The sequence below is a fragment of the Rhodomicrobium sp. genome (assembly GCF_047605405.1).
Lineage (GTDB): Bacteria > Pseudomonadota > Alphaproteobacteria > Rhizobiales > Rhodomicrobiaceae > Rhodomicrobium > Rhodomicrobium lacus.
On sequence record NZ_JASGFR010000004.1, the window covers coordinates 57,496 to 115,166 of the forward strand.

The 57,671-nt window shown below is 63.6% G+C and carries 48 protein-coding genes (2 of these 48 only partly in view); 21 read left to right on the forward strand and 27 right to left on the reverse strand.

The window, feature by feature from the left end; all coding sequences use genetic code 11:
* Nucleotides 1-52, forward strand: the end of a protein-coding gene (locus QM659_RS02760; protein WP_415187292.1) for a cobyrinate a,c-diamide synthase. It extends 1,289 nt beyond the left edge of the window; 52 of the gene's 1,341 nt are visible here — the last part of the coding sequence; its start codon lies off the left edge, out of view; its stop codon occupies nt 50-52.
* 3 nt (nt 53-55) lie between these two features.
* Here the strand turns inward: QM659_RS02760 and tcuB are convergent, their stop codons facing one another.
* The 4 genes from tcuB to phaR form a co-directional block, all read right to left on the reverse strand.
* Nucleotides 56-1,204 carry a tricarballylate utilization 4Fe-4S protein TcuB gene (tcuB, locus tag QM659_RS02765; protein WP_415187293.1) on the reverse strand — a complete coding sequence of 383 codons (1,149 nt, stop codon included), beginning with the start codon at nt 1,202-1,204 and terminating at the stop codon, nt 56-58.
* Nucleotides 1,191-2,432, reverse strand: coding sequence for an FAD-dependent tricarballylate dehydrogenase TcuA (gene tcuA, locus QM659_RS02770; RefSeq protein WP_415187294.1), 1,242 nt, complete (start codon nt 2,430-2,432; stop codon nt 1,191-1,193). The genes tcuB and tcuA overlap by 14 nt, the downstream gene beginning before the upstream one ends.
* Nucleotides 2,433-2,459: 27 nt before the next feature.
* On the reverse strand, nt 2,460-3,053 hold the full coding sequence (locus QM659_RS02775; protein WP_415187295.1) for an RBBP9/YdeN family alpha/beta hydrolase: 594 nt from the start codon (nt 3,051-3,053) through the stop codon (nt 2,460-2,462).
* A gap of 124 nt (nt 3,054-3,177) precedes the next feature.
* Nucleotides 3,178-3,876 carry a polyhydroxyalkanoate synthesis repressor PhaR gene (gene phaR, locus QM659_RS02780; protein ID WP_415187296.1) on the reverse strand — a complete coding sequence of 233 codons (699 nt, stop codon included), beginning with the start codon at nt 3,874-3,876 and terminating at the stop codon, nt 3,178-3,180.
* A 215-nt stretch (nt 3,877-4,091) separates the two neighbouring features.
* Between phaR and QM659_RS02785 the strand changes: the two genes are divergently transcribed.
* Together QM659_RS02785 and phbB are read left to right on the forward strand one after the other, a co-directional pair.
* The gene (locus tag QM659_RS02785; protein WP_127076499.1) at nt 4,092-5,282 is read left to right on the forward strand and encodes an acetyl-CoA C-acetyltransferase; all 1,191 of its coding nucleotides are present in this window, start codon (nt 4,092-4,094) and stop codon (nt 5,280-5,282) included.
* A gap of 417 nt (nt 5,283-5,699) precedes the next feature.
* On the forward strand, nt 5,700-6,425 hold the full coding sequence (gene phbB, locus QM659_RS02790; RefSeq protein ID WP_303481738.1) for an acetoacetyl-CoA reductase: 726 nt from the start codon (nt 5,700-5,702) through the stop codon (nt 6,423-6,425).
* A 177-nt stretch (nt 6,426-6,602) separates the two neighbouring features.
* Here phbB and QM659_RS02795 read toward each other — a convergent pair whose 3' ends face one another.
* From QM659_RS02795 to QM659_RS02820, 6 genes are all read right to left on the reverse strand, one after another.
* Nucleotides 6,603-7,634, reverse strand: a complete 1,032-nt coding sequence (locus tag QM659_RS02795; protein ID WP_127076501.1) for an alpha-E domain-containing protein — start codon at nt 7,632-7,634, stop codon at nt 6,603-6,605.
* Nucleotides 7,631-9,112 carry a circularly permuted type 2 ATP-grasp protein gene (locus tag QM659_RS02800; RefSeq protein WP_303481744.1) on the reverse strand — a complete coding sequence of 494 codons (1,482 nt, stop codon included), beginning with the start codon at nt 9,110-9,112 and terminating at the stop codon, nt 7,631-7,633. Before QM659_RS02800 ends, QM659_RS02795 begins: the two co-directional genes overlap by 4 nt.
* Before the next feature lie 182 nt (nt 9,113-9,294).
* Entirely contained in the window at nt 9,295-10,356 is a 1,062-nt protein-coding gene (locus QM659_RS02805) for a homocysteine S-methyltransferase family protein (protein ID WP_303481746.1), read from the reverse strand.
* 10 nt (nt 10,357-10,366) lie between these two features.
* A complete protein-coding gene (metF, locus tag QM659_RS02810; protein WP_415187297.1) occupies nt 10,367-11,272 on the reverse strand; it encodes a methylenetetrahydrofolate reductase [NAD(P)H] in 906 nt (301 codons plus the stop codon).
* The gene (locus QM659_RS02815; RefSeq protein ID WP_303481752.1) at nt 11,269-12,252 is read right to left on the reverse strand and encodes an ArsR/SmtB family transcription factor; all 984 of its coding nucleotides are present in this window, start codon (nt 12,250-12,252) and stop codon (nt 11,269-11,271) included. Before QM659_RS02815 ends, metF begins: the two co-directional genes overlap by 4 nt.
* A 141-nt stretch (nt 12,253-12,393) precedes the next feature.
* A complete protein-coding gene (locus tag QM659_RS02820) occupies nt 12,394-13,431 on the reverse strand; it encodes an aminotransferase class I/II-fold pyridoxal phosphate-dependent enzyme (RefSeq protein ID WP_415187298.1) in 1,038 nt (345 codons plus the stop codon).
* A 270-nt stretch (nt 13,432-13,701) separates the two neighbouring features.
* Between QM659_RS02820 and QM659_RS02825 the strand changes: the two genes are divergently transcribed.
* Entirely contained in the window at nt 13,702-14,337 is a 636-nt protein-coding gene (locus QM659_RS02825; RefSeq protein ID WP_415187299.1) for a hypothetical protein, read from the forward strand.
* Between the two features lie 51 nt (nt 14,338-14,388).
* On the opposite strand, the gene rpe is transcribed toward QM659_RS02825, so the two are convergent.
* The 7 genes from rpe to QM659_RS02860 all read right to left on the reverse strand — a co-directional run bounded on the left by rpe (nt 14,389) and on the right by QM659_RS02860 (nt 22,117).
* Nucleotides 14,389-15,054 (reverse strand): ribulose-phosphate 3-epimerase, encoded by a 666-nt coding sequence (gene rpe / locus QM659_RS02830; protein ID WP_127076508.1) that lies wholly within the window; start codon nt 15,052-15,054, stop codon nt 14,389-14,391.
* 20 nt (nt 15,055-15,074) lie between these two features.
* Nucleotides 15,075-16,013: a CbbX protein gene (cbbX, locus tag QM659_RS02835; protein ID WP_415187300.1), complete on the reverse strand. Its 939-nt coding sequence runs from the start codon at nt 16,011-16,013 to the stop codon at nt 15,075-15,077.
* A 120-nt stretch (nt 16,014-16,133) separates the two neighbouring features.
* Complete coding sequence (locus tag QM659_RS02840; RefSeq protein ID WP_303481768.1) at nt 16,134-16,553, reverse strand: ribulose bisphosphate carboxylase small subunit; 420 nt, start codon at nt 16,551-16,553, stop codon at nt 16,134-16,136.
* Nucleotides 16,554-16,641: 88 nt separating this feature from the next.
* Nucleotides 16,642-18,099, reverse strand: coding sequence for a form I ribulose bisphosphate carboxylase large subunit (locus tag QM659_RS02845; RefSeq protein WP_303481771.1), 1,458 nt, complete (start codon nt 18,097-18,099; stop codon nt 16,642-16,644).
* 62 nt (nt 18,100-18,161) lie between these two features.
* A complete protein-coding gene (gene tkt, locus QM659_RS02850) occupies nt 18,162-20,156 on the reverse strand; it encodes a transketolase (RefSeq protein ID WP_415187301.1) in 1,995 nt (664 codons plus the stop codon).
* 35 nt (nt 20,157-20,191) lie between these two features.
* The gene (locus QM659_RS02855; RefSeq protein ID WP_127076513.1) at nt 20,192-21,073 is read right to left on the reverse strand and encodes a phosphoribulokinase; all 882 of its coding nucleotides are present in this window, start codon (nt 21,071-21,073) and stop codon (nt 20,192-20,194) included.
* Nucleotides 21,074-21,082: 9 nt separating this feature from the next.
* Nucleotides 21,083-22,117, reverse strand: a complete 1,035-nt coding sequence (locus QM659_RS02860; protein ID WP_303481779.1) for a class 1 fructose-bisphosphatase — start codon at nt 22,115-22,117, stop codon at nt 21,083-21,085.
* A gap of 173 nt (nt 22,118-22,290) precedes the next feature.
* Between QM659_RS02860 and QM659_RS02865 the strand changes: the two genes are divergently transcribed.
* Both QM659_RS02865 and ada read left to right on the forward strand, forming a co-directional pair.
* A complete protein-coding gene (locus QM659_RS02865) occupies nt 22,291-23,235 on the forward strand; it encodes a LysR family transcriptional regulator (RefSeq protein ID WP_127076515.1) in 945 nt (314 codons plus the stop codon).
* Nucleotides 23,236-23,365: 130 nt separating this feature from the next.
* A complete protein-coding gene (ada, locus tag QM659_RS02870; RefSeq protein WP_415187302.1) occupies nt 23,366-24,556 on the forward strand; it encodes a bifunctional DNA-binding transcriptional regulator/O6-methylguanine-DNA methyltransferase Ada in 1,191 nt (396 codons plus the stop codon).
* Nucleotides 24,557-24,657: 101 nt separating this feature from the next.
* Here the strand turns inward: ada and QM659_RS02875 are convergent, their stop codons facing one another.
* The 3 genes from QM659_RS02875 to QM659_RS02885 all read right to left on the reverse strand — a co-directional run bounded on the left by QM659_RS02875 (nt 24,658) and on the right by QM659_RS02885 (nt 28,936).
* Nucleotides 24,658-25,884, reverse strand: a complete 1,227-nt coding sequence (locus tag QM659_RS02875; RefSeq protein WP_127076517.1) for an LL-diaminopimelate aminotransferase — start codon at nt 25,882-25,884, stop codon at nt 24,658-24,660.
* A gap of 311 nt (nt 25,885-26,195) precedes the next feature.
* Nucleotides 26,196-26,396, reverse strand: coding sequence for a hypothetical protein (locus QM659_RS02880; RefSeq protein WP_415187303.1), 201 nt, complete (start codon nt 26,394-26,396; stop codon nt 26,196-26,198).
* Between the two features lie 347 nt (nt 26,397-26,743).
* A complete protein-coding gene (locus tag QM659_RS02885) occupies nt 26,744-28,936 on the reverse strand; it encodes a ComEC/Rec2 family competence protein (protein ID WP_415187304.1) in 2,193 nt (730 codons plus the stop codon).
* A gap of 191 nt (nt 28,937-29,127) precedes the next feature.
* Here QM659_RS02885 and gltX point away from each other — a divergent pair, with 191 nt between their 5' ends.
* Nucleotides 29,128-30,627, forward strand: a complete 1,500-nt coding sequence (gene gltX, locus QM659_RS02890) for a glutamate--tRNA ligase (protein ID WP_415187305.1) — start codon at nt 29,128-29,130, stop codon at nt 30,625-30,627.
* Between the two features lie 351 nt (nt 30,628-30,978).
* On the forward strand, nt 30,979-32,316 hold the full coding sequence (gltA, locus tag QM659_RS02895) for a citrate synthase (RefSeq protein ID WP_127076521.1): 1,338 nt from the start codon (nt 30,979-30,981) through the stop codon (nt 32,314-32,316).
* Between the two features lie 185 nt (nt 32,317-32,501).
* Here gltA and QM659_RS02900 read toward each other — a convergent pair whose 3' ends face one another.
* From QM659_RS02900 to QM659_RS02915, 4 genes are read right to left on the reverse strand one after another with little or no spacing between them, the layout of a single operon-like run.
* Nucleotides 32,502-33,071: a hypothetical protein gene (locus QM659_RS02900; RefSeq protein WP_415187306.1), complete on the reverse strand. Its 570-nt coding sequence runs from the start codon at nt 33,069-33,071 to the stop codon at nt 32,502-32,504.
* A gap of 23 nt (nt 33,072-33,094) precedes the next feature.
* Nucleotides 33,095-34,171, reverse strand: a complete 1,077-nt coding sequence (locus QM659_RS02905; protein WP_415187307.1) for an amino acid ABC transporter permease — start codon at nt 34,169-34,171, stop codon at nt 33,095-33,097.
* The gene (locus tag QM659_RS02910; RefSeq protein WP_415187308.1) at nt 34,168-35,241 is read right to left on the reverse strand and encodes an amino acid ABC transporter permease; all 1,074 of its coding nucleotides are present in this window, start codon (nt 35,239-35,241) and stop codon (nt 34,168-34,170) included. Before QM659_RS02910 ends, QM659_RS02905 begins: the two co-directional genes overlap by 4 nt.
* A 40-nt stretch (nt 35,242-35,281) precedes the next feature.
* The gene (locus QM659_RS02915) at nt 35,282-36,298 is read right to left on the reverse strand and encodes an amino acid ABC transporter substrate-binding protein (protein WP_415187309.1); all 1,017 of its coding nucleotides are present in this window, start codon (nt 36,296-36,298) and stop codon (nt 35,282-35,284) included.
* A gap of 151 nt (nt 36,299-36,449) precedes the next feature.
* On the opposite strand from QM659_RS02915, the gene metC reads away from it, so the two are divergent.
* The 12 genes from metC (at nt 36,450) to QM659_RS02975 (ending at nt 51,593) form a co-directional block, all read left to right on the forward strand.
* A complete protein-coding gene (gene metC, locus QM659_RS02920; RefSeq protein WP_415187310.1) occupies nt 36,450-37,628 on the forward strand; it encodes a cystathionine beta-lyase in 1,179 nt (392 codons plus the stop codon).
* A 157-nt stretch (nt 37,629-37,785) separates the two neighbouring features.
* On the forward strand, nt 37,786-39,615 hold the full coding sequence (recJ, locus tag QM659_RS02925) for a single-stranded-DNA-specific exonuclease RecJ (protein WP_415187311.1): 1,830 nt from the start codon (nt 37,786-37,788) through the stop codon (nt 39,613-39,615).
* A 200-nt stretch (nt 39,616-39,815) separates the two neighbouring features.
* Nucleotides 39,816-40,511, forward strand: coding sequence for a methyltransferase family protein (locus tag QM659_RS02930; RefSeq protein ID WP_415187312.1), 696 nt, complete (start codon nt 39,816-39,818; stop codon nt 40,509-40,511).
* 440 nt (nt 40,512-40,951) lie between these two features.
* Complete coding sequence (locus QM659_RS02935) at nt 40,952-41,314, forward strand: NifB/NifX family molybdenum-iron cluster-binding protein (protein WP_415187313.1); 363 nt, start codon at nt 40,952-40,954, stop codon at nt 41,312-41,314.
* Nucleotides 41,311-42,252, forward strand: a complete 942-nt coding sequence (locus tag QM659_RS02940) for a radical SAM protein (RefSeq protein ID WP_415187314.1) — start codon at nt 41,311-41,313, stop codon at nt 42,250-42,252. The genes QM659_RS02935 and QM659_RS02940 overlap by 4 nt, the downstream gene beginning before the upstream one ends.
* Nucleotides 42,253-42,282: 30 nt before the next feature.
* Nucleotides 42,283-43,137: a nitrogenase iron protein gene (gene nifH / locus QM659_RS02945; protein WP_127076529.1), complete on the forward strand. Its 855-nt coding sequence runs from the start codon at nt 42,283-42,285 to the stop codon at nt 43,135-43,137.
* A 36-nt stretch (nt 43,138-43,173) separates the two neighbouring features.
* Nucleotides 43,174-44,703, forward strand: a complete 1,530-nt coding sequence (locus tag QM659_RS02950) for a nitrogenase component 1 (RefSeq protein WP_415187315.1) — start codon at nt 43,174-43,176, stop codon at nt 44,701-44,703.
* Nucleotides 44,704-44,712: 9 nt separating this feature from the next.
* Nucleotides 44,713-46,242, forward strand: coding sequence for a nitrogenase component 1 (locus tag QM659_RS02955; RefSeq protein ID WP_415187316.1), 1,530 nt, complete (start codon nt 44,713-44,715; stop codon nt 46,240-46,242).
* Nucleotides 46,243-46,253: 11 nt separating this feature from the next.
* Nucleotides 46,254-47,639, forward strand: a complete 1,386-nt coding sequence (locus QM659_RS02960; protein WP_415187317.1) for a nitrogenase component 1 — start codon at nt 46,254-46,256, stop codon at nt 47,637-47,639.
* Between the two features lie 275 nt (nt 47,640-47,914).
* Nucleotides 47,915-48,718 carry a type I methionyl aminopeptidase gene (gene map, locus QM659_RS02965; RefSeq protein ID WP_415187318.1) on the forward strand — a complete coding sequence of 268 codons (804 nt, stop codon included), beginning with the start codon at nt 47,915-47,917 and terminating at the stop codon, nt 48,716-48,718.
* A gap of 280 nt (nt 48,719-48,998) precedes the next feature.
* Nucleotides 48,999-49,322, forward strand: coding sequence for a YidB family protein (locus tag QM659_RS02970; protein ID WP_415187319.1), 324 nt, complete (start codon nt 48,999-49,001; stop codon nt 49,320-49,322).
* Between the two features lie 486 nt (nt 49,323-49,808).
* Entirely contained in the window at nt 49,809-51,593 is a 1,785-nt protein-coding gene (locus tag QM659_RS02975; RefSeq protein ID WP_415187320.1) for a L,D-transpeptidase family protein, read from the forward strand.
* 234 nt (nt 51,594-51,827) lie between these two features.
* Here the strand turns inward: QM659_RS02975 and QM659_RS02980 are convergent, their stop codons facing one another.
* The 3 genes from QM659_RS02980 to carB all read right to left on the reverse strand — a co-directional run bounded on the left by QM659_RS02980 (nt 51,828) and on the right by carB (nt 56,408).
* Entirely contained in the window at nt 51,828-52,271 is a 444-nt protein-coding gene (locus QM659_RS02980) for a hypothetical protein (RefSeq protein WP_127076536.1), read from the reverse strand.
* Nucleotides 52,272-52,482: 211 nt separating this feature from the next.
* Nucleotides 52,483-52,962, reverse strand: coding sequence for a transcription elongation factor GreA (gene greA / locus QM659_RS02985; RefSeq protein WP_127076537.1), 480 nt, complete (start codon nt 52,960-52,962; stop codon nt 52,483-52,485).
* A 116-nt stretch (nt 52,963-53,078) separates the two neighbouring features.
* Nucleotides 53,079-56,408: a carbamoyl-phosphate synthase large subunit gene (carB, locus tag QM659_RS02990; RefSeq protein ID WP_415187321.1), complete on the reverse strand. Its 3,330-nt coding sequence runs from the start codon at nt 56,406-56,408 to the stop codon at nt 53,079-53,081.
* A 279-nt stretch (nt 56,409-56,687) separates the two neighbouring features.
* Between carB and QM659_RS02995 the strand changes: the two genes are divergently transcribed.
* Nucleotides 56,688-57,671, forward strand: partial view of a methylmalonyl-CoA mutase family protein gene (locus tag QM659_RS02995; protein WP_415187322.1) — the start only. It continues 1,002 nt past the right edge of the window; the window shows 984 of its 1,986 coding nt (coding positions 1-984); the start codon lies at nt 56,688-56,690; its stop codon lies beyond the right edge, outside the window.

Here is a 57,671-nt window from a genome sequence, read left to right on the forward strand (position 1 = left end):
GCGCGGAAACGTCAGCGGCACCTTCTTTCATGCCATCGCCGTCGAAAGCTGAGCCTTATCGGGCACCGCCCGCCTTTCGCTCCATCGCCGCCTTGAGAAGCGCTGCCACGCGATACGGCGCGTGTGCCAATCGGCCGAAAGGAAGCGTCGCGAAGAAGCCCAGCACGGTACCGAGATGCACCGCGAGAAGCAGCCCCATCGCGGGCGTGTCGCGCAAGGCCAACAGCGCGAGGCCGGACGCCGCCACGGCGAAAAGCTGGGCCAGCAGGACGAAATCGCCGGTGTTGTCGAAGGCGGTGCCGCCGCCGCTGCGCGCCACGGCGAGCCCCGCCGCGCCGATCACCATGCCGATGCCGCCGACAGTGCCGAGGATCACGGGCAGACTTGACAGCGGATAGGGCGCGAGCCAGCCGAAGCCGTGATGATAGAGGGTCGCAGTGCAGGTTGCCGCGAAGCACAGCAGGAAGCCATAAGCGAGCGCGTGATGAAGGAAGCGCCGCGCGATGCTTCTCTCGCAGGGAATGCCGCCGCCTTCGAGGTTTCGCAAACTCGCCGCATCGCGGATCGCAAGAGGGATCGCGCGCCACGCGGAGGAGCCCCCGCGGCGCACGTCGTCGGGACGCGAAAGAGCGCCCCAGAACCGCGCCACGCGGACCCCGACCAAAGCCGTCCCGAACAGAAACGGGGCCAACGCCGCCGCCGTCATCGTCGCCCACGGGATCACCGCGTAAAATGCGCCCTCGCCCGAATGCCGGGCCGTGAGCGTGCCCCACGGGACGAGCACGATGGTCAGCACGACAACCGCGACGAAGATCGCGAGCGCCAACCATGGCCGTTCCTTCCAGGAAAGGCTGCGCACCTCCGCCAGCGCCTTCGGCGCATCCACCGCGAAGACATGCGGCGGCGCATATTGGCACGACGTAAGGCAGTTCCCGCAATTGTGGCAGAGATGCGCGATATAGGCGATGTCGCCATCGCCGAAGGCCGGGGCCGCGACGGTCTTGCCCCTGCCGTCTCGTCCGCGATCCTCGCGCGGCGACGCGGCGGAAGCGCGGCGGGACAGGTGATCTCCCCGCCTCTCGATGGCTCGCATCGCCTCGCAGAAGCCATTGCAATAGTTGCAGACGGCGCAGATCGTGGCAATGCGGCGTGCCTCCGCCAGCGGCGCGAGGCTTCCCGATGGCGGCGTTTCAGGCGAGCGCATGACGGGCCGCCTCCTCTCCCGCGATGCGCCCGAACACCGCCCCCACGGTCATGCCGCCCCCCGCCACGTAGCCCGTGCCCAGAATATTCGGAGCCATGATCATGCCCGCCGCAAAGACGTTCACACAGGGCGATCCGTCGCGCCGCACGACGCGCGCGGTTTCGTCGACCCGAAGCCCAAGGCAGGTAAACGTGATGCCGGGCCGCATCGGGAAAGCGAAGAACGGCGGGCGCGTCACGCGGCCGGCTTCGCGCGCGGACGCCTCCAGCGTGGCTGCGTCCGCGCCGATCCGTTCCGCAAGCTCCGGGAGCGTCGACGCTTCGAGCGGCGGAAACACCGAAAGCGGGGCGCGTTCGATGCCGACGGCGTCGAGAACGAGGGTGGCGCCTCGCTCCGGCAGATCGGCGACGAGGCGGCCCCACATCGCGTAGCGTGTCGGGCCGGTGACGGCGGTCTCGTCCGCGAAGCGCGCGCCGCGCGCGTCGACCGCCATGCCGAATTCCATTCCGTCCACGCGGGTAACGATGCCGCCGTCGGCATGCGGCGAGCGGGCGTCGACCGCAACCAGATGCGCCGCCTCCGCGTCGCCTGCGGCTTCGGCCCCGTCCGCCAGCGCCCGGCGCAACACTTCGCCTCGCGCGTAGGGCGTGCCGCGATTGATGAAGCCCGGCCGCGCGGCTTGCATGGCCGCCTGCATACCGCCGCAGGCGATCACCGTCGCGCAGGGGTGAAACGGCTTCGCTGCACCGCTCCCGAGGTCCACGCCGTCGACGCCCGCACCGTAAAGAACGCGCACGCCGAGCCGCTCCGCCGTCGCGTAAAGCGCGTTCACCGCCGCCCTGCCGCCACCGAGGAAAAACGCGGTCTTGCGCGAATGAGGGATGTCCCGTGTCTGAAACACTATTCCCTGCGCGGCGAGCCAGCCGGGCAGGTCGCTCGATGCGCGCGCGAGCAGCCGCGAGAGAGCCGGGTCTGCCCTGCCCTCGCTCGCCTTGGCGAGGTCGGCCATGAACTCGTCTTCGCTGTAGGAGCCCGGAATCTGCGCGGTCGGCCTGTCATGCGCGATACGAAGATTGCGCGAATGCCGCGTGTTGCCGCCGCGAAGCTCGCGGGGAGCGGCTTCGAGCATCGTTACGCGAGCGCCCGCACGACGCGCGGATATCGCAGCCGCAAGCGCGGCCAAACCGCCGCCGATGACCAGAACCTGTTCGGGAAGTGCGCCTGTCATGCCGCGCGAGGAAGTTGAGGGTTGCCCTCACATATAGGAATTTTCCTCGTGCTGCCAGCGCCTTGCGCCCGCGAGATCTGCCGCCCCTGCGATGCGCGCGCAAAACGCGTCGAAGAGCGCTCGGCCCTCGCGCCAGTCGCCGATGCCGCTTTCGGCATTGATATGTCCGAGAGCGCCCGCGTCCACGAACTCCGCGCCCCAGGCAAGCGCGAGTTCCCGGGCGTATTCGATCGAGCCGAAGGGGTCGTTGCTGCTGGCGATGACTTGCGCGGGAAACGGAAGCCTCTCTCGGGGAAAGTCTCCGAAGGACACCGCCGCGGCGGGAAACGACCGAGAAGCGGGGTTTGGCGGTGCCACGAGAAACGCACCGCGAATCGTGCTGCGGCCATGCACTGCCCAGTGAGCGACGAGGAGGCAGGAGAGGCTGTGCGCAATCAGGATGGGCGGCTCGCGCCCTTCGCCAACGGATGTATCGAGCGCGCGAAGCCATTCGGCGAGTTCGGGACGATACCAGTCGGTGGGACAAAACCGACGGATTGACGAGGGTGCGGCCTCCCAAAGCGTTTGCCAGTGCGCCGCGCCCGAACCGCCGTAGCCGGGAAGCGAAATAATCTCATGCATCCCAATGAAGCGCCTTTATCAAGCTCGCTCGCCAAGACCCGTCTGAAGCGGCCCAAGTGAAAAGGATGAGGAAACCGGTTCACTCTCTTCGATCGACTGCGATTCGATCAGCTCGGAACGGGCTTTAGCGTTTTTCCTCTTCCTTCGCTTTCGTCAGGCGATCTATCTGCGCCTGCATGGCTGCGAGCTGCGTCTTCAATTCCGCAAGCTCCGGCGTCGAGGCAGCCTCGGTCGCCTTCGCGGCCTGCGGCTTCTCTCCCTCGACCGGGGATTCGATCTTCGCGAACGGCGCGAACATCGCGAAAGCGCGCTCGAAGATCGCCATGTTCTGGCGAGCCTGCTCCTGCATCGCTCCGAAGGCGACGTTGCCGAAAGTATCGGTGAACTGCTTGTGGTATTTTTCCTGTTCGCGGGTCAGCGCCGTCAGGCTGTATTCGAGATATTTCGGCACAAGCTGTTCGATGGAGTGACCATAGAAGCGAATCAGCTGCCGCAGGAAGCCGATGGGCAGCAGGTTCGAGCCTGACTTGCCTTCCTCTTCCACGATGATCTGCGTGAGCACGGTGTGGGTCAGGTCTTCGCCGGTCTTCGCATCGTAAACGAGAAAATCCCGCTCGGAGCGAACCATTTCGCCAAGATCTTCAAGCGTGACATAGCTGCTCGTCTCCGTATTGTAGAGACGGCGGTTTGCATATTTCTTGATGATGACAGGCTTGGACTTGTCGGATTCCAAGGCTTTTTTGCCCGCGGCGCTCAAAGGAATGGGCTTTGCACCCTCCCCGTATCCGCTTTCCGGAGACAGCTTTTCCGCAGGTTTGTTCATCTATTGTTGCCTGTTGGATTATAGTGATACCATCATAAAGCAAGTTTCAGCTTTGCGCGATTTTTTTTCGCACCCGCGAGATTTCTCTTGCATTGCCGCCTGACAGCTTTTCGCATCGCGGCGCGCCTTGCAATTCCGCCTATTTGGTCATACCGGCGCAGGTTCAATGTTGTTAAGCTTCGCGCCAAAACATAAGGCTCGAAAGGAAGACAACCATGGCAAGGCACGACGACGACATCGTCATCGCAAGCGCGGCGCGCACTCCGGTCGGCTCATTCAATGGGAGCCTTGCCACGCTTCCCGCGCATGAACTCGGGCGGATCGTCATCACCGAAGCGCTGAAGCGTGCAAATGTCGATCCGAGCGAAGTCTCCGAGGTGATCCTCGGACAAGTGCTGACGGCGGGTCAGGGTCAGAACCCGGCGCGTCAAGCCTCCATCGGAGCGTCGCTGCCGATCGAAACCACCGCCATGACTGTCAATTTCGTCTGCGGGTCGGGCCTGCGCACCGTCGCGATGGCGGCGCAGGCGATCAAGAACGGCGACAGCGATATCGTGGTCGCGGGCGGACAGGAGAACATGAGCCTCTCGCCCCATGTCGCGCATCTGCGCAACGGCCAGCGCATGGGCAACCTCGAATTCATCGACAGCATGATCAAGGACGGCCTGTGGGACGCCTTCAACGGCTATCACATGGGCATCACGGCCGAGAACGTGGCGCGCCAGTGGCAGATAACCCGCGAGGATCAGGACGCGCTGGCGCTCGCGTCGCAGCACAAGGCCGCCGCGGCCAGGAAGGCCGGTCGTTTCAAGGACGAGATCATTCCCGTCACGATCAAGACACGCAAGGGTGAGGTCGTGTTCGCCGAAGACGAATTCATTCGCGACAATGCCACCGTGGAAGACCTCGCGAAGCTTCGCCCGGCCTTCAATCCGAAGGAAGGCACCGTCACTGCGGGCAACGCGAGCGGCATCAACGACGGCGCGGCGGCGCTCGTGGTGTTGAAGCGCTCGGAAGCCGAGAAGCGTGGCATTGAGCCGCTTGCGCGCATCGCGTCGTTCGCGACGGCGGGCGTCGACCCGTCCATCATGGGCACCGGCCCGATCCCGGCATCCAAGCGCGCGCTCGAAAAGGCTGGCTGGACCAAGGACGACCTCGACCTTATCGAGGCAAACGAGGCGTTTGCCGCGCAGGCCGCCGCCGTCAACAAGGGCCTCGGCTGGGATGTCGAGAAGGTGAACGTCAACGGCGGCGCAATCGCCATCGGCCACCCCATCGGCGCGTCGGGCGCCCGCATTCTCACGACGCTCCTTCACGAGCTGAAGCGCCGCGACGCGAAGAAGGGCCTCGCCACGCTTTGTATCGGCGGCGGCATGGGCATCGCCCTTTGCGTGGAGCGCGACTAGTGGTCCGATTCCGACATTAGCATCCGTTTGCAGCACGCTTGCGAGCAAATGTCGGATCGAAAGGACCACTAGTGCCGGGGTGCGAGCGCCCCGGCACAGATGCGGGATATGCGCGGCGCTTCTCGGCGGTGCATATCCCTTGTCGCCGAAAGTCTCTGGGCGCCCGGCAACTGTCCTAAGCTTGCCGCATCTAGTCCGGTTTGGCGTACAGCTTGAAGATCTGACCCGCGTGGCGGACTCACGATGACAAGCCGACGCAAGCTCTCCGTGCAACTCTGATGCAGCAAGCAAAGATGGGACGATCTATCAGGCCTTCCGCGGAACTTTGCCCTCCGCGGGAAACTTTCGTCTCGGTTACAATCCTTCGGCGAAAAAGCTAGGCTCAAAGCAACACACTTTATTGTTACGGAGGGAACGTTGAGCAAGGTAGCACTCGTTACGGGCGGCACGCGCGGCATCGGAGCCGCTATTTCCGTCGATCTGAAGCATCACGGCTTCCGTGTGGCGGCGAACTACGCTGGCAACGATGAGGCGGCACAGAAGTTCAACGCGGAAACCGGCATTCCCGTCTTCAAGTGGGACGTGGGCGACTACGAAGCCAGCGTCGCGGGCCTCGCGCAGGTCGAGAAGGAAGTCGGCCCCATCGACGTCATCGTCAATAACGCGGGCATCACGCGCGACGCGATGCTTCATCGCATGACGCCGCAGCAATGGCGCGAAGTGATCCGCGTGGACCTCGACAGCCTGTTCAACACCGTGCAGCCGGTCATCAACGGCATGCGCGAGAGAAATTACGGCCGCATTATCAGCATCTCGTCCATCAACGGCCAGAAGGGCCAGATGGGCCAGACGAACTACTCCGCCGCCAAGGCCGGCGTGATCGGCTTCACGAAGGCTCTTGCGCAGGAGAACGCGAAGAAGGGCATCACGGTGAACGTCGTGGCGCCGGGCTATATCGACACGGAGATGGTGCAGGCCGTGCCCGGCAACGTGCTCGAAAGCATCATCGCGCAGATCCCGGTCGGCCGTCTCGGCAAGGCGCAGGAAATCGCGAAGTGCGTGTCGTTCCTTGCGAGCCGCGATGCGGGCTTCATCACAGGCGCGACGATCACCGCGAATGGCGGCCAGTATATCGCGACGTAAAGCAGGCCATAGACGCAAGCAAAAGCCGGGCAACGCCCGGCTTTTTTTATAGATTGGCGGCGACAAAACACCACAACGCAATGTTGCGTTCAATTGAATGCTTGCTGTGGTGATGTAAAGACGCGGGACGAGACAAAGATAGAGCGTGCCTTCGATCCAATCAAAAGGCGATATGTTCTACCTTGCCGCCTGCGTCTGGGATTGGGACTGCGTCTGGCCGATCGCGGCGGCGGGCAGGATAACGGGGGCCTCCGGCGCTTTCGCATAGCCGAAGAAGGCCAAACCAAGTTCGTCGTTCAGGTGAATGAGGCTCGACTGCACCCAGTCGTTGAACCCGTGCAGGTTCTGCAGAAGGTTGTCGTCGTTGCTCGCCGTCTGAAGCCCCTCGATCATCGCGTCCACGCGCTCCGCGGCTGGCCCGGCATTGCGCAGGCCGAAATTGCGACGCAGCAGTTCGATCATCGCCTGGATCTCGCCGAGGCAATAAGCGATGGATCGCGGCAGACGAGGATCGAATATCAGGAAGCGGGCGACTTCGCGCGGCTCGATATGGCGCGGATAGACGCGCCGATAGGCGTGATAGGCGGACGCGGCGCGCAAGAGGATCGACCAGAAGGTATGGTCGTAATGACCTTCGTCGGCCGCCAGTCCCGTCTGCTGCTGGGCAAAGCGCACATCGAGAAGACGGCTCGTCTGGTCCGCGCGTTCGAGGAAGAGGCCGATCCTGAAAAACGGCCAGGTCTCGTCGTGATAAAGCGTGTTCTCCGCAACGCCGATCTGCGCATAACACCCGCGCTTGATCGCGTCGCAGGTGCGCGACAGGCGCACTTCGGAAAGATCGGTGTTGCTGAAGGCAAACACGCGATTGCAGAAGTCGTTGAGCTGATACCACATGTCGATGGACAGCATCGGCCGAAGCGCGCGCGCATTCTCCCGCGCCGACCTGATCGACGACTGGATCGAGCCGGGGTTTTCCGCGTGCGCCATGTAGAAGCGGATCACGTTCTCCGCATTCGCCTCGGGGAAAGCTTTCGCGAAGGCCTGCTCGTCCGAATAAAGCGCGACGATCCAGGCCCAGCCATTGTCGTCCACGCGGCCACGCTGGAAGGAGGTTTGCGTCTCGATGATGCGGCCGAGACTTTCCGTGCGCTCGAAATAGCGCGCCATCCAGAAAACGCTCTCCGCGTGCCGGGAAAGGAGGCTGCTCACGCGTTGTCCTCCTTCAACACCCAGGTGTCCTTGGTGCCGCCGCCCTGACTCGAATTAACGATGATCGACCCGCGTTTGAGCGCGACGCGCGTCAGCCCTCCCGGCAGAACCCAGGTCTCCTTGCCCGTGACGGCGAAGGGGCGCAGGTCGACATGGCGCGGTTCCACGCCCTGATCGGTGAGCGTCGGGCACACGGAAAGCTCGATCATCGGCTGGCTGATGTAATTCGAAGGATCGGCCTTGAGCTGGTCGCGGCACAGGTCGATCTCGGCCTTGGTCGCTTTCGGTCCGACGCAGATGCCGTAACCGCCCGACTCGCCCACCGGCTTCACCACGAGCTTGTCGAGGTTGTCGAGCGTGTAACCGAGGCCGTCCTTCTCGCGGCAGATGTTGGTCTGCACATTCGGCAGCACCGGGTCTTCGTCGAGGTAGTATTTGATGATGCGCGGCAGATAGGCATAAACGGCCTTGTCGTCGGCAACGCCGGTGCCGACCGCGTTCGCGAGCGTGACATTGCCCTTGCGGACAGCGCGCATAAGGCCTTTCACACCGAGCGCGCTTTCGGGGCGGAACGCTTCAGGATCGAGGTAATCGTCGTTCAGGCGGCGATAGATGACATGCACCGGCTTCGGGCCCGACACCGTCTTCATGAACACCTTGTCGTCGTCCACGAACAGGTCGCGGCCCTCGACCAGCGGTATGCCGATCTCGCGCGCGAGAAACACGTGCTCGAAATAGGCCGAGTTGAAGACGCCGGGCGAAAGCAGCACGATCTGCGGCTCGCTCACGCCGGCAGGGGCGCACTCGATGAGCTTGTCGCCGAGTTGCGTGCCGTATTCCGACACGCTTTCGATGGCAAAGCCGTGCATGAGGTCGGGGAAGGCGCGTTGCATCAGATGCCGGTTTTCCACCACGTAGGAAACGCCCGACGGCGTGCGGCCGTTATCCTCCAAGACGTAGAACTCGCCGCGCGGGTCGCGGATGACGTCGATGCCGCCGATGTGGATGTATGTGCCGCAAGGGGGATCGTAGCCGATCATCTCGGGCCGATAATTCGCATTGCCGAGCACGAGGTCTTCGGGAACGACGCCGTCCTTCAGGATCTTGCGGTCGTGATAGACATCCCACAGAAAGAGGTTCAGCGCCTTGATGCGCTGCTTCACGCCCTTGTCGAGCGTCTTCCAGTCCTCGGCGGTGATCACGCGCGGGATTACGTCGAACGGCAGGATGCGGTCGATGGCCGTACGGTCGCTGTAGACGGTGAAAGTAATGCCAAGGTTGAAAAGCTCGCGCTCCGCATCCGCCGCGCGCTCGCGAAGCTGAACAAGCTCGAGTTGCTGAAGTCGATGCCACAGCGCGGTGAGATGGCGATTGCGGCTATCCGGCGAGCCCAGAAGTTCGCAATAAAATTGCCCCGCGTTGTAGTTGTCGAGCGGGGCTACGGTGGATGGATTTTTTAGCGCTGTGATCGTCGCCATGCAGGAAGGCCCCCGGGGAACGTCAGCCGTCATCGCCGATGCGTGAGGAGGGAAAGACTCGAGCCAATGTCAGTCACGAGACTATCACAGCACGCTACTAGGCCGGTATATAATTTTAAGATGAAAAGCTGAGCAGAATGCTTAGTTTCTGCGCATTTTCTTCTCGATCGTCCAGTATAGTCTCAGCCTTGAACGAACGCTTCGAGACCGGAAAGCCGAAGGCGCGGCTCAAGCGCGGGGACACGGCGGGGCGGATAGGGCGCAACGGCCTTCGCAATCGCGGCGATGTGATCGGGCGTCGTGCCGCAGCAGCCGCCGACGATGTTCAAAAGCCCGTCCGCCGCCCAGGATGCCATCGCGCGCGCCATCGACTCGGGCGACTCGTCGTATTCGCCCATGGCGTTCGGCAGGCCCGCATTTGCGTAAACGCTCATATAAGTGTCGGCGACCTTCGACAGGAGCGCGACGGGTGGACGAAGCTGATCCGCGCCAAACGCGCAGTTCATGCCCACCGAGAACGGCTTCAGATGGCGCAGCGAATACCAGAACGCCTCGGGCGTCTGCCCCGACAGGTTGCGGCCCGAAAGATCCGTAACCGTGCCGGAAAGCATCAGCGGCAGGTCCACGCCGGTTTCGTCGAACGCCTTCTTGGCGGCAAAACCCGCCGCCTTGGCATTCAGCGTGTCGAAAACGGTCTCGATCAGGATCGCATCCACGCCCCCCTCGATCAACGCACGCGTTTGCTCCTCGTAAGCTTCGACGAGTTCGTCGAAGCTGATGTTGCGAAAGCCGGGGTTGTTCACGTCCGGCGAGAGCGATGCCGTCCGGTTCGTGGGGCCGATGGAACCCGCGACGAAGCGCGGCTTCTCCGGCGTCTTCGCCGTATACGCATCCGCCGCCTCGCGCGCGAGCTTCGCCGCCTCCAGATTGATCTCCGCCGAAAGGTCTTCCATGCCGTAATCGGCCATCGAGATGCGCTGCGCGTTGAACGAGTTCGTCTCGATGATGTCCGCGCCCGCTTCGAGATAGGCTTCGTGCACGCCCTTGATGATGGCGGGCTGCGTCAGCACCAGCAGGTCGTTGTTGCCCTTGAGGTCGCTCGGCCAGTCCTTGAAGCGCTCGCCGCGATAGTCGGCCTCGGTCGGCTTGTGGCGCTGGATCATCGTGCCCATGCCGCCGTCGAGGATGAGGATGCGCTCTTTCGCGGCGGCTTCGAGGGCGGCGATGCGGTCGGTGCGAGTCATGGACGGGGCCTTATGCGTTGGCGGCGGAAGCTGGAACGTGCGGCTTGATGCCGAGCGTATGGCAGATCGCATTGACGAGCGGCGCGCGGTTCAGCGTGTAGAAGTGGAACTCCGTCACGCCGCCTTTCACGAGATCCTGCACCTGCTCGGCCGCGACAGCCGCCGCGACAAGCTGCGTCGTTTCCGGATCGTCCGCAAGCCCCTCGAAACGGGCGGCGACGGAAGGGGGCATGCTCGCGCCGCATCGCGCCGCAAAGCCCGCGATCTGCTTGAAATTGTGGATCGGGATCTGCCCCGGCACGATGGGAATGTTGATGCCGCGCGCGCGGACGCGGTCGAGATAGCGCCAATAATGGTCGTTATCGAAGAAGAACTGCGTGATGGCGCGCGTGGCGCCCGCGTCCACCTTCGCCTGAAGCACATCGAGATCGACATCGAACGATGCCGATTCCGGGTGCTTCTCGGGATAGGCCGACACCGACACCTCGAAATCGCCGATGCCCTTCAGCCCAGCGACGAGGTCGGCGCTCGACTGGTAGCCGCCCGGATGCGCCGCATAGGCCGCGCCGGCGCCCGCCGGGGGATCGCCGCGCAACGCCACGATGTGACGCACGCCCGCGTCCCAATAGTCGCGCACGACGGCATCGACTTCGTCCTTTGTGGCGGCGACGCAGGTGAGATGTGCGGCGGGCTTCAGCGACGTCTCGGCGAGGATGCGCGACACGGTCGAATGCGTGCGCTCGCGCGTCGAGCCGCCCGCGCCGTAGGTCACGGAAACGAATTCCGGCGCGAGCGGTTCCAGCTTGCGGATCGCCTGCCAGAGAGACGCCTCCATCGCGTCGGTCTTCGGCGGAAAAAACTCGAAGCTCACCGAAATCGGCGCGTGCGCCCGTCTTTGCGTTCCTGCTTCCGTCACGAAGCCGCCCTCCACTTTTGCGCTGCCGCGCCTTTCTTTTTGCCGGACCAGATTGCCACCGTCAGCGCTTTCTCTCTGGCATGGCTGGCCTTGAGTTCGCGATAGGCGGTTTCGCCGAGCCCGCATTCCGCGAGCCAGCCCCTGATTTCATCCGCGCCGAAGCCGAGCCGCACATGGGCGTGCTCTTCGCGCAGAAATTCGAGATTATGCGGCGCGAAGTCCACCACGACGAGACGGCCATCCGGCTCCAGCACCCGCACGGCTTCGGCGAGCGCCGCCTTCGGGTAGGCGAGGAAGTGCAGCACCTGATGGACCACGACCGCGCCAGCGCTTCCTTCCGCGAACGGCAGATTATAGATGTCGCCTTGCCGCACGCTGCATTTCGTAGCGCCCGCGCTTTCGAGGCGAACGCGCGCGCATTTCAGCATTTCGCGGTTGGTGTCGATGCCGACGAGACGGTCGGCGCGATCCGCAGCGAGTTCGAGAATGCGGCCCGTGCCGGTGCCGAGATCGAGCAGCAGATCGTAGGGGCCGGGCCCCAGCGCGTCGAGGATCGCGGCTTCGACTTCGGGCTCCGGCACATGCAGCGAGCGGATGCGATCCCACTGGACGGCGTTCGCATCGAAATAGCCTTGCGCGAGTTCGGCGCGGCGCGCCCGGATCTGGTCGGCGCGTTCCGCATCGAGGGCGAATTGCGGATCGTCCGGCGCCACCATCGACAGAACCGACGCAAGAAACCCTTGCACCTGCGCATCGCCGCTTGCGCGCACGAATACGAAGCTGCCTTCCTGATAGCGCTCGATCAGCGCGGCGTCGGCGAGGAGCTTGATGTGGCGGCTCACGCGAGGCTGGCTTTGGCCGAGAAGCTGCGTCAGGTCGGTGACGTTGAACTCGCCGTGCTGGAGCAGCCGCAGGATGCGCAGCCGCGTCGGCTCGCCCGCCGCGCGCAGTAATCCCACGATGTCGTCGAAACTGCCCATATCCCGGTTGCCGCCGCAGGTTCCTTGTGCACGTCGCTCGCTTATAAAGATATGTTTATATGTTTTCAAGGCGCATCGAGGTCAAGCCCCGACAAAATATCCGGGGTCACGAGGGGCGCCGCGCGGAAACGGGAGAGCTGGTTACGCCGAAGCAAAGGCGGCAAGAGCTGCCTGAAGGCGCGCGAGGTCAATATCATCCCTGGGAAGGGAGAAGCGGAGCGCGTCCAGCTTCGGGAACGGGCGCGTCAGAATGCCCGCACGCGCGAGCCTGTCGAACAGCGAATGAGGCATGTCGGTCCCCGCAAGGCGAAACAGCAGGGTGCCGCCTGCGATGCGCAGACCCGCGTGCGTGAGCGCAACTTCGAGCTTCCCGCCCATCTCCGCGAGCCGCGCGCGATGCTCCGCAGCGAAATCCGTATCCGCAAGCGCGGCCCTGCCGAACGCAACGGCCTCAGCCGACACCGCATCCGGTCCGAGTGCGGCGCGAAACCGCTCCGCGATGGGATGCGATGTGATCGCGAAGCCGAGCGGAAGGCCACCTGCGCCATGGAACGCATTCGCCGACCGCAGCACGACCGTCGAATCGAGCCGCGCGACGGATGGCAGGATCGAAGCGCGGTCGTCCGTATCGGCAAGCGTTTCATCGATGACGAGCAAGCCGTCGCGGCGCTTGAGCGCGGGCAGCGCGGCGGCGAGTTCAGCATGCGCCGCGATGCGGCCATCTGCGTGGCCGGGATTGTCCACGACGAGAATGTCCGCCTTGCCGACAGCTGCGATCGAGGCGATTTTCGCCGTCGAGTGCCCGGCGGCCTCCCACGCCGCCCGCAGCCCGGCATTGGCGGGCGCCAGAAAAGCCACGCGCTTGGGCGAGCGGTAGAGCCACGGCAGCAGGCGCAAGCCCGCATCGGCGCCGGGCAGAGGCACCACCTCCACCGAAGGCGGGGCCCGGTAAGTTTTCGCGGCGAGAACGGCAAGCGCCGCGATGGCGTCCGCGTCCATGCCGCGCGCAAACTCGTCGCCGAGCCTGGGCGCCGGAAAAGACCATGGCGCAGCCGCGCGCGACAGATCGAGCCAAGGCGCCTCAGCATCCGGATAGAGCGAGCGGGCAAGGTCGAGGCGTCCCGCTGCTTCGACGAAACGGGGATCGATCTTTTCGGCGGGACGGAAAAGGAAAGCCATGCTGCGCACTCGGTTCACCGCTGCGCCGATCCGGGCGCCTTCGTGCCTTATAAAGTCCGCGCGTGCGAAAAAGGCAATGACAGGAAACCGCCGAAAACCCGGCGACACCGGCAACTGACGCAATCCAAGGGGCTGGCGCGGCCCGTCACCCGGCATTGGCAAACGCGGCTCATTGTGCACCGCACAATCATCAAACTATACTTATTGCAGCGCAGCATAGATTGCGTTAATGTCACGGACAAGATATATTTGACGCAAAGGGCGACAGCCATGTTTCCATTTCTTGCATTCGCGTCGGCGGCGCAGTCTCAGTCTGCCTCGCCGTCGTCCCGCGCGTCGGTCAATTATTTCGCAGCACCTTGGGCCTCCGCCCCGCTGCCGAAACCCGAACCTGTTCGCCCTCGCGATTTCGGCGATGTGTTCGTAGACTTTCTGCGTGAGGCGATTGCGTTCTGGGCCAGACATTACGAGGCATTGGGCAACCGGGCCAATCTACTGTTCACGCAGATTGCCGCCGCGCTGGCCTTCGAACGCGCGGCGCGCGAAACCTCCGCCGCCGTTACGCAGGCTTATGCTGCGTTCGGGCTCAAGCCGCCGGCGTCCGCCATCCCGCAATGGTCGCAACCGCAATTGCTGGCGCCGCTGACAAGCTTTGAGCCGGGCAGCCTCGCGGCTCAGTGGGCCTCGCTCAATCCATGGTTCAATCCGGCTGCGACGAAAGCCGCTTTCGACACCTGGGGTGCCGTCGCCGAGAGCTTCAACGTGTGGACGAAAATCTGGCAGCCCGCCGCTCCGCAGCAGACGCCCGCGCCGCAGAAAAGCACGGCGCTCGTGCCCGCGAAGCCGTTCACCGCGACCGTGACCGCGCCCGGCGGCTTCAACTGGGCGTTCTCCTTCGGCGGATAAGGTATGGCCCGAGCGGGGGCGCTGCGTAGCGCCTCGCTGCCGGTTCCGCGATCAAGCCGTCAGAAGGCACGCGTCGCGGATCGCGGCGATGTTCTTCGCGTATTCGCCGCCCTTGAACACAGCCGAGCCCGCCACGAGCGCGGTCGCGCCCGCCTGAACCAGTTGTGGCGCGGTTTCCGGCGTGACGCCGCCGTCTACCTCAAGCGCAATCGGGCGGCCCTGAATCATCGCCGCGATGCGCCGCACCTTCTCCACCTGCGACGGCAGGAACGCCTGCCCCCCGAAACCGGGGTTGACGCTCATCACCAGCACGAGATCGATCTTGTCGAGCACATATTCGATGACGCTCTCGGGCGTCGACGGGTTGAGCGAGACGCCCGCCTTCTTGCCGAGCCCCCGGATCACCTGAAGCGAGCGGTCGAGATGCGGCCCGGCTTCCGCATGCACGGTGATGATGTCGGAACCGGCCTTCGCGAACGCTTCGAGATAGGGGTCGGCGGGCGCAATCATCAGATGCACGTCGAGCGGCTTTTTCGTCCACGGCCGGATGCATTCCACAAGGCGCGGGCCGAACGTGATGTTCGGCACGAAATGGCCATCCATCACATCGACATGCACCCAGTCGGCGCCCGCTTCGTCGATGGCGCGCACTTCCTCGCCGAAGCGGGCGAAGTCTGCGGAGAGGATGGACGGCGCGATGAGCGGGAGCGAGGACATGGGCGTATCCTGTTGTTTCGTTATTGGTTCTGGCTTTCGGCGGCGACCTTGAAGACGCGGCTCGCAAGAATGTCTTCCGCCGTTATTTCCGAAAGCTGGTTGGCGGTCAACGCCCCGCCCGTGTGCGCGAACAGCCGGTTCGCCTGACGAAGCCGCGCGCGGTCGAGCGCATTGCGGATGGACCGCGCGTTGGAGAAATGCGGCTGCTGGCGGCGCTTCTCGATATAGTCGGCAAGCGCAACCTTCGCATCCGGCGACAGGTGATAATTCTGATGCTCCAGCATCTTGTCCGCGATCTGGAGCAACTCGTCGTCGGCGTAGTCCGGAAAGTCGATGTGATGGGCGATGCGGCTGCGGAAACCTGGGTTTGCGGTGAAGAACTTGTCCATGCGGTCCGCATAGCCCGCGAGGATCACGACGAGGTCTTCGCGCTGGTTCTCCATCACCTGGAGCAGGATCTCGATGGATTCCTGTCCGTAGTCCCGTTCGTTCTCCGGGCGATAGAGGTAATACGCCTCGTCGATGAACAGCACGCCGCCCATCGCTTTCTTGAGAACTTCCTTCGTCTTCGGCGCGGTATGGCCGATATACTGGCCGACAAGGTCGTCGCGCGTCACGGAGACGAGCTGGCCGCGTCGCACATAGCCGAGGCGGTGCAGGATGTTAGCCATGCGCATGGCGACGGTCGTCTTGCCGGTGCCGGGATTGCCGGTGAAGCTCATATGCAGGGTCGGGGCTTCGTTGACGAGCCCGAGCCGCTTTCGCGCCCGCTCCACAAGCAGCAGCGCCGCGATCTCGCGCAGGCGCGTCTTGACCGGCTTCAGCCCGATCAGTTCGCGGTCGAGTTGGTCGAGCACCTCGCCAACGCCCGATTCCTCATAGTCGCGGCGCAGATCGATCGTCTCGTTCGCCGCCGTCTTTTCGTTCTGTTCCGCCGTCACGCTCACGTCTTCCTCCATGGGCCGACACGCCCGCACAAGCGAATGATCCGCCCTTCGCAGAAGATCGATAAGGAAAGGCGGCGCCGTGTTCTGCAATGAAAGAGGGCATGGCGTTGGCGGCCATGCCCTCTGCTGCCTTTAATAACGCTGACCCGCAGGCTTCGTCGTGGCGTAAGGCCGCGTCGTGTAGCGGATGTTGCGTCCGTCGACTTCCTGCCGTTGAAGATCGAAGCCGGGCTCTTCCGCCGGGCGGTCGACGATGAACGACATCCGAAGCGACTCCCAGCCATGGCTCGCGTCGAAGGCCGAGATGCGGATGTAGTAACGGCCGCCATAGACCTTGCGGACCGCCTGAAGCTCGGTCAGCACCGCCGCCGCGTCCTTGATGTCGAACATCGGCAGGCCCCACATTTCCCAATAGGTGTTGCGGGGATGCGGGTCGTCGGTGAACTCGATGTTGACGGCCCAGCCCTTTTCGATGGCGTACTGAACCTGCTTCGCGATCTGCTCGTCCGTCAGATCCGGCAGGAAAGAAAATTGTCCCTGAGTAAGACGCATTGGGGTTCCTCGTAGGTGCTCTCCGCGTGCGGAGGCTTGAGTGAATTTCGAAAAAAGAGCCGGGCGCGCCCGCCCGACCGTGCGCTGCTTACGAAGCGGTCGGCGTCGGCACGAAGTCCGGCGTGTCGGTCGAGGTGTAGTCGAACGTCACCTCGCCCCACGTGTCGAGCGCCTGCCTGAGCGGCGTGCAGGTCTTCGCGGCGTCCTTCAGGATTTCCGGGCCTTCCGCGAGATAGTCGCGGCCTTCGTTGCGCGCGAAAATCATCGCTTCGAGCGCCACGCGGTTCGCGGTCGCGCCAGCCTGGATGCCGTAGGGGTGACCGATGGTGCCGCCGCCGAACTGAAGCACCACGTCTTCGCCCAGATAGTGGATAAGCTGATGCATCTGGCCCGCGTGGATGCCGCCCGAAGCCACCGGCATCACCTTCGCCATCGAGGCCCAGTTCTGGTCGAAGAACACGCCATGTTCGAGGTTTTGCGGAACGAAGTCTTCGCGCAGGATGTCGTAGTAACCGGCGGTCGTCAGCGGATCGCCTTCGAGCTTGCCGACGACGGTGCCCGCATGGATGTGGTCGACGCCCGCGAGACGCATCCACTTCGAGATGACGCGGAAGGATACGCCGTGGCTCTTCTGGCGCGTATAGGTGGAGTGGCCCGCGCGGTGCAGGTGGAGCAGCATGTTGTTGTCGCGCGCCCATTTCGAGATCGACTGGATCGCGGTGTAGCCGATCACGAGGTCGATCATGACGACGACGGAGCCGAGTTCCTTCGCGTATTCGGCGCGCTTGTACATCTCCTCCATGGTGCCGGCGGTGATGTTGAGATACGTGCCTTTCACTTCGCCCGTCTCGGCCTGCGCCTTGTTGACGGCTTCCATGCAGTACAGGAAGCGTTCGCGCCAGTGCATGAAGGGCTGCGAGTTGATGTTTTCGTCGTCCTTCGTGAAGTCGAGACCGCCCTTCAGTGCTTCATAGACCACGCGGCCGTAGTTACGGCCCGAAAGACCGAGCTTCGGTTTCACGGTCGCGCCAAGCAGCGGACGGCCGAACTTGTCGAGACGCTCGCGCTCCACAACGATGCCAGCCGGAGGACCGTCGAAGGTCTTCACGTAAGCGACGGGGAGGCGCATGTCTTCGAGGCGAAGGGCCTTCAGCGGCTTGAAGCCGAAGACGTTGCCGATGATCGATGCCGTAAGGTTGGCGATGGAGCCGCCCTCGAAGAGATCGAGGTCATAGGCGATGTAGGCGAAGTATTGGCCAGGGGCGTTCGGCACCGGATCGACGCGGTAGCACTTGCCGCGATACTTCTCGGAAGCGGTGAGACGGTCGGTCCACACCACGGTCCACGTGGCGGTGGAGCTTTCACCCGCCACAGCGGCGGACGCTTCGATGGGGTCGACGCCATCTTGCGGCGTCACTCGAAAGAGCGCGATGATATCAGTCTCTTTCGGCTGATAGTCAGGCTCCCAGTACCCCATCTTCTTGTAGGACATTACGCCCGCTTTGTAGCGGTCCTTACCCTTAACCGTTTCAGATTTGTCAGTCATGGGGTCACCTTCCTTATATTTGAACTTTGTTTAGTGGCGGCCGGGGATTCCCCGGCCACGCCTCAAGCGACGAGCTTCTTTGCGGCGGCGATGACGGCTTCCACCGTGATGCCGAATTCCTTGTAGACCTGGGGAGCCGGACCGGACGCGCCGAAGCCGCTCATGCCGATGAAGGCGCCCTTGTCGCCGATCCAGCGATCCCAGCCGAAGCGGCCCGCTGCCTCGATGCCGACACGCGGCGCTGTGCCGAGCACCTCAGCGCGGTAGGCATCCGGCTGCGCCTCGAACAGCTCGAAGCAGGGCGCCGACACGACGACGGCCTTTACGCCCTCGGCGGCAAGCTGCTCGGCTGCGGAAACCGCGAGTTCGATTTCCGATCCCGTCGCGATGAGCGTCACGTCGCGCGGCGCCCTGGCGTCGCCGCGAAGCACGTAGGCGCCCTTAGCGGTGAGGTTTTCGCTCGAAGCTTCCGTGCGAACGGTAGGCAGGTTCTGACGCGACAGCGCCAGCACTGACGGCGTGTGCTTCGAGGCGAGCGCAATCTCGTAGGCTTCCGCCGTCTCGACGACGTCCGCCGGGCGGAACACGTTGACGTTCGGCAGCGCCCGGAGACCCGCGAGATGTTCGATCGGCTGATGCGTCGGGCCGTCCTCGCCGACGCCGATGGAGTCGTGCGTCAGCACATAGAGGACGCGAAGGCCCATCAGCGCCGAAAGCCGGATCGAGCCGCGCAGATAGTCGGAGAATACGAGGAAGGTGCCGCCATAAGGCACGAAACCGCCATGCAGAGCGATGCCGTTCATGGCCGCGCCCATCACGTGCTCGCGGATGCCGTAGTGGATGTAGCGGCCCGTGAAGTCGTCGGGCGTGACAGACTTCATGCCCTTGGTGATGGTGTAGTTCGAGTGCGTGAGGTCGGCCGAGCCGCCGATGGTGATGTCGGTGGTGTCGTTGATGACCTGAAGCACGTTCTCGGACGATTTGCGCGTCGCGAGCTTCGGCTTCTCCGCCACATTCTTCGCGATGAAAGCGTCGAGCGCTTCCTTCACGCTCGCCGGAACCTCGCCTGCAAGCAACTGCTCGAAATGCGCGCGCTCGCCCTCGGGGAGCTGGGAAAGCCGCTCATGCCACGCCGCGTGCTCGGCCTTGCCACGGCTGCCTGCCGCGCGCCACGTCGACAGGATCGGTTCCGGCACCTCGAACGGCGGATAGGGCCAGCCGAGGAATTCACGCGCGGCGGCGATTTCGTCCTTGCCGAGCGGCGCGCCGTGCGTCTTCTCGGACCCCTGCTTGTTCGGAGCGCCGAAGCCGATGATAGTCTTGCACGCGATAAGCGTCGGCTTGTCGCTCGTCTTCGCCCTGGCGATGGCGGCTTCGACTTCCTCGGCATTGTGGCCATCGACGCGCACAGCGTTCCAGCCCGCCGCCTCGAAGCGCTTCACCTGGTCGGTGGAGGTGGAAAGGCTCGTCGAGCCGTCGATGGAAATCGAGTTGTCGTCCCACAGAACGATCAGCTTGTTGAGCTTCAGATGGCCCGCGAGGTCGATGGCCTCATGGCTGATGCCTTCCATGAGACAGCCGTCGCCCGCGATGACATAGGTATGATGATCCACCACCTTGTCGCCGAAGCGCGCCGCGAGCAGCCGCTCCGCGATGGCCATGCCGACGGCCGTGCTGATGCCCTGGCCGAGCGGCCCGGTCGTCGTCTCGACGCCCTGAGTGTGGCCGTATTCCGGATGTCCCGGCGTCTTCGAATGGAGCTGGCGGAACTTCTTCACTTCCTCGATGGTCACGTCGGGCGAGCCGGTGAGATAGAGGAGCGAGTAGAGCAGCATGGAGCCGTGACCGGCGGAGAGCACGAAGCGGTCGCGGTCGGGCCATTTTGGCGCGCTCGCATCGAATTTGAGAAACTTCGTGAACAGCACTGCGGCGACGTCCGCCATGCCCATCGGCATGCCCGGATGGCCCGAATTGGCTGCCTCGACCGCGTCCATGGACAGCGCGCGGATGGCGTTTGCGAGGTCGCGTTGCGACGGAGTGGAAACGGAAGTTGTCATTTTGGTCTTTCTTCTGTTCGCGGCGTTCGGAGCGCTCAGGACGAGCGCCGCTTGAGATCGACGAGCCGATGGATCATCGGCGTAAGGATAAGCTGCATGGCGAGATCGAGCTTGCCACCCGGAATGACGATGGAATTGGCCCGGCTCATGAAACTGTCCTGGATCATGGTCTTGAGATAGGCGAAGTCAATCCCGCGCGGATCCTTGAAGCGGATCACGACCAGGGACTCGTCCGGCGTCGGGATCCAGCGGGCTGTGAACGGGTTCGATGTGTCTACCGTCGGCACGCGCTGGAAATTGATGTCGGTTTCCGAGAATTGCGGTGTGATGTAGTGCACATAGTCGGGCATGCGGCGGAGGATCGTCTTCATGACGTCTTCCTTCGAATAGCCGCGCACCTTGTTGTCGCGATGCATCTTCTGGATCCACTCCAGATTGATGACCGGAACGACGCCGATCTTCAAATCGGCGTGCTTCGCGATGTTGATGCCCTGATCCTTGAGGATCACCGCGCCGTGCAGCCCTTCGTAGAAAAGAATATCCGCGCCCTCAGGCAGATTTTCCCATTCGGTGAAGGTGCCCGCCGGCGAGCCGTACTTCTGCGCCTCGGCCTCGTCGTGCACATAATGCCGCGTCTTGCCGGTGCCCGTCTCGCCGTAGGAGCGGAACGTCTCCTCAAGCTCTTTCAGCAGGTTCGCGTCGGGTCCGAAATGGGAGAGGTGGAAGTTGCCGCGCGCCTCCTCCTCCGCAACGGCCTTCTTCATGGAAGCGCGGTCGTAGAGGTGGAACGCGTCGCCCTCGATGAAGGCCGCCTTGATGCTCTCGCGGCGGAAAATCTGTTCAAAGGTGTGCTTGACCGTCGACGTGCCCGCGCCAGACGACCCTGTAACCGAGATGATGGGAAATTTCGCTGACATGATCGTGACCTAACGAGGGGTGCGGAAAAGACCGCGCTTTGAAAACAGGGGGGAGTGTTCGCCCGTCGCCGGGGGCTGGCTGTAGTAATAGGCGACTTCCTCGACCTCTTTTTTGGAGCCGAAGACCAGCGGCACGTGCTGGTGCAGCGAGATCGGCTCAAGGTCGAGCATGCGGGTCTTGCCCTGGGTGCAGGCACCGCCTGCCTGTTCGATGAGCATGCCGATGGGATTCGCTTCGTAGAGGAGGCGCAGGCGGCCGTTGGTGTAGCCCTTGCGGATGTCGGCCGGGTAGAGGTAGATGCCGCCGCGCGTCAGAATGCGGAAACAGTCCGCCACGAGCGAGCCGAGCCAGCGCATGTTGAAGTCTTTCTGGCGCGGGCCGTCCTTGCCGAGCTTGCAGTCGACGATGTAGGACTTCATCTTGTCGTCCCAATGCCGAAAATTGGACGAGTTGATCGCATATTCCTTCGTGTCGACGGGGATCTGGACATTCGCCTTGCCGAGAACGAATTCGCCGGTACGCGGGTCGAGCCAGAAAATGTGCGTTCCCTGCCCCACCGTCAGCACGATGGCCGTCTGCGGACCGTAGACGATGTAGCCCGCGCAAAGCTGATTGCGACCGGGCTGAAGCAGCGCTGCCTGCTCCTTGTTGGGCAGGATCGAGAAAATCGTGCCGATCGACATGTTGGTGTCGATGTTGGACGACCCGTCCAGCGGATCGGTGTTGACCGCGAGCGGCGCGCCCGCGTTGAGCGCGACCGGCTTCTCGTCTTCTTCCGAGCCGAGCCACGCGACCGGCGACGCCTTCAGCGCGTCCGTGACAACCTTGTTGGCGAGGAAGTCGAGTTCCTTCTGCGTATCGCCGCCGCCGCCTTCGCCGCGCGCGCTGGCCATGTCGCCCGCCAACGGCCCGAGCGCGATGATCTTCGCAATCTCGATTCCGGCTTTCGCAAGATTTTCGACCGTTTCGGCTACGGCGCGTTTCTGCGCGTCCTCTCCCGCCCACTCGGCCAAATGCTCACGCAGACTTGCATGAACGCCCATCCGCACTTCCTCCCTGTCGGTCATTGACACGCCATTATTCTTATCTCATCACTGGGATGTGACCGACTGTTTTTTGAGCATGTTTTTTGCGACTATGGGCGGGACACCACAGAAAGTAAATTTTAATTTATTTTCCCTTTGATTAAGTTTTTCTAACGGTCTATCTTGTTCGGGTGAAAAACGTAACGCTCAAGCATTTCCGGGTTTTGTCTGCCGTCACGAAAATGGGATCGATGGCCGGCGCCGCGCGGACCCTCCACGTCACCCCCCCTGCGATCACGGTCCAGATCCAGCAGCTGGAGCAGGCGGTCGGATTGCCGCTTCTCGAACGCATCGGCGACAAGACCACCGCGACGAGCGCGGGGCAGATCATGCTGAAAACCGCACAGCGGATCGAACTTCTTCTCGCCGAGTGCCGTCAGGAAGTGGAACAGTTGAAGGGCGCGGCGGGCGGTCACGTCTCGGCGGGCGTGGTCAGCACGGCGAAATATTTCGCCCCGAAGGCCCTTGCGGCGTTCCGTCAGCGTCATCCGGGCGTCGAAGTGCGGCTTGCCGTCGGCAACCGACAGGAAACGATCCGGGCGCTTCGCGATCTCGAACTCGACCTCGCCGTCATGGGGCGCCCGCCGGAGAATCTCGCTCTCGAAAGCGCCACCCTCGGCGCGCATCCCCATATCATCGTCGCGGTCGCCAACCACCCGCTGGCGGGGAAGAAAATCTCCATTACCGACCTCACGAACGAGACCTTCTTCATCCGCGAGCCCGGCTCCGGCACGCGCATCCTGATGGAGCGCCTGTTCGAGGAGGCGCGTTTCGACCCCATCGTGGGCATGGAAATCGGGTCCAACGAGACGATCAAGCAAGCTGTGATCGCGGGGCTCGGCATCGCGTTCATCTCGGCTCACACGGTCGCGGTCGAAATCGCCGACGGGCGGCTCGTGATGCTCGATGTCGCCGGGCTGCCCATGATGCGGCAATGGTACGTGGTGCGGCTGAAGGAAAAGGCGGTCATGCCGGCCGCGCAGGTGATGTGGACGTTTCTCGCCTCCGAGGGGCACAGATTCCTGCCGCAACCGATCGCGGACTGGAAATCGCCGCTCAAAAGCGACGGACTTTAGATGCGACAATCGGCAACGCATTCGCCATAAAGGCGCTTCCGATTTCAAATCGCCGCTCTGAAAGCAACCGCCGGGATGCAAATGCGCCCGCGACGAGGCATCCTCCAGAACAACCTTCGGAGACGCCATCATGACGCCAGCAGCTCTGTCCGCACCCGAGCGCGAACCATCGAAACGCGAGCTGTGGGAGCGCGACTGCTGGGCGATGATCGAGCGCCGCCAGAGTGACGCCGATTGCGCGTTCGTCTATGGCGTCGTCTCTACCGGCGTCTATTGCCGCCCCGGTTGTCCATCGCGTGTGCCGCGTCGGGAGAATGTGCGCCTTTTCGCCGATAGGTCCGAAGCGCGTCGCGCCGGGTTCCGCCCCTGCCTACGCTGCGATCCAGACGGCGCCTCGCAGGCGGAACGGAAGGCGGCCCTAGCAGCGAAGGCGTGCGCCCTGATCGAGAAGACCGAAGGCAGGCCGGACTTCGATGCCATCGCGCGCAGCTGCGGCATGAGCCGCCACCATTTCCACCGCATGTTCAAGGCTGTCACGGGGATCACGCCGGGCGGCTATCTCGCCGCCCTGAAGAAGCGACGCGCCATCGGTTCGCTCGGGCAAGGGGAAAGCGTGACGTCCGCCATCGCGGGCGCGGGATATGGCTCGGCGAGCCGATTTTACGAAAGCGTTGCCCCGGCCCTCGGCGCGCGGCCGCGCGCCCTGTCGAAAGGCGGCGCTGGCGAACAGATCCGCTTCGCGGTCGCACCCTGCGATCTCGGCTTCGTTCTCGTCGCAATGACCAAGCAAGGCATCTGTGCCATCGAACTGGGCGGCGACGCCGAGGCGCTGGCGGATGACTTTCGGCGACGTTTCGCAAGGGCATGCCTTGCCGAGGACGCAGCATTCTCACAGGCGGTGGCGAACGTCGTTACGCTTGTCGAAGAGCCCTGGCGCGACATCGCGCTACCACTCGACGTGCGCGGTACGGTTTTTCAGGAAAAGATCTGGCGTCTGTTGCGGGAGATACCCGCGGGCGAAACCATGACCTACGGCGAACTCGCGGCACGGGCGGGGTGCCCGACCGCCGTTCGCGCGGTCGCGCGGGCCTGCGCCTCCAACGCCATCGCCGTTGCAATCCCCTGTCATCGCGTGCTGGGCAAGGGAAGCGCGCTGACCGGCTACCGCTGGGGCGTAGAGCGGAAAGACGCACTCCTGAAGCGCGAGCGCAACCGTCCCGCTCTGGCCGAGGCGACCGATTTGCGTGACAACAACGCGCTGGAAGAAGAAGCCGGGTCTTCTCAAGCGCAAGGCAACGCGGAAAATCTCCGACTTCCTTGATGCTGCAGCGTCATGCCCGTCAATCGACGCGGCGCGACGCTGCAAATTCGTTTATCGATCGGCTTGGCCACGCCGATCGATGCCGATTACCTGAGACCGATCTAGCGCCCGCCCGCCTCAGCGAACGGAATGACGTTGTGCAGCGTCTGCTCGCCGGATGACAGGAACTTCTTGACCGCCCGCGCAGCCTGACGAATGCGGTGCTCGTTCTCGACAAGCGCGATGCGGACGAAGCCTTCGCCATATTCACCGAAGCCGAGGCCGGGCGAGACAGCAACGCCCGCCTTTTCAAGGAGCAGCTTCGAGAATTCGAGCGAGCCGACCTTCTCCCAGCCGGGAGGAAGCGGCGCCCACGCGAACATCGTGCCGCCCGGAGCCGGGATAGGCCAGCCCGCGCGCTCGAATGTTTCCACGAGGCAGTCGCGGCGGCGCTTGTAGATCTGGCGCATCTCCTCGACGCACTCCTGCGGCCCATTCAGCGCGGCCGTCGCGGCGACCTGAATCGGCGTGAAGGCGCCGTAGTCGAGATACGACTTCACGCGCGCCAGCGCCGCGCAAAGCCGCTCGTTGCCGACACAGAATCCCATGCGCCAGCCGGGCATGGAATATGTCTTCGACAGCGAGGTGAACTCAACCGCCACATCGAACGCGCCCGGCACCTGCAGGATGGACGGCGGCGGGTTGTCGTCGAAATAGATCTCGGCATAGGCGACGTCGGACAGCACGATGAGATCGTGCTTCCGCGCATAGTCGATGACTTCCTTGTAGAAATCGAGGCTTGCCATCAAAGCCGTCGGGTTGGACGGATAGGATATGATGAGCGCGAGCGGTTTCGGGACGCTGTGCTTCACGGCCTTGTCGACCGCGCGCAGGAACGTGTCGTCCACGCTCGCCGGCACGTGGCGGATGGTGCCGCCCGAAATGATGAAGCCGAATTCGTGGATCGGATAGGTCGGGCTCGGCACCAGAACAAGATCGCCCGGCGCGGTGATCGCCTGTGCCATGTTGGCGAAGCCTTCCTTCGAGCCGAGCGTGGCCACGACCTGCGTGTCGGGGTTCAGCTTGACGCCGAAGCGACGGTCGTAATAGGCGGCCTGCGCGCGGCGCAGCCCCGGGATGCCGCGCGACGCCGAATAGCGGTTCGTACGTGGCTTGCCGACCGTCTCGACCAGCTTTTCGGTGATGTGATCGGGCGTCGGAAGGTCTGGATTACCCATCCCAAGATCGATGATGTCTTCCCCACGCGCTCGTGCTGCTGCCTTGAGCTTGTTCACTTGCTCGAAGACATAAGGCGGCAGTCGTTTGATGCGGTGGAATTCTTCGGTCATGGTTGGATGTTCCTGAGTAGCAAAGCGCGGGGTGCGTGCCCGACGCCGGACCATCTATAAAGCCGGAGTCAGCCCCCTGTCCATGGAGCTTTGCGCCAATAAGGGTGGAGGGAGGGGATTGCAGGGCTTTGAGGCGAGCCCGGCGCAGAAGCAAGGGGCGTTCAAACGATGCTCGGCCGGGACGACGATCGCGAGGCACAAGCTAAGGAACGGGGAACGACTCGCATCCTTCCCCGTTCCTGTCCCCCATCAGGACATCTATGAAGTGCTTTCGATGCGGGTCGGAAGCGCTTCAAATCGAAAAGCCGAAGCTAATCGCTTTTTGCGACCGTGCCGGCGACCTCGGTACGCACGGAAGCCGCGTGGTTCTGCTGTCTTTGCAGTTCTTCGACCGTCTTCTGGCGCTCCTCTGGCGTAAGCACCCTGCCGACGTCCGAAATACCCGCAACGCTTGGATACGACAGATCCTCCGCGCATGCGGCGAGACTGAGACAGAAACCGACTACTAACAAACTTGCGCCCACCCTACCGGCGCGAACAGGACGATTACAATCCGACGCGGCACGCAACGCGAACTCTTGTTCGGTTCGATGCATGTCGACCCCCGTTTCGCGAAGCTGCGAATCTTGATGCCCACATCGAATCATATAGCGCGCACGCAGGTAACAATCTTCATCAAATTGTAACAAAAGTTGATCGGGGTCGCGACAAAAGCTGCCTCGCTCCAATCGTCGCGAACACAATCATAAAGCCTCTGCCTTTGCAAAGGATTAGCCGATGCGGGAGACTCGCGAGAAGAGCACTTTTCGACAGGTATTTTTCCATATTCGGAAGATCGGTTGCGAAGCCCGCAGGAAAATCAGTTGTCGACGGGGTCGTCGCCTTCAACGTCCGCGCGGAATCTTTCGCGCTTTCGCCGGGCGGGCGACCACGGACGCACCCCGCGCCCTTCCGATGCCGCCTCCACGACCATCAAGACGCCGTCGCCAAGCGAAATCGCGGCCGCGCCGCGCTCCCACAGCGCGGCGCGGTCGAGCACGAGCTTCGGTGCGGGACAGGGCCGCGCGAGGTCCATCGGCATGACGAGGATCGCGGCGCGGCGGCAGTCCTCCTCGATGGCGTCGGGGCGCGCGATCAGGCTCACGAGCCGCCCCTTCACCATAACGACGCAACTCGTGCGGTCGCACTGCCAGCCCGCGCCGGTTGCGGCTTCTTTCGGCTTCCGCGTATCGCCATCGGCCCTGAGCCATTGTTGGAGCGCGTAGGACGCGCGGCGCGTCTTCGGGGCTTGCAGGCGGCCGTCGCGGTCGCGCACGGCGACGAGTTTCGCATCCCGGTCCACGAGAATGTCGGGGCGGGCGTGAATGGATGTCATCGCCACACCGATCCCGATCGCGCCGAGGCCGAGCACCCGCCATGGCCGTCGCCAGATCACGAGCCAGAGACCGCCCGCCACGATCACGAGCAGCGCCGCGAAAGGGAACGCCGCCACGGGAACGGTCGAGCCGGGCAGTCCGCCCACCCGATGCGCGACCGCCATCATGGCATCGATGCCGACACCCATCGCGGCGAGCGGCGCTTCCTCCAGACCGAACGGCATGGCGACAAGAGCAACGATCATCGCGGGCATGGCGACGAAATCGACCGGCGGCCCGCCGACGAGATTGCCGAGCGCCGCATAGGTTGTCAGCGTGTGGAAATGATAGGCTGAGAACGGCTCGACCGCGAGCCCCGCCGTGGCCGTCGTCACAAGTACGCCGCCGATGAGATAAACCGGCTGCCACAAGAGCCGCTCGCGGATGTTGCGCGCGTCGAAATGCAGAAACCGCCCGAAACGCTCATAGCCCGCGACGAGTGCTGCGGTGGCAGCGAACGACATCTGAAAGCTGATGTCGATGAGGCTGTCAGGCAGCACGACGAGGATGGCAAGCCCGGCCAGCGCGACGTTTCGGAGCGAGAGAGCGGGGCGGTTCATCAGGATCGCGAGAAACACCACAGCGATCATGAGATAGGCGCGCACCGCGCCAATGGCCGCGCCCGACAGGGCCAGATAGCACGTCACGGCGACGAGCGCCGCGCCCGCCGCCAGCCCGCGCGTGGAATAGCGGAGCGCGACGGCCGGGACCAGTGCAAGCACCCAGCGCACGAACCAGAACACGCCGCCCGCGACAAGCGACATATGCAGCCCGGAAATCGAGATGATATGCGCGAGGCCCGATGCGCGAAGATCGTCCATCGATTGCTCGTCGAGGCCCGCGGTCTGACCGACCGTCAGCGCGGCGGCGATCTCACCCGTCTGGCCGGGCAGCGCGGCCTTGATGCGCTCGCCGATCCGCCCGCGCAGATCCGCGAGCCATGTCCGAGGCACCATGTCCCAAGGCAGCGCGCGGCCTTCGATCTTCTCCGGCTTCGTCAGCGAATAGCCCGAGCCGCCGACAGCCTGATAATAGCTCGCGCGCGCGAAATCGTAGCCGCCCGGCATTACCGGCTCGGGCGGCGGCCCGAGGATGGCGCGGAAGCGGACTGCATCGCCGGGCCGCAGGTCCACGTCTCCGCGAAGGCTCACGCGCACGCGGAAGGGCCGCGCCCTCATCTCGGCGTCTTCGTATTTGAGGCTCGACAGGCGGACGATCGCGCGGGCGCGCTTCTCTGTCTGCCGGTCGAATTGCTCGACGAAGCCTTCCATGCTGTAGGCGCCGTGGCGTTCGAGCGTGGGAGCAGCAACCACCGCCGTTCGCACCTTCGCCGCGAAGAAGCCCGCGCTCGCGCAAAGAATTATGGTCGTCAGCAAGAACCCGAAAAGCTGCGCCCGCGCCAGAACGCGAAGGCTCAGCGCAAGGAGCAGCAGCCCGCCCGAAAGCGACAGATCCGGTTCGACGGGTAGCGCGAAATAAGCGCCGATGCCCGCGCCGAAGAACACGGGAACCCAGAGGAACCAGCGCCCCTGCTCGGCATCCAGTTCCGCCGCGAGCGCGCGTCCCGCCGAAGCAAGCACATGCGAAAGCCGCCCGCCGCGCGGCTCGCCCACTCCCGCAGGAACGACAATGCTCACGCCACCACCCATTTTCGCCGCTCCGGCACATCTTACAGCGCCAAGGGGCAAAAATGTCCACAGGAATGGTCGAGACGGGGGCGACGCACGCCATACTGCCATGTCCTGGCGGTCGCCCGCCCTACCAATCCGCGCGTCATCGTGCTACATCGCAGCCGAACGATCCCAATCCGCGAAATGGAAGGTTTCCCATGGCGTCCGCATCGGGCGTGGTGACACGCTTTGCCCCATCCCCCACCGGCTTCCTGCATATCGGCGGCGCGCGCACCGCGCTGTTCAACTGGCTTTATGCGAAGCACACGGGCGGGCGTTTTCTGCTGCGCATCGAGGATACGGACCGCGCGCGCTCGACGGATGCGGCCATAGCGGCGATTCTCGACGGCTTGCAGTGGCTCGGCCTCGACTGGGAGGGCGAGCCGGTTTTCCAGTTCGCCCGCGCCGAGCGGCACAAGGAAGTCGCCTATCAGCTTCTCGAAAGCGGCAACGCCTATCGCTGCTACACGACGCCCGCTGAGCTTGAAGCCTACCGCGCGGAGGTGGACGAGGCGCGCAAGGCTCTCGCCGATGCGAAGAAGGCCGGAGCACCTGCCGAAGAAATCGCGCGGCTCGAATCCGTGCTTGCGGCCAAGCCGCGTGTGTTCCAGTCGCCTTATCGCGATGGCGGCACGCCGCCGACCCCCGACGCTCCTTTCGTGATCCGGCTCAAGGCCCCGCGAGAAGGCGAAACCGTGGTCGAGGATCAGGTGCAGGGCCGCGTTCAATGGGCCAATAAAGATCTCGACGACATGGTGCTGCTGCGCTCGGACGGCACGCCGACCTACATGCTGGCCGTGGTTGTGGACGATCACGACATGGGCATCACCCACGTCATTCGCGGCGACGATCACCTCACCAACGCCGCGCGCCAGACGCAGATCTACACCGCCATGGGCTGGGACGTGCCGACCTTCGCGCATATCCCGCTGATCCACGGACCGGACGGCGCGAAGCTGTCGAAGCGTCACGGCGCGCTCGGCGTCGATGCGTACCGCGCGATGGGCTATCTGCCCGACGCGATGCGCAATTACCTCGCGCGGCTCGGCTGGGGACATGGCGACGACGAGATCTTCACCACCGCGCAGGCCGCCGAGTGGTTCGACCTCGACGCCATCGGCCGCTCGCCCTCGCGCTTCGACTTCGCCAAGCTCGAAAACCTGAACGGCGTTTACATCCGCAACACGTCGGACGCGGAGCTTGTGCGCCAGATCAAGGTGATCGCGCCGGAGGTAGAATCCGCGAAAGAGTTCGCCTCGCGGATCGACGAAGCGGGCTGGAAAAAGCTCGAACTGGCGATGCCGGGGCTGAAGGAACGCGCGAAGTCGCTCGTCGAACTGCTCGTTGCCGCGCGTTATCTGTTCGTGCCTCGCCCGCTCGATCTGGACGAAAAGGCCGCGAAGATTCTCTCGCCCGAGGCGCGCAAGCATCTCGCCGCGCTGAAGGACCGTTTCGCCGCGCTAGAAACATGGGACGCGCCTTCGATCGAAGCCGCTACGCGCGCCTACGCCGAGGAAACGGGCGCGAAGCTCGGCAATATCGCGCAGCCGCTCCGCGCCGCAGCGACAGGCCGCACGGTGTCACCGCCCGTCTTCGACGTGCTCGCCGTGCTCGGCCGCGACGAGGCGCTGGCCCGCATCGCCGATCAGGCCGCCTAGACCCGGATTCGATCGGGTTGATGCAACCTGATCGGTGAGTCCGCCCTTTTAACGTGCTTGAGCGAAAAGCCGAGGCTCGCCGCCGATGCATGGCATCAACGGATCGCCTCTGCTTTAGTGAATTGCATCCTTGGCATACAACATACCTTAATCGCGCAGGCTGGTGAGCCTGGAACGTGCGGCAAGCCTTTGCATTAATACCCGCACGAAACGGGATTGCGCTCGCGATAATGTGCGATTGCACGCAAAGTGTGCAGTGCAAAATGTGCTGGCAAATTAGGCGATGGCGTGTCACCCTCACGGCACCCTACGCGCCTCCCGCGCGCGGCATAACGTCACCAGGAGGCGAGCATGAGCTCGACCGATACCAACTCCGCACATCACAAGGGTGACGCCAAGCCCAACGGCTCGGCCACTCTCATCCTCCAGAACAAGCAAATCGAACTGCCGGTCTATTCCGGGTCCGTTGGCCCCGACGTGGTCGACATCTCCAAACTCTACGGGCAATCCGGCGCCTTCACCTACGACCCGGGCTTCACCTCGACCGCGTCGTGCAAATCCGACATCACCTTCATCGATGGCGACAAGGGCGTTCTTCTCTATCGCGGCTATCCGATCGATCAGCTCGCGGAGAACGGCAACTTCCTCGAAACCTGCCATCTTCTTCTGTACGGGGAACTGCCGAACAAGCAGGAATATCTGCAGTTCCGCAATCGTGTGACGTATCACACGATGATCCACGAGCAGATGAACAAGTTCTTCTCCGGCTTCCGCCGCGACGCGCATCCGATGGCCGTCATGGTGGGCACGGTCGGCGCGCTTGCCGCGTTCTATCACGACTCCATCGACATCAACGATCCGGTGCAGCGCGACCTCGCGGCCATCCGCATGATCGCGAAGATGCCGACCATCGCCGCGACGGCGTTCAAATACTCCATCGGCCAGCCGTTCATCTACCCGAACAACAATCTCGATTACGCGTCGAACTTCCTCTACATGATGTTCGCGGTGCCGTGCGAGGAGTACAAGGTCAATCCCGTGCTCAGCCGCGCGATGGACCGCATCTTCGTGCTTCACGCGGATCATGAGCAAAACGCGTCGACCTCCACGGTGCGGCTCGCGGGCTCATCCGGCGCAAACCCCTTCGCATGTATCGCCGCCGGCATCGCCTGCCTGTGGGGGCCGGCGCATGGCGGCGCAAACGAGGCAGCGCTGAAGATGCTGATGGAAATCGGCACGGTCGACCGCATCCCCGAGTTCATCAAGCGCGCGAAGGACAAAAACGACAACTTCCGCCTGTCGGGCTTCGGCCACCGCGTCTACAAGAACTACGACCCGCGCGCGCGCGTGATGCAGAAGACCTGCAAGGAAGTGCTCGACATCGTCGGGGTCAAGAACGACCCGCTTCTGCAGGTGGCGCTTGAGCTTGAACGCATCGCGCTCGAAGACGAATACTTCATCGAGAAGAAGCTTTATCCCAATATCGACTTCTACTCCGGCATCACGCTGAAGGCGCTCGGCTTCCCGACCTCGATGTTTACCGTGCTGTTCGCGGTTGCGCGCACGGTCGGCTGGATCGCCCAGTGGAAAGAAATGATCGCCGATCCGGAGCAGAAGATCGGCCGTCCGCGTCAGCTTTACATCGGCGAGCCTCAGCGCGATTACGTGCCTCTGGATCTGCGCGCGTAGAACTGAAAGGCGCGCGTCTCATTATGGGACGCGCCGTCTTTTCGGCGGTCGGGGCGCCGGGCATCGCTCCTTATCTCAGGCCACGGAGCGAACAAATAAGGCCGGAACCGCTTCTCGGTCCCGGCCTGATCTGATGACATAAGGCGGATCGCGCGGTCTCTGGAACGCGCTTCACTTGATGACGACTAGACGTCGAAGTGCAAAAGCGCCCAAAGGCCCAGAAGCAGGGCGCCTGCACCGCCGCCATAGGCGAGCGTCGTATTGAGTTGCTCAGGCGCGAGGTGAAGGTACTGGAACGCGCCGAAGCCAGCGCCCGCGCCAAGCAGTGCACCGACCAGCGTCAGCACCACGAACTTCACCCAGCCGCGGAAGAAGCCCTTCTTGACCGGCTCGCCCTCGGCCTTCTTGCGTCCCAAGGGAGGAAGCGCGCGGCGATTGGGATTGACGGCCTTCTTTGGCGCGGGGGCTTTCTCGACGGGTGCAACCGGGGCCTCAACCGCCGGAGCGACCTCGGGAGCCTCGGCAACCGTCTCGACGGACGGGGCGGGAGCAGCGGCCGGAGCTTCCTCCGCTGCGGGGGCGGCTTCCGCGTGCCAATGCGGCGGAAGCGGCGGCTTGCGGCCGGGCTCGAATGCCGGAGCCGCGGGTGCTTCCACCACTTGAACGGGTTCAGCCGATGCCTCGGCCGGTTTCGGCGCGGCCCCGCTTGCCACGCGTTGTGCTTCTTCCTGCTGACGCACGAGATCTGGATCCATAACGTATTCCCCCGGAAAAGACGTTAGCGTCGGCCCTCGGCCGTTACGCGCTCTAAATATGCGCTGACTGCTGCAATAGCATAGCACAGGCTCCAAAAGACAAGGGCCGCGAAAGCGTAGCCAGTCAATGTCGTCGTCGATGCAGACCATGCCGGATCAGTGGCAGCGAGTTGTATCATGCCGAGGAAGTCAAATAATCCAATGACTAGGACCAGGGTCGTGTCTTTCAAAAGGCCGATGAACGTCCCGGCAATACCCGGCAGGGCGCTACGAATTGCCTGTGGAAGAATAATGAGCGCGAGGATTTGTGAATAGCGCAGGCCCAGCGCTCGCCCCGCTGTAACCTGATTTTCGGGCACGCTCTGGAGGCCACCTCGAATCGTCTCCGCCATATAGGCGCTCGCGAACACCGCGATGGCGAAAAGAGCGCGCGCAAGCTTGTCGATGCTTGCCCCCTCCGGCAGGAAAAGCGGCAGCATCACAGCCGCCATGAACAGCACCGTCACGAGCGGCACCCCGCGCCAGAATTCGATGAAACAGATCGCAAGCCAGCGCGGCACAGGCCAGCTCGACCGCCGCATCAGCGCGAGCACGATGCCGAGCGGCAGAGAGGCCACGATCCCGGTGTAGGACACGAGAAGCGTCAAGGTGAGGCCGCCCCATACGTCCGTTGGAACGGGCGCGAGAAGGACGCCGTCGCCGGCAACCAGAAGGAACGCGAGCGGCAGTCCGAGCGCCACGGCTGCGGCGTAGCCAGCCAACCCGACGCGACGGCGCGCGAGGAACGCCGCCACCAGGAGCGCGGGCGGAAGCAGCATCGCCGTCATCGCTCGCCATAGCTCGTCGTCGGGATAGCGGCCGAAAACGAACTGCTTCAGCTTCGCGGCGACGAAGGGCCAGCAAGCGCCATCGGTCGCCCGGCAGGCCGAGACATCGCCACTCCACGCCGCGCCGAACACGAGGAACGACAGCGCGCCGTAAGCGACGAAGGCGAGCGCCACGCCAAGCGCGAGCGTCACGGCGGCGTTCACCGCACGCCCGAGCAGGCGGCGAAACGGCGGCATATCGACAGAGAAACGCGGCGCGCCTAGCATTGTCATGCGCGGATCCTCGCATTCTGCCAGTTGAGAAGCGCGGCCGTGGCGAGCGACAATGTGAGATAGACGCCCATGGTCAACGCCATGATCTCCACCGCCTGCCCCGTCTGCGCGAGCGTCGTTCCGGCGAAGATCGACACGAGATCCGGGTAGGCGATGGCCACCGCGAGCGAGGAATTCTTGGTGAGGTTCAGATACTGGCTCGTGAGCGGCGGCACGACGAGACGCAGGGCTTGCGGAAGAACGACGTAGCGCATCGCCTGCAAGCCGGTCAGCCCCAACGCGGCGGCCGCCTGCCCCTGCCCTCGCGCGACCGACTGAATGCCCGCGCGCACGATCTCGGCGATATAGGCGGCGGTGTAGATCGCAAGTGCGGCGACGAGCGCGACGAATTCAGGGATGAGGCGCAGGCCCCCGGAGACGGAGAGCCCGCGCGCTTCGGGCCAGACGATGTGCGTCATCGCCAATGCCGCGATGAGTGCGACAGCCCCGCCGACATTGGCGAAGACGCGCCAACGCGCTTTCAAAAGGAGAGCCGCTGCGAATAAGGCCAGCGCCGCGGCGAGGAACCAGCCGCCGCCTTGCGGTTCCGGCAGGAACAGCCCGCGATTGTTGAGATACGCGCCCGCGAACTCGAAGCCTGTGCGTGGCGGCGGCAACTGGCGCAACACACCGAAGTAAGAGAAGAACAGGATCAGCAGCAGCGGCAGATTCCGAAACAGCTCGACATATCCCGCGGCGACAGCGCGCAACAGGCGATTCGGCGCAAGCCGCGCGACGCCTATGCTGAAGCCGATGACGGTGGCAAGGGCAATGCCGATGCCGGCGACCAGAAGCGTGTTCAGAAGACCGACCACGAAAGCGCGGCCGTAGGTGGACCTTTCGTCAAACGGAATGAGCGTTTGCAGCACGCTGAAACCGGCAGGCTCCGACAGGAAGCCGAGGCCGAAATGTACGGGCAACCGTCCGATGTTCGTCCATGCGGTAAAGACGAGCCACCCGGCAAACGCCACCACTGCGGCGAGAAGCGCAGCCTGTATCCAGAAGCGTGCCGCGCGTCCCGTCTCTTCCATTTGCCTGTTGCGTTTCCGTGGAAGTGATGTCGGTGAAAGACTATCGCACCGGTGGCGCGAACAGGATACCGCCGTTGTTCCAGAGCTTGTTCAGCCCGCGCTCGATCTTGAGCGGGCTTTGCTGGCCGAGATTGCGATCGAAAATCTCGCCGTAATTGCCAACCGCGCGGATGGCCTTCAGCGCCCAGTCCTTGTCCAGGCCGAGCGCCCGCCCGTAATCGCTTTCCGCGCCGAGCAGCCGCCGCACACCGGGGGCCGCGTCGGTTCGGGAAAGCTTGTCCGCATTGGCTTTCGTCACCGCCAGTTCCTCCGCGTCGATCAGCGCGAACAGCGTCCAGCGCACAAGACTTTCCCATTGCGGGTCGTTCTGCCGGACCGCCGGGGCGAGCGGCTCTTTTGAAATGAGATCCGGCAGGATCACGTGATCGTCCGGCTGGGCGAGCTTGATGCGCTGCGCCGACAGGCTCGACGCGTCGGTGGAATAGACGTCGCAGCGCTCCGCCTCGTAAGCCTTGAGGGCCTCGTCCGACTTCTCGAAGGCGACGATCTTGTAGGGCATGGAGCGAGCCCGGAAGAAATCCGCGATGTTGAGTTCCGTCGTCGTGCCGGTGTTGGTGCAGACCTCCGCGCCGGACAGTTCGAGCGCACTTTGCACTTCGAGCTTCTTGCGCACCATAAGCCCCTGCCCGTCGTGATAGATCACGCCGACGAAGGTGATGCCGAGCGCCGTATCGTTCTGCATCGTCCAGGTCGAGACGCGCGACAGCACGTCGATCTCGCCCGACTGGAGCGCCGTGAAGCGCTGCTTCGATGACAGCGGCACGAAATTCACCTTCGATGCGTCGTCGAAGATGGCGGCGGCGACCGCGCGGCAGAAATCGACATCGAGACCAGCCCAGTTGCCGCTCGCATCCGCCGAGGAGAAGCCCGCGAGCCCCTGCGTGACGCCGCAATTCAGCTTGCCGCGCGCCTTGACCTCGTCAAGCGTCCCCGCCTGAGCGCCGACACAGTGAAGTGCAAGTGCAAGAGCGCAATATAGAATCCCGTGACGCTTCATCCTGTCTCCTGGTTCGAGGCTCGCTGCGGGGGGCTTCCGTCAGGCTGATGTCCTTGACTTGGCAGCATTAAGGCAAAACGCGGGCTTGCGGTCTAACTTGACGCCCCATCTTGAATGGTGTGAACAAAAGACTTTTACGAGGCGAGGCGACATGACAGGCCAACACGGAAGCGACGAGGATATTTCCGTCGAGACGGAAGCGACGCAGCTCGGTCGCGATCCGCATCGCTATTTCGGCTTCGTGAACATGCCCGTCTATCGCGGTTCAACGGTCTTGTACCCGAACGCCGAGAGCCTCGAATCGCGCGACGTGCCCTATACTTACGGGCGTCCATCGAATCCGACCACCCGCGCGCTCGAAGAGGCGTTGACGAAGCTCGAAGGCGGCGCGCAAACCTTTCTCGCGCCGTCCGGCCTCTCCGCCGTGTCGACGCTGCTTCTCACCTACGCCGAAGCGGGCGGGCATATCCTCATCACCGACAGCGCCTACTTCCCGACCCGGCGCTTCGCGAACAAGGTGCTGAAGCGGCTCGGCGTGGAGGTCGAATATTACGATCCGCTGATCGGCGGCGGCATTGCTGCGCTGATCCGGCCGAACACGAAGCTCGTTTTCACCGAGTCGCCCGGCTCGCAGACCTTCGAGGTGCAGGACATCCCGGCGATCTGCGCCGCCGCGCGCGGGCGCAACGTGCCCGTCGCCATCGACAACACATGGGCGACGCCGATCTTCCTCCGCGCATTCGATCTCGGCGTGAACATCACGGTCACGGCGGCGACGAAATACATCGTCGGCCATGCGGATTCGCTTCTCGGCGCGATCACCTGCGACGCAGCGACGGCCCCGGCGGTCGCCGCCACGCATGAAACGCTCGGCCTTTGTGTGAACGGCGAGGATGCGTTCCTCGCGTTGCGCGGCCTTCGCACGCTGCCGGTGCGGCTTGAGCGGCATTACAAATCCGCGCTCGCAATGGCCGAATGGCTGGCGGCGCGCCCGGAAGTCGCCCGCGTCATCCATCCGGCTCTCCCCGGCTGTCCCGGCCACGATCTCTGGAAGCGCGACTTTCTCGGCGCAAGCGGGCTTTTCACCATCATCCTGAAGCCGCAGCCGAAGGAAGCTGTGCGGCGTTTCCTCAACGCCCTCCGCCTGTTCGGGATGGGCTATTCCTGGGGCGGCTACGAAAGCCTCATCGTGCCGTTCGACTGCTCGCACTCGCGCACCGCGACGAAGTGGCAGGCAGAAGGCCCGGCGCTGCGCCTCCACATCGGCCTCGAAGACGTGGGCGACCTGAAGCGCGACCTCGAACGCGGTTTCGCGGCGCTGACGGGCTGACCTCCTCCAGCGCTCGCCCGGGAATCAGGTCGGTCGGTTAACGCAGGCTGACCCGCGAGAACATCCGTGGAAAACGGCCGCAGTTTTTGTTTCACGCCGGTTTCACGACGAACGAATCGAATACACTCAAGCTCCTGGTCAAGATGGAGCTTTGCGAGTGCGTTCCCTGTCCCTGCCGTTACAGCATCCCCGCGCGCAATCGGCGTTTCTCGGCGTGGAGCGTTCGGCGCGCGGGCTCAAATGGATCGAGCGCCTGGCGCCGCAGGATGCCCATATCGCGGCGGCGATCGCGCAGCGCCACAACCTTCCCGAAATCATCGGCCGCATCCTTGCCGCGCGCGGCGTCTCGCTCGACGACGTGGCCGACGTCCTCAACCCCACGCTGCGCGCGCTCTGCCCCGACCCGTCGACCTTCACCGACATGGACAAGGCCGCCGAGCGCATCGCGCGCGCCATCGAGACGGGCGAGCGCATCGCCATCTTCGGCGACTACGACGTGGACGGCGCGTCGTCCTCGGCGCTGATGAAGCGCTTCCTCGCGTGGCATGGGCTCGACGCGCGCATCTACATCCCCGACCGCATAACCGAGGGCTACGGCCCGAACGGCCCCGCCATCACTCAACTCATCGAGGACGGCGCGCAGCTCATCCTGACGGTGGACTGCGGTTCGACCAGCTTCGAGGCGCTCGACGTCGCCGCAAAACGGGGCATCGATGTCGTCGTGGTGGATCATCATCAGGTGAACGAGGAGCTTCCGGCTGCCTATGCCGTGGTGAACCCGAACCGGCAGGATTGCCTGTCGGCGCAAGGCCACCTTTGCGCGGCAGGCGTGACCTTCCTCCTGTGTGTCGCGGCCCAGCGGCGGCTTAGGGCTAAAGGCGCCTACGCGAAATCCGCCGCGCCGGACCTGCTCGGCTGGCTCGACATCGTGGCGCTGGCGACGGTGTGCGATGTGGTGCCGCTTTCCGGGGTCAACCGCGCTTTCGTGGTGCAGGGGCTGAAGGTGCTCCGCAATCGCCGCAATCCTGGCCTTCGCGCGCTCGCCGACGCGGCTGGCGTGAACAAGCCGCCCTCGCCTTATACGCTCGGTTTCGTGCTCGGGCCGCGCATCAACGCAGGCGGGCGTATCGGCGACGCGAGCCTTGGCGCACGGCTGCTTGCGTCCGAAGATGAAATCGAGACGCGCCGCATCGCCGAGACGCTCGACCGGCTCAACCGCGAACGACGCGAGATCGAAATCAAGACGGTCGAGGAAGCGGCCGCCTGGGCCGACCGCACGCTGATGGAAGACCCGTCCGCGCCGATCATCATCGCAGGTTCGCCTGCCTGGCATAAGGGGCTTGTCGGTCTTGCCGCGAGCCGCCTCACCGAGCGGTTTCAGAGGCCGTGCCTGATCTTCTCGCAGGACGAGGAAGCGGGCGAATCCACCGGCTCCGCGCGCTCGGTATCGGGCGTCGACATCGGCGCGGCGGTGCGCGGTGCGGTGGAAGCGGGCGTCGCGAAAAAGGGTGGCGGCCATACGATGGCGGCGGGCATCACCGTCGATACGGCGCGGCTGCACGAGCTGGCGGCCTTTCTGCGCGCGGCGCTCGACCCCGCCTATCGCGTTGCAAGCGCCGCGCCCGAGTTGCCAATCGACGGTGTACTCAGGCCACGCGCGGCGACGCTCGATTTCTGCGCGCAGCTTGAAGCGGCCGGCCCTTACGGACAGGGCAATCCTGCGCCGCGTTTCAGCCTCGCCTCCGTTCGCCCGACCATGATCAAGGAAATTTCCGGCGGCCACCTGCGCCTTGCTCTTCAGGATATGGACGGCAGCCAGATCAGCGCGGTCGCTTTCCGTGCGGCGGAAACCGAGATCGGCGCGGCGCTCGCCGCCGGGCGCGACCTCGCCTGCCACGTGGCGGGCCGCATCGAGCGCGACGAATGGGGCGGCAAGAGCCGCATCGAGTTCCACATCGAGGATGTCGCGCCCGCGAACGCGCGCTAGATGCCGTTCCACACCGATTGAATCGCGATCAGATCGGGAAAACTCACTTCTCGAAGTTCAGAGGCGGATTGGCAGAAACTCAGCGTGAGGGACACCTGACCGGACGTTAAGGTGTCGCGCCGTCCGTGTACGGTTATTCTCTTGGCGGTGCCATATTTCAGGAGTAATTCTTCCCGAATTGCGGGGAGGCTTCCGTCACCATGGCAACGGGACTATCACCGGGCCTTGTCCGTGCCCTGATCAAACCGGCGGTTGGTTCAGGCTTTTATGTCGCCCTTGCCTTTCTGGGAGCCGGCAGCCTCGATTGGAACCGCGGCTGGCTCTATGCCGCCGTGTTTGTCGGCGTGTCGGTCGCGGGCAGTCTGATCGTGCGTTTCGCAAGCCCCGGACTTCTGGAAGAACGCGCAAAAGGAATTCGCAAGGACACGAAGCCTTTCGACAGGCTTTTCTATGCCCTGTTCCTGCCCGTCGTCCTCTTCTATCCCTTTCTCGCCGGACTGGATGCCGAACGCTTTTCGTGGGCGCCGTTGCCCTGGTGGACCATCTATCCGGGCGTTCTTTGCTTCCTGGCGGGTTCGCTGATCACGACGTGGACGATGGTCGTGAACCGCCACGCCGAAACTACCGTCCGCATCCAGAGCGATAGAAGCCACGCGGTCGTCACCAACGGCCCTTACACCGTCGTCCGCCACCCGATGTATGTGGGCACGCTGCTGGGGTTGCCCGGCGCCGCGCTCATGCTCGGTTCGGGCTGGGCGCTCCTGCCGATGGCCCTCATCATGATGCTGTTTGTATGGCGCACCGCACGCGAAGATCGCGCCCTGCGGCAGGAACTCGCCGGATACGAAGACTATGCCGCGATCACGCACCATCGATTGGTGCCGGGACTCTGGTAGCCGTTTATCCGCGAGATCCAGCCTGTCCGGCGTGTACTTCAGGAAGCGGAACTTCCGGTTCGCCGCCGCGCCCCCGGGGCGATTTCATGATCCGGCTTCAGCAGGAGGGGGCCCCAGAATTGGCCCGCGATAGTACTCGTTTAAATGTTGAGCGGAAACGGCAAGCGTCTCGCGCCATGAGCGCCCTTGGAAAGAAAAACTAACTGCATATCATGCAGGCAGGAAAATTACGCTCCTTCTGACACGTCACTTTCGCCTCCGTCGTAAAAATTATTCTTGATAAATTCGACGGAAAAGGTCAGCTTTCTGAAGGTTTCCACCCGCAGCGGTTGCTCAGAGAGCCGCTGATCGCTGGTTCGGGAACGCTCGCCATTCGGCAGGAGCGCGTCGCGGCGTAGCGCGGCGAGACAATACGGGCAACCAATTAACCGGGAAAGCTTATGAAAGTCGCCATAGGCACGAGCGACGGCATAGCCGTCACCGAGCATTTCGGTTACGCGCTGCAATTCCAGATCTGGGATTTTGCGGATGGCCGTTTCCGGCTTCTGGAAAAACGGCGCAACCTTCCCGCATGCGGTGCCGCGCGCGACGAGCGGACGGTTCGCGATCCGATGGACGTGTCCGTGGACCTTGTGAGCGATTGCCGCGCGGTCCTCGTTTCACGCATCGGCGAATGCGCGGTGAACCGGCTCGACGCGCTCGGCATCCTTGCCTTTGAAACCGAAGATACGATCGAACACGCACTGGCCGAACTGGCCGAACTGGCCGAGAGCGGCCTCCTTGCCGAAAGGGAAGCAGCGTGACCGCCCCTTCCGACCCGCCCGCCCTTTCCTGCGCAATTCGCGCCATGAAGGAGACGGCAGCGCCCGCCTTTCCGGCGCTCGAAGGTCGTCATCCCTGTTTCAGCACCACCGCCGAGGGGCACGCCGCCGCCGCGCGCCTGCATCTGCCGGTCGCGCCGACGTGCAACATCGCATGCGCTTTCTGCCGCCGCGACTTCAACCGCCGCGAACAGCGCCCCGGCGTGGCCACGCGGCTCCTTTCGCCCGACGAAGCCGTCGGCATCGTGGAGCGCGCACTCGCGCTGTTGCCGAACCTCGCCGTCGTCGGCATCGCCGGGCCGGGCGACCCGTTGGCCACATCGCATGCGCTCGAAACCTTCGCCCGCGTGCATGAACGCTGGCCGCACCTCGTACTGTGTCTGTCGACAAACGGACTCGCGTTGCCGCAGCATGTCGACGCGCTCGCGACGGCTGGCGTTGAAACCGTTACGGTGACGGTAAACGCCGTCGATCCCGAAATTCAGGCTCAGATCACGCCGAAGATCGCGTGGCAGAGAAAGCGCGTCGACGGGATCGCAGCCGCCGAGCGGCTGATCGCCAGTCAGCTGGATGGGATCGAGAAGGCGGCGCGGCTCGGACTCACGATCAAGATCAACACGGTGCTGATCCCCGGCGTGAACGACCGCCACATCGGCGATGTCGCGGCCCGTGTCGCCGGGCTCGGCGCGCACCTCATCAACATCATTCCGCTGATCCCGCAGCACAAGCTCTCGCATCTGAAAGAGCCCGGAATGATCGAGCGTCAGCGCGCCAGAGCCGAGGCGTCGAAGCACCTTCGGGTCTTCACGCATTGCCAGCGTTGCCGCGCCGACGCGTGCGGCATCCCCGGCGTCAGCGACTACACCAACGAGCTTTACGGCGACGGCCTCGCGGCCGAGCCGACCTTTTCGCACGGCTGAACAACTGCCTAAACCCTGTCAGGAGAGAAGATGTCCAAGAAACTCAAGCAGATCGCCATCTACGGCAAGGGCGGAATCGGCAAATCGACAACAACGTCGAACATCAGCGCGGCGCTCGCCGAAGCGGGCTACAAGGTCATGCAGTTCGGCGCCGACCCGAAGGCCGACTCGACCAACACCCTGCGGGGCGGCGAATATATTCCGTCCGTGCTCGACCTTCTGGCCGAGCGCCGCCGTGTCGACGCCTATGAGGCGATCTTTCAGGGCTTCGGCGGCATCTACTGCGTCGAAGCGGGTGGCCCACAGCCGGGCGTAGGCTGCGCGGGGCGCGGCATCATCACCGCCGTCGAGCTTCTGAAGCAGCAGCGCGTGTTCGAGGAACTCGACCTCGACTACGTCATCTACGACGTGCTCGGCGACGTGGTATGCGGCGGCTTCGCCGTGCCGGTGCGCGAGGGCATCGCCGAACACGTGTTCACGGTGTCGTCGTCCGACTTCATGGCGGTCTACGCGGCGAACAACCTGTTCAAGGGCATCGAGAAATTCTCGACGGCTGGCGGCGCGCTCCTCGGCGGCATCATCGCCAACTCGATCAACACCGACTTCCAGCGCGAGATCATCGACGACTTCGCAGCTCACACGAAGACCCCCATCGTCCAGTATGTGCCTCGCTCGCTGACCGTGACACAGGCCGAGCTTTCGGGCCGGACCACCATCGAGGCCGCGCCGAAGTCCGAGCAGGCGGAGGTCTATCGCGCCCTCGCGCGTCGCATCGCCGATCATACCGAATCGAAGGTGCCGACACCGCTCGGTCCGCTCGAACTGCGCGAATGGTCCGCGAAATGGGCCGACCGGCTCGTCGAGCAGGAACGCGCCGCCGCTTAACGACCAGTTCGGCAACTCAATGGAGCCCTTGAGTCCATGACCATCAACCTGAAAACCTCCACCGTCGAAACGCGCGAGCAGCGCCTCGGCACGATCATCGGCTGGGATGGCAAGGCGAGCGCGCTTGCGGAGGAATCCGCTTATGCGCGCGGCGAGTGCGGCGGCTGCGGCACGAGCGGGCGCGGCGGAGCGAAGGCGCGCCGCGTCTGCGAACTGACCGGACCGTTCACGCAAGGGTCCGTCTGCTCCGAGCAGATGGTGGAATGCCAGGCCGGCAACATTCGCGACGCGGTGCTAATCCAGCATTCGCCCATCGGCTGCGGCGCGGGCCAGGTGATCTACAACTCCATCTATCGCAACGGCCTCGCGATGCGCGGCCATCCCGTGCAGAACATCCGCTTCATCTCGACCAATCTGCGCGAGCGCGACATGGTCTATGGCGGCGCGGACAAGCTCGACGCGGCCATCCGCGCGGCCTTCGAGCGACACGCGCCCAAAGCGATCTTCATCGCGACATCCTGCGCGAGCGGCATCATCGGCGACGACGTGGAAAGCGTGGCGAGGCATGCCGAAGCCGACCTCGGCATCCCCGTGATTCCGCTTCACTGCGAAGGCTTCGCCTCCAAGCACTGGAGCACGGGCTTCGACGCGACACAGCACGGCATCCTGCGTCAGATCGTGCGCAAGAACCCGACGAAAAAGCAGGAAGACCTGGTCAACGTCATCAACCTCTGGGGCTCCGACGTCTTCACGCCGATGCTGAAGGAACTCGACCTTCGCGTGAACTACGTGATCGACATGGCGACGGTCGAGGAACTGGCGCAGATGTCCGAGGCGGCTGCAACGGTCACGTTCTGCTACACGCTCGGCACCTATCTCGCTCAAGGCCTCGAACAGGAATACGGCGTCCCGCAGATCCGCGCACCGCAGCCTTACGGCTTCGCGGGGACCGACGCATGGCTTCGCGAAGTCGCACGCGTCACGGGGCGCGAAGACAAGGTCGAAGCCTTCATCGAGCGGGAGCACGCCCGTGTCCGCCCGAAGGTGGAGGAACTGAAAAAGAAGCTGGCGGGGCTCAAGGGCTACATCGCCACCGGCTCGGCCTACTCACACAGTCTCATCGGTGTGCTTCGCGAAATCGGCGTGCAAGTCGACGGCTCGCTCGTGTTCCATCACGACCCGGTCTACGACAGCGAAGATCAGAAGCAGGACACGCTCGACCATCTCATCGAGAACTATGGCGAGGTGGAGCACTTCACGGTCGGCAACCGCCAGCAGTTTCAATTCTATAACCTGCTGCAGCGGGTGAACCCGGATTTCATCATCATCCGCCACAACGGGCTTTCGCCCCTTGCCGCGCGCCTTGGCATCCCGGCGATCCCGCTCGGCGACGAACTGCATGCCTTCGGTTATCAGGGCATGATCAATCTCGGCGAAGCCATTCTGGCGGTGCTTCAGCATCGGAAGTTCCATCAGGACATCGCAGGCCGCGTGAAGCTTCCCTACAAGAAATCCTGGCTTGCCGAAAAAGACCCGTTCGCCCTCGCACGCGTGGCGGCGGAGTAGCCTCGGGCCATGGCAATCAACCTCAAGACGCCGACGGTCGAAACGCGCGAGCAGCGTCTCGGAACCATCATCGGCTGGGACGGCACCGCGTCCGCGCTCGCCGAGGAGTCCGCGTTCTCGCGCGGCGACTGCGGCGGATGCGGACCAAGCGGACGGGGCGGCGGCAAGGCGCGCCGCGTCTGCGAACTGACGGGGCCCTTCACGCAAGGCTCCGTCTGTTCCGAGCAGATGGTGGAGACGCAGGCGGGTAATGTCCGCGACGCGGTGCTGATCCAGCATTCGCCGATCGGCTGCGGGGCGGGTCAGGTCGTCTACAATCAGCGCTTCCGCAACGGCTGCAAGGCGCGTGGTCTTCCCGTCCGCAATGTCCGTTTCATCTCCACGAACCTGCGTGAGCGCGACATGGTCTATGGCGGCGCGGACAAGCTCGACGCCGCCATCCGCGCGGCCTTCGAGCGGCACAAGCCCGCCGCAATCTTCATCGCGACGTCCTGCGCGAGCGGCATCATCGGCGACGACGTCGACAGCGTGGCGCGCCATGCCGAAGCCAAGCTCGGCGTGCCGGTCATCCCCGTGCATTGCGAGGGCTTCAAGTCGAAGCACTGGAGCACCGGCTTCGACGCGGCGCAGCATGGCGTCCTTCGCCAGATCGTCCGCAAGGCTCCCGCGAAAAAGCAGGACGATCTCGTCAACGTCATAAACCTTTGGGGTTCGGACGTCTTCACGCCGATGCTGATGGAACTCGGCCTCCGCGTGAACTACGTGATGCCGCTCTCATCCGTCGAGGAACTGGCGCAGATGTCGGAGGCGGCGGCGACGGTGAGTTTCTGCTACACGCTCGGCTCGTATCTCGGCACGGCGCTGGAACAGGAATTCGGCGTGCCGCAGATCAAGGCGCCTCAGCCCTACGGCTTTCCGGGCACCGACGCGTTGCTGCGCGAACTCGGCCGCGTGACTGGCCGCGAGGACCGGGCGGAGGCTTACATTGCGCAAGAGCATGCCAGGGTGAAACCGAAGATCGCGGCGCTTCGCGAGAAGCTTCGCGGCGTCAAGGGTTATGTTGCGACGGGGTCGGCCTACTCGCACGGCCTCATCGAAGTGCTGCGCGAGCTTGGCGTCGAGGTGGACGGCTCGCTCGTGTTCCATCACGACCCGGTCTACGACAGCGAAGATCCGAAGCAGGACTCGCTTGCGCATCTTCTCGAAAATTACGGCGATGTGGACTTCTTCACCGTGGGCAATCGCCAGCAGTTCCAGTTTTACAACCTGCTCCAGCGCGTAAATCCGGACTTCATCATCATTCGCCACAACGGTCTGGCGCCGCTTGCCGCCCGCGTCGGCATCCCCGCGATTCCGCTCGGCGATGAGCACCATGCGCTCGGCTATCAGGGCATGATCAATCTCGGCGAGTCCGTTCTCGCCGTCCTGCGCCATCGCAAGTTCCATCAGGACATCGCGAGGCACGTTCGCCTTCCCTACAAAACGTCGTGGCTTCGCGAGAAGGATCCCTTCGCGCTTGCCCGCGCCCAAGCCAGCTAACAGGAGACTTCATGGCCCTTCTCGCCTTGAAACCCCGCGCTGCGGCCGAGACAAAGCCGGAAGCCGCGGAGGCGACTCATATCGAACTCGTGCGCTATGTGTGCGCCATCGGCGCGATGCAGAGCGCGGCGGCGATCCCGCGCGTCGTCCCCATCACCCATTGCGGGCCGGGCTGCGCCGACAAGCAGTATATGAACATCGCGTTCTACAACGGCTATCAAAGCGCCGGATATGGCGGCGGCCCCGTCGTGCCGAGCACGAACGCATCGCAGCGTGAAGTGATCTTCGGGGGCGCCGACCGGCTTCGCGAACTGATCGAATCTTCGCTGAAGGTCATCGACTCGGATCTGTTCGTCGTGCTGACGGGGTGCATCCCGGATCTCGTCGGCGACGACGTGGGCTCGGTCGTCCGCGACTTCCAGAAACGCGGCGTTCCGATCGTCTACGCGGAGACCGGCGGCTTTCGCGGCAACAACTTCACCGGCCATGAAGCGGTCACGCAGGCCATCATCGAGCAGTATCTGGAGCCGTGGGACGGCACGCGCGAAGCGAAAACCGTGAACCTGTGGTCGTTGCTGCCCTATCACAACACGTTCTGGCGCGGCGACCTGGAAGAGATAAAGCGGCTGCTGACAGGCATCGGCCTCAAGGTCAATGTGCTGTTCGGCCCGGACAGCGCCGGCGTTTCGGAATGGCGCGATATCCCGAGGGCAGGCTTCAACCTCGTGCTGACGCCTTGGCTGAACCTTTCGACCGCAAAGCTGCTTCAGGAGAAGTACGACCAGCCATTCCTGCACATCCCCGTGCTGCCGATCGGCGCGAGGCAGAGCGCGGCCTTCTTGCGCGAGGTTGCAGCTTTCGCCAAGCTGCCCAAGAAGCGGGTCGAAGCTTTCATCGAAGCCGAAGAGCTGCGTTATTACAACTACATCGACGGCTTCACCGATTTCTATTCCGAATATTGGTGGGGCTTGCCTGCGAAATTCGCCGTGGCCGGCGACAGCGCCTATAACCTCGCGCTGACGAAATTCCTCGTGACGCAGCTCGGTCTGATCCCGGCAAAGCAGATCGTGACCGAAGACCCGCCGCTCGAATATCGCGACGCGATCCGCGACGAGTTCCGCCGCATCGACCATGACGTTTCGGTGGAGGTTGAGTTCATCGAGGACAGCTACCTCATCCACCAGTCGCTCCGCGCCGCCGATTTCGGCCAAAAGCCGCCGATCATCTTCGGCACGACCTGGGAGCGCGACCTCGTGAAGGAAATGAAGGGCTCGCTCGTCGAAGTCGGCTTTCCGGCTTCCTATGAGGTGGTGCTGTCGCGAAGCTATGTCGGTTATCGCGGTGCGCTTGCCCTTCTCGAACGCATCTACAGCACGGTGGTCAGCCACAGCGCGTAAAGGCGAGCAGGCCGACGGCCCACGGAGCGGCTGTTTGGCGAAATGGAAGCGCGTTCATCAGTCAGGCCGCGGCCCATATGCTGCGGCCTGACGCTGTTCAGCGCCCATAAATGGGACGGCCTCGCGTCAGGATCGGTCATCCCAAAGCCTTCCCGCCCCGGTCATTCAGCCAAACCGATCAGGAAGGCGGCTGGCTTCATTTGCTTTTTGCGGGAAATGGGGCGATTTTCACTCGCCTTGAAAATTGCACTCCATCCTCAACGAAAGACGTCTCCATGGACGACGCGCAAACCGGGTCTTCAGGAATCCCTCTCTACAGTCCGGATGATTTCGCAGGCATGCGTCGCGCCGGTCAACTTGCTGCCGCCACGCTCGATTTCATCACGCCTCATGTGAAGGCGGGAGTTCGCACAGTAGAGCTGAATGACCTCATGGAGCGGTTCATCGTGGATCACGGTGCCATCTGTGGGCCGCTCAATTACCGGGGATACCCGAAAGCAACCTGCATTTCTGTCAATCACGTCGTCTGTCACGGCATTCCCGGCGACAAGCGCCTGCAGGAAGGCGACATCGTCAATATAGACGTGACCCCCGTGCTGGACGGATGGTTTGGCGATTCCAGCCGCATGTATCTTTGCGGCGAGGTCAGCGTGAAAGCGCGCAAGCTGGTCGATGTCACTTATGACGCCATGATGCTCGGCATCGCAAAGGTCAAACCCGGCGCGACTTTCGGTGACATCGGTCATGCCATTCAGAGTTTCGCGGAGAGCCAACGCTTCTCGGTCGTGCGCGATTTTTCGGGGCATGGCGTCGGCCGCAAATTCCACGAGCCCCCGAAGGTGCGCCACCATGGCCGCCCCGGCGAGGGCCCCACGCTGCAAGAGGGGATGATCTTCACCATCGAACCCATGATCAACGCGGGCGGCTACGCCGTGAAGGTTCTCTCGGACGGCTGGACGGCGGTGACGCGAGACAAGAGCCTGTCCGCGCAGTTCGAACACACGGTTGGCGTCACCAGGGATGGCTGCGAAATCTTCACGTTGTCGCCCGCCGGACACACCAAGCCGCCGTATTTCTGAACGCGCGCGGAATGCACGTTCCGCGATCGCGCCTGATCGATGCAACAGCGGATATGGCGGGTTTGCGTCGCTCGTTGCGATAGGGCTCGACGGTGACGAGACTGCGTAGCGAGACGCTCCCGCACGCACGTGTTATGCCGGTGGGCGTAGATGACGCTCGCACACGCAAGTGGTGTGCCGCAACTCAACGGAGTTGCCGCCCCGTGGCAAACTGGCGCTTGCGATGGATTAATAAATATAGCTGATTGGTGTTTCATTAAAATGCGAGGGAGTGTTCAACATGGGCCATTCAGATAATCCCGCCGAGAGCATAGTGAAGGGCTTTATTCAGGAGCAGGGCGGCGTCAGCGGCCTGATCAGCAAATTCGAGAAAGAAGGGCTCGGCCCCATCGTCCGGTCGTGGGTCGGCAAGGACGAGAAACAGCCGATTTCCGCCGGTCAGATCCACCGCGCCCTCGGGTTTGAAACGTTGCAGAAGCTCGGGGCGAAAGTCGGTCTGTCGGCCGACGCAACCGCTGAAGCGTTGTCGGAACTCCTGCCGAAGACGGTCGGTACGCTGACGGCCGGAGGCGCGACGCGCGCCCGATGGGACTGGCGGTACTAGGTCAATTGGGGAGACACGCTAAGAGGCGGCATTGCCGACATCCGGCCTCGCCGCCGAAATGACATCGCGCCGTCGCGTCAGTCTTCCCGCAAAGGCATCGGCCTATATGCGCTGTTCTCGCAGCGCTCAGGATATTGCGGCGAAGGGCGCGGCGTTCGCAAAGGTCTGTGGCACCGAGCCGTCTCCGCCGGGGGCAGGCGTGGCTCGCATCTGCATCGCCGCCCCTTTTCAGAGCGCCCGATGAGCAGCCCAGTCGGCGAGGACCAGCCGTCCTCCTTGACGCCGACGCTGGATGAAAACAGCGGGTCGGCCAAGTGTTGGCGATCTTCTCGAACGTTCGAGGCAACGCTTCCAGCAAGGGCCTATCTCAGCAGTTGACTTTGTCGCACAAGTGACCCGATGACAGGGGCGACGAGGGCCCTTACAGCGCCCGATGCTTTCAACTGCGTCGCGCCGCGTCAGTCGGCCCGCAACAAGGGGAAAGACATGGCGCCTTGCCTGAGAGGACCGCTGCGCATCGCCCTTTTGCTGCTTGGTCTTGCCGTTCCGATCTCCGAGCGGGCCAGCGCCGCGATCGATCCGACCCTTGCGCTCTTTCTTGGATATTCGAAAGCGATCAACGTAGTCGCGATCTCGCCGAATGGCAGGCAGGCCGTCACCGGCGGCCAGGACAACCTCGTCAGGCTCTGGGACGTGCCGACCGGCCTCTTGCTGAGAACTCTGGATGCTCAGGCCATACGGATTTACGCGTTGGCGTTCTCTCCTGACGGGCAGTTCATTCTCGCGGCAGGCTCCGACGCCACACTGCGGCTGTTCGCTGTCAGGACGGGGGAACTCGTCACCACCATGGAGGGGCACGCGAGCGATGTGCTTTCGGTCGCCATCGCCCCCGACGGGCGGCGGGTTCTCTCGGCCAGCAAGGACAAGACGCTCAAGCTTTGGGATATGGAAACCGGCCAGCTTGCCCAAACCCTCGAAGGCCATTCCAGCGACGTGACGGCGGTCGTCTTCGCCCCCGATGGCGGCCGGGCGTTGTCGGCCAGCGCGGACAAGACGCTTAAACTCTGGAACCTTGAAACGGGGCAGCCGGAAAGCACTTTTGAAGGTCATGGCGATGCCGTGACTTCGCTCGCGGTCTCACCGGACGGGTTGCAGGCCGTGTCCGCAAGCAAGGACAAGACGCTCAAGCTCTGGGACATCGGAAGCGGCCACCTTCTCAGGACCTTCGAGGGGCATTCCTCGGAAACAACGACGCTTGCATTCGCGAATGGTGGCCGCATCCTTTCCGGAGGCGCCGACCGGACGCTGAAACTATGGGATGCGCAGACAGGCGCATTGGTCAGGACGTTCGAAGGGCATGCGGACGCGGTCGCATCGGTTGCGTTGTCTGTCGACGGAAGCCTCGCCATTTCGGGAAGCCCGGACAAGATGCTCAAGATATGGGACTTGGACGGGGGACACGTTCGGCGGACCATCGATCTTCAATCCGAAAGCTTTTCGCCGAACGGCTATCGCAATTTCTTCAAGGGCGTCTCCGCCGCCAAAACCGCCGATCCCGCCGATGTCGACAAGCGGCTGCGCGAGAAAGGCATGAAGAGGGGCGATCCGGTGTTCCTTCGCATCTTCAAGGCCGATCTCGAAGCAGAACTCTGGATAAAGGGCGTGGACGGCTTCGCGCTGTTCGCGACCTATCCGATTTGCGCCTGGTCGGGCCAGCTCGGACCGAAACTCGCTGAAGGCGATGCGCAGACGCCGGAAGGCTTCTATACGATCGGCAAGGGCCAGCTCAATCCGAACAGCCGCTATCATCGCGCCTTCAACATCGGTTACCCGAACCTGTTCGACCGGGCTTACAGCCGGACCGGCTCGCACCTCATGGTGCATGGCGCCTGCGCCTCCGTCGGCTGCTATGCCATGACGGACGCTTTCATCGATGAGCTTTGGCTGCTCGTCACCGCCGCGCTCGACGCCGGACAGGAAAGGGTCGGCGTGCATGCCTTTCCGTTCCGCATGACAGACGAGCGTCTCGCCGCGTTCGACTGGCATCCGTGGGCGGATTTCTGGCGCGACCTGAAACCGGCTTACGACCTTTTCGAGGAAAGCCGCATCCCGCCTCAGGTCAGCGTTTGCAACAAGCGCTACGTGGTTCAGCCTGGCCGGGCAGACAGCAAGAGCGCGCCCGCGTTACGGCTGGCCTGCCCAAAGCCACCCCTGGCTTCATCCGGATTGGCGCCGGTGGCCCTGCCGAAGCCGGACCACCGATTTCCCTGAAACGGACGCGTTGGCCGAGCCGGTGATCGTCGAGAAGGAAGAGCGGAAGTCAGCTTCCCCCTGGTTCGCAGGCGACGAACTGAGAGTTGCCTGCGAAGTTGGGGTGCTACCGAAAGCCCTTTGCTGCTGCGCGTGGCGCATCCTGGAAGCTGAGCTGGCCCGCTTCGCCGATGTCCGAGGCAAGTGACCGAAGACGCAGGATTACCAGTCGGGCAGTCAGCTCACAGCCGCCCATCACCTATGCCGGTCCAGTGAAATCGCGAGGCCGCTCAGATCGAGGTTGGCCAGCAGCCCGACCTGGCTGCCCGTGAGTTCCAGCACCGCGCCCTTCTGATTGGTCAGCACGATAGCGCGGGCACCCCGCCCCACCGCAAGTCCCGCGCCAGCGGCACCATAGACGCCCTCGACATCCCTCGGCGACCAGATGTTGCTCACCCTTCCCCGCAGCACGGTCTTCGAACCTCCGAAGACGAGGCCGTAATCCAGTCCTCCGGTCGAGAGCGCATAGCGCCGCCCCTGAAAGACGAGTGAGCCGCTGCCCCCGGAGCCACCGATGACCCAACCGGCCTTGTAGATGGTCAGCGTCACCGTTCCGCTATCGGCGTAGCTCGCCGACGACAGGCCAACAAACGCGATGAACGCAATCAGCCCGGCGCGGGCGGCCTTTAAAAGTCTCATGTTATTCTCCCCCTGAATTGTGCCTGCGTGTCCCGGGAATACCCTACCGGACCTTCTGGAGTAAAATAGGGAGGCAATATGTTCAGATCGCGTGCCGGAGCGCGCGAGCGCACCTGATCCGCGAGTGCACGACGCGATCAGGCCGATGCAAAAAAAAGCCGCCTGGCAGGCGGCTTTGCTACAGGAGCTTACGGAATGAAGTTTTCTCGCCTTAGCCGAGGAACGCGACTTTCAGGATCTCGTAAGACTTCGCGCCACGCGGCGTGTTCACCTCGACGGAATCGCCAGCTTTCTTGCCGATGAGCGCGCGCGCGATCGGAGAACCGATGGAAACCTTTCCGTTCCGGACATCGGCTTCGAGATCGCCGACGATCTGATACTTCACCTCTTCCTCGGTGTCCTCGTCGACGAGCGTCACCGTCGCGCCAAACTTCACCGTCTCGCCGGAAAGCTTGGAGATGTCGATCACTTCCGCGCGGCTGAGCTTGTCTTCGAGGTCCGCCACCTTGGCCTCGTTCATGCCCTGCGCTTCCTTCGCGGCATGATATTCCGCATTTTCCGACAGGTCGCCGTGTGACCGCGCCTCGGCGATGGCCTTGATGATCCGCTGACGCTCGACGCTTCTCAGATATTTAAGCTCAGCCTCAAGCGCTGCATGCCCCTGGGCAGTCATCGGCACTTTTTCGCTCATCCCCAATTCTCCCCAGGTCCGGAGAAACTCCCCCCGGAACCGTTCATCCATCTGAAAGTGGAATTCGACAAAAAGCAATGCATGCCGGACCGCCCTCCGGAACCGGCACACACAGTTTAGGCGATATATTTCTGCAGAGGCTGAACTTCAAGGATGCCCGCGCGCATTGCCGCAACTGATTTTGTGACCGCGAGCGCGCCCGCGATCGTCGTGTAATAAGGAATCTTGTACATCAACGCGGTACGGCGGATCGTGGAACTGTCGGCAAGCGCCTTCGCCCCCTCCGTCGTGTTGAAGACGAGATCGACCTCGCGGTTCTTCATGGCGTCGACGATATTCGGCCGCCCTTCGAGCACCTTGTTGATGCGCGTGCAAGGGATGCCGTTCGCTTCGAGGTGACGCGCCGTGCCGCGAGTGGCGAGCACCTTGAATCCCATGTCCACGAGGTCGCGGACAGGTTGAACGATGCGGTCCTTGTCGGATTCCTTCACCGACACGAACAGCGTTCCGGCTGTCGGCAAGCGGCTGCCGCTCGCGAGCTGCGCCTTGGCGAAGGCGACCGCATAGGTCTTGTCGATGCCCATGACCTCGCCGGTGGAGCGCATTTCCGGCCCAAGCACCGGATCGATCTCCGGGAAGCGCTCGAACGGGAACACGGCTTCCTTCACGCCCACATGCTGCACGTTTGCGCGATGCTTGAGGTTCATGTCCGCGAGTTTCTCACCCGCCATGACGCGGGCGGCGATGGCCGCGACCGGATAACCGATCACCTTCGCCACGAAGGGCACGGTGCGGCTCGCGCGCGGGTTCACCTCCAGCACGTAGACGTCGCCGTCCTTCACCGCATACTGGATGTTCATCAGCCCCACGACGTTCAGCGCTCGGGCGATGTCGGCCGTCTGGCGCTCAAGCTCCCGCAGCGTCTCTTCGCAGAGCGAATGCGGCGGCAGCGAACAGGCGCTGTCGCCCGAATGCACGCCCGCTTCCTCGATATGCTCCATCACGCCCGCGATGAAGACGTCCGTGCCATCTGAAATGGCATCGACATCGACCTCGGTCGCATCGCGCACATAGGAATCGAGCAGGAGCGCGTTTTTCGCAAGCACGGCATTCACTTCCGCGTGGCGGTTGCCCGCGAAACGATGGTGCACGTCCGGCGGAACGAAGGCGGCGAGTGTCGTGTCGAAATAGTCCTTCAGCGCGGCCTGATGCGGAATGATCGCCATGGCCCGGCCGCCCAGCACGTAGGAAGGCCGCACCACGATGGGGAAACCGATTTCCTCGCTCGCGGCGAGAGCCTGCTCGATGGAGTAGGCGATGCCGTTTTGCGGCTGGCGCAGATTGAGCTTCTCCACGAGCGCCTTGAAGCGGTCGCGGTCCTCGGCGAGGTCGATGGCGTCGGGCGATGTGCCAAGGATCGGCACGCCCTTGTCGGCGAGCGTCTGCGCGAGCTTCAGCGGCGTCTGGCCGCCGAACTGCACGATCACGCCCTTGAGCTTGCCGTTCGACGCTTCCCTTTCGATGATCGCAAGCACGTCTTCCGGTGTCAGCGGTTCGAAATAGAGGCGGTCCGACGTGTCGTAGTCGGTCGAGACGGTCTCCGGGTTGCAGTTGACCATGATCGTCTCGTAGCCCGCCTTCGACAGCGAGAAAGCCGCGTGACAGCAACAATAGTCGAACTCGATGCCCTGACCGATGCGGTTCGGGCCGCTGCCGAGGATGACGATCTTCTCGCGCGCGGACGGCGCGGCCTCGCAGCTTGCGTGCCCGGCAATCGGGCTCTCGTAGGTCGAATACATGTAAGGCGTCGGCGAGGGGAATTCCGCCGCGCAGGTGTCGATTCGCTTGTAGACGGGGAACACCTTCAGCGCGCGGCGCTTCTCCACGACCTCGGCTTCCGTCAGACCGGCGAGCGACGCAAGGCGGGCATCGGAAAAGCCCATTGCCTTCAATTCGCGGAACGCGCGTTCCGTGCCGGGCAAGCCATGCTCGCGGATCTTTGTTTCGACGTCGACGATTTCCTGGAGCCGTTCGATGAACCACGGATCGATCCGGCACATCGTGTGGATCTGCTCGTGATCGACGCCAAGGCGGAGTGCCTGCGCGACCTTGAGGAGCCGGTCCGGCGACGGCGTGCCGAGTGCCTCGCGGATGACGTTCTTGTCGTCGCCCTTGCCGAGCCCTTCGAGCACGTAATCGTCGAGGCCGGTGAGCCCCGTTTCCATGGAGCGGAGCGCCTTTTGCAGGCTTTCATGGAAGGTGCGGCCGATGGCCATCGCCTCGCCGACCGATTTCATCGCCGTGGTGAGCGTCGTCGGAGCGCCTGGGAACTTCTCGAAGGCGAAGCGCGGAATCTTCGTGACGACGTAATCGATGGTCGGCTCGAAGGAAGCCGGTGTCGCGCCCTTGGTGATATCGTTGTCGAGTTCGTCGAGCGTGTAGCCAACGGCGAGCTTCGCCGCCACCTTCGCGATGGGGAAGCCCGTCGCCTTCGACGCGAGCGCCGACGATCGCGACACGCGCGGATTCATCTCGATGACGACGAGCTTGCCGTCCTGCGGGTTGACCGCGAACTGCACGTTGGAGCCGCCGGTCTCGACGCCGATCTCGCGCAACACCGCGATGGAGGCGTTGCGCATGACCTGATATTCGCGGTCGGTCAGCGTCAGCGCGGGCGCGACCGTGATCGAATCGCCCGTATGCACGCCCATCGGGTCCACGTTCTCGATGGAACAGATGATGATGCAGTTGTCCTTCTTGTCGCGGACAACCTCCATCTCATACTCTTTCCATCCAAGGACGGATTCCTCGATCAGGATCTGCGTCGTCGGCGACGCTTCGAGGCCGCGCTCGCAGATGTGAAGATATTCCTCGCGGTTGTACGCAATGCCGCCGCCGGTGCCGCCGAGCGTGAAGGACGGGCGGATGATCGCGGGCAGCGGAACGTGTTCGAGCGCCTCGATGGCCTCCTGGAGCGTTTGCGCAAGCCGCGATTTCGGCGTCGCGAGGCCGATCTTTTTCATCGCCTCGCGGAAAAGCTGACGATCCTCGGCCTTGTCGATGGCGTCGGCGTTCGCGCCGATCAACTCGACGCCGAAGCGGTCGAGCACGCCGTCACGCGCGAGCTTCAGCGCGGTATTGAGCGCGGTCTGGCCGCCCATGGTGGGCAGCAGAGCCATTCGTTCGTCCGGATGTTCGCGGCGTTCGCGCTCGATCACCTTCGTCACCATGTCGGGCGTGATCGGCTCGATATAGGTGGCGTGCGCCAGATCGGGGTCGGTCATGATCGTGGCGGGGTTCGAATTCACGAGGATGATTCGATATCCCTCCTGACGCAGCGCCTTGCAGGCTTGCGTGCCGGAATAGTCGAATTCACAGGCCTGGCCGATAACAATCGGGCCAGCCCCAATGATGAGGATGGAGTCTATATCTGTGCGTTTGGGCATACTTCTGGCGCTCGGGTTTCGTCGCGTTATAAAGGAAGCGGGCGACGATTCAACAACAGCGTGGAAGCGAGCTTACACGAATGCGCATTTTGGAGGCAGCCATGCTGCCGCCGCGGCACCGAATAGCCGCCTTGTTTCGCAATTCCTGCGTCTTCCCTTCTTCGTGAATGAATCGCCGCGAGCGCGGCCTTAAGGCGCGGTGCCGCGCCCCCGAAAAAGGCAAAAAAACGATCCCGCGGCTGTGGACTGACAAGGGCCGCATCACTATCATGCGCCGCCATGGAACATTTCGCACTCGCCAAAGAATTTCCGCCAGCCTCCGAAGCGGACTGGCGCGCCATTGTGGAAAAGGCGCTGAAGGGCGCGCCTTTCCGCGTGCTCGAAAACCAGCTTTATGAAGGCTTCGCGACGTCGCCGCTCTATACCGGCGCAGCCACGTCGCCCGCGCGTCACGGCCAGCGTGGCTGGCTCATCGTGCAGCCTCTCGCGGGGGCATCGCTTGCCGACGCAGAGCGGCAACTGGCCGACGATCTTGCGAACGGCGCGACGGCGCTGAGCCTGGATCTCGCCAACGGTCCCGCAATTCGCAAGGCCGCCGAGCTTGGGGCCGTGCTCGATGCGGGCGTGCCGATTTTTCTCGCGGGCGGCAGCACCCCCGCCGATGCCGCGTTTCTTCTCGCGAAAGCGGACAAGACAATTGTCGGCACCACCGGATTCGACCCGATCACCGCTTTCGCCGTTGCGGGCGAGGTTCCTGCCGACCGGAAAGCCGCACTCGCCGATACGGTCGACGCGGCGCTTGCCATTCGCGAACGCTTCCCGAACGTAACGCCGTTCCTTGCGTCAAGCCGGGCCTGGAACGGCGCGGGCGGTTCCGTCGTGGACGAACTCGGCTTCACGCTCGCCGCCGCAGTGGCCTATTGGCGCGCTCTCGAAGCTGCCGGGCTTTCGCGCGAGGACGCCTCGCGCGCCATCGGCTTCAAGCTGTCCGCCTCCGCCGACCTGTTCCTCACGATTGCAGCCTTCCGCGCTATCCGCCTTCTCTGGGCCCGCGCCCATGAAGCGGCAGGCGTGGCGCCAAACGAGCATATTCTTCTCTACGCGAAGACTCCGCCCCGTATCCTCTCCGTCTATGATCCGCACGTAAACATGCTGCGCTCGACCGCGAGCGTTTTCGGCGCGGCCATCGGCGGAGCGAGCGCCATCGAGGTTCACCCGTTCGACGAGGCCGCGACCGAGCCCACGCCCCTTTCACGGCGCATC

What these genes read in the sequence shown, in the direction of transcription:
- nifH (WP_127076529.1), top strand. Translation starts at nt 42,283, where the DNA reads ATGTCCAAGAAACTCAAGCAGATCGCCATCTACGGCAAGGGCGGAATC.
- metC (WP_415187310.1), top strand. Translation starts at nt 36,450, where the DNA reads ATGACAGGCCAACACGGAAGCGACGAGGATATTTCCGTCGAGACGGAA.
- QM659_RS02970 (WP_415187319.1), top strand. Translation starts at nt 48,999, where the DNA reads ATGGGCCATTCAGATAATCCCGCCGAGAGCATAGTGAAGGGCTTTATT.
- carB (WP_415187321.1), bottom strand. Translation starts at nt 56,408, where the DNA reads ATGCCCAAACGCACAGATATAGACTCCATCCTCATCATTGGGGCTGGC.
- QM659_RS02980 (WP_127076536.1), bottom strand. Translation starts at nt 52,271, where the DNA reads ATGAGACTTTTAAAGGCCGCCCGCGCCGGGCTGATTGCGTTCATCGCG.
- greA (WP_127076537.1), bottom strand. Translation starts at nt 52,962, where the DNA reads ATGAGCGAAAAAGTGCCGATGACTGCCCAGGGGCATGCAGCGCTTGAG.
- tcuA (WP_415187294.1), bottom strand. Translation starts at nt 2,432, where the DNA reads ATGACAGGCGCACTTCCCGAACAGGTTCTGGTCATCGGCGGCGGTTTG.
- QM659_RS02955 (WP_415187316.1), top strand. Translation starts at nt 44,713, where the DNA reads ATGGCAATCAACCTCAAGACGCCGACGGTCGAAACGCGCGAGCAGCGT.
- QM659_RS02855 (WP_127076513.1), bottom strand. Translation starts at nt 21,073, where the DNA reads ATGTCAGCGAAATTTCCCATCATCTCGGTTACAGGGTCGTCTGGCGCG.
- phaR (WP_415187296.1), bottom strand. Translation starts at nt 3,876, where the DNA reads ATGAACAAACCTGCGGAAAAGCTGTCTCCGGAAAGCGGATACGGGGAG.
- QM659_RS02820 (WP_415187298.1), bottom strand. Translation starts at nt 13,431, where the DNA reads ATGGCTTTCCTTTTCCGTCCCGCCGAAAAGATCGATCCCCGTTTCGTC.
- QM659_RS02960 (WP_415187317.1), top strand. Translation starts at nt 46,254, where the DNA reads ATGGCCCTTCTCGCCTTGAAACCCCGCGCTGCGGCCGAGACAAAGCCG.
- QM659_RS02825 (WP_415187299.1), top strand. Translation starts at nt 13,702, where the DNA reads ATGTTTCCATTTCTTGCATTCGCGTCGGCGGCGCAGTCTCAGTCTGCC.
- QM659_RS02935 (WP_415187313.1), top strand. Translation starts at nt 40,952, where the DNA reads ATGAAAGTCGCCATAGGCACGAGCGACGGCATAGCCGTCACCGAGCAT.
- QM659_RS02775 (WP_415187295.1), bottom strand. Translation starts at nt 3,053, where the DNA reads ATGCATGAGATTATTTCGCTTCCCGGCTACGGCGGTTCGGGCGCGGCG.
- QM659_RS02800 (WP_303481744.1), bottom strand. Translation starts at nt 9,112, where the DNA reads ATGGCGACGATCACAGCGCTAAAAAATCCATCCACCGTAGCCCCGCTC.
- tcuB (WP_415187293.1), bottom strand. Translation starts at nt 1,204, where the DNA reads ATGCGCTCGCCTGAAACGCCGCCATCGGGAAGCCTCGCGCCGCTGGCG.
- QM659_RS02845 (WP_303481771.1), bottom strand. Translation starts at nt 18,099, where the DNA reads ATGACTGACAAATCTGAAACGGTTAAGGGTAAGGACCGCTACAAAGCG.
- QM659_RS02815 (WP_303481752.1), bottom strand. Translation starts at nt 12,252, where the DNA reads ATGGGCAGTTTCGACGACATCGTGGGATTACTGCGCGCGGCGGGCGAG.
- QM659_RS02910 (WP_415187308.1), bottom strand. Translation starts at nt 35,241, where the DNA reads ATGGAAGAGACGGGACGCGCGGCACGCTTCTGGATACAGGCTGCGCTT.
- QM659_RS02950 (WP_415187315.1), top strand. Translation starts at nt 43,174, where the DNA reads ATGACCATCAACCTGAAAACCTCCACCGTCGAAACGCGCGAGCAGCGC.
- QM659_RS02915 (WP_415187309.1), bottom strand. Translation starts at nt 36,298, where the DNA reads ATGAAGCGTCACGGGATTCTATATTGCGCTCTTGCACTTGCACTTCAC.
- tkt (WP_415187301.1), bottom strand. Translation starts at nt 20,156, where the DNA reads ATGACAACTTCCGTTTCCACTCCGTCGCAACGCGACCTCGCAAACGCC.
- QM659_RS02905 (WP_415187307.1), bottom strand. Translation starts at nt 34,171, where the DNA reads ATGACAATGCTAGGCGCGCCGCGTTTCTCTGTCGATATGCCGCCGTTT.
- rpe (WP_127076508.1), bottom strand. Translation starts at nt 15,054, where the DNA reads ATGTCCTCGCTCCCGCTCATCGCGCCGTCCATCCTCTCCGCAGACTTC.
- QM659_RS02900 (WP_415187306.1), bottom strand. Translation starts at nt 33,071, where the DNA reads ATGGATCCAGATCTCGTGCGTCAGCAGGAAGAAGCACAACGCGTGGCA.
- cbbX (WP_415187300.1), bottom strand. Translation starts at nt 16,013, where the DNA reads ATGGAGGAAGACGTGAGCGTGACGGCGGAACAGAACGAAAAGACGGCG.
- gltA (WP_127076521.1), top strand. Translation starts at nt 30,979, where the DNA reads ATGAGCTCGACCGATACCAACTCCGCACATCACAAGGGTGACGCCAAG.
- gltX (WP_415187305.1), top strand. Translation starts at nt 29,128, where the DNA reads ATGGCGTCCGCATCGGGCGTGGTGACACGCTTTGCCCCATCCCCCACC.
- QM659_RS02875 (WP_127076517.1), bottom strand. Translation starts at nt 25,884, where the DNA reads ATGACCGAAGAATTCCACCGCATCAAACGACTGCCGCCTTATGTCTTC.
- map (WP_415187318.1), top strand. Translation starts at nt 47,915, where the DNA reads ATGGACGACGCGCAAACCGGGTCTTCAGGAATCCCTCTCTACAGTCCG.
- QM659_RS02785 (WP_127076499.1), top strand. Translation starts at nt 4,092, where the DNA reads ATGGCAAGGCACGACGACGACATCGTCATCGCAAGCGCGGCGCGCACT.
- ada (WP_415187302.1), top strand. Translation starts at nt 23,366, where the DNA reads ATGACGCCAGCAGCTCTGTCCGCACCCGAGCGCGAACCATCGAAACGC.
- QM659_RS02975 (WP_415187320.1), top strand. Translation starts at nt 49,809, where the DNA reads ATGGCGCCTTGCCTGAGAGGACCGCTGCGCATCGCCCTTTTGCTGCTT.
- QM659_RS02840 (WP_303481768.1), bottom strand. Translation starts at nt 16,553, where the DNA reads ATGCGTCTTACTCAGGGACAATTTTCTTTCCTGCCGGATCTGACGGAC.
- QM659_RS02805 (WP_303481746.1), bottom strand. Translation starts at nt 10,356, where the DNA reads ATGACTCGCACCGACCGCATCGCCGCCCTCGAAGCCGCCGCGAAAGAG.
- QM659_RS02930 (WP_415187312.1), top strand. Translation starts at nt 39,816, where the DNA reads ATGGCAACGGGACTATCACCGGGCCTTGTCCGTGCCCTGATCAAACCG.
- QM659_RS02860 (WP_303481779.1), bottom strand. Translation starts at nt 22,117, where the DNA reads ATGGGCGTTCATGCAAGTCTGCGTGAGCATTTGGCCGAGTGGGCGGGA.